This is a genomic window from Lacihabitans sp. CS3-21 (genome assembly GCF_024343675.1).
In the GTDB taxonomy this organism is placed as follows: Bacteria; Bacteroidota; Bacteroidia; order Cytophagales; family Spirosomataceae; genus Leadbetterella.
In genome coordinates this window covers 1-56,905 of record NZ_RJUD01000023.1, presented here as the reverse complement: position 1 = coordinate 56,905, position 56,905 = coordinate 1, and the positions used below count along the sequence as shown (strand labels likewise).

The window sequence follows — 56,905 nt, the reverse complement described above, 5'->3', positions numbered from 1 at the left end:
TTGGCCAATAGTTTGGAGACTGTTTATCCGAGTTCACACAAAAAAGTGGCAAAGGAAATAGAAGAAACTGGCTTGCTCATATCCGAACAGCCTTTTGGTACGATTACTAAGCCATCATTTTTTGTGGCTCGAAACAGAATTATTGCTGCTTTAGCAGATGCAACAATTGTGGTAGAATCTGCGAGAAAAGGTGGTTCAATGGTAACCGCAGAATATGCCAACAATTACAATAAGGAAGTATTTGCCATACCAGGCGGCATTTTTCAAAAGTACTCTGAAGGGCCTAACTATTTGATAGCGAACAACAAAGCACAGATTTTTACAAATACGGAGGATTTTGTGGAATGGATGAAGTGGAATTCGGAAAATGGTAAATCAAGAATTATAGAAAAAGAAGTTTTGGACCTGACCAAATATACCCAAGAGGAAAGTAAAGTACTGAGTTTATTGATGCATAATGGTGAAATGCTGATTGATGACCTGAGTTGGCATTCTCAGATTCATTTGAATAAACTGGCTTCAATATTGCTCAACCTTGAATTTGCTGATTTGGTAAAACAAAGCCCTGGGAAAAAGTTTACCATGAAATAAGTCACTTTTTAGCTTTCAATAGTGTCCTAAATCCCCAAGCAAACAAACCCGTAAGCATGAGCAAAATATTGTACATCGTAAATCCCCATTTTAGGAGGCTAAAGGATGATGCTAATTTTACTATAAATAGGTTTTGAGTAGGAAAAGCAAACAATAAATACGCTATCGAAATATTTTCGAAAACATCTGCAAAACCAATCAGAAAAGGAAATACATTAAACAATTGAAAATAATGATTGCTCGAAAACGAATTTCTGAAAAATAAACTGAGCAATAAACTGTAGGAAATACAATAGATGATAGGATAAAGAATATCAATAAATAGGACATATATTTTATAATACATGATTCCAATACCTCCAATCGAACTCATCAAGTCATAAAACTGGTTTGATGTATAGCCGAACCTCAACTCCAAAAGTACTTGATTTTGCAATGGATTAATGAGGGCTTCCATTTTGGGAATAATGAAAACCGCAAAAATCACTTGTGAAAAAAAAGCCAGCAAAATCATCTTTAAACTGGCTGAGGCATGTAAATAGGATGAAAATCTTCTCAGATTTTTTAACATTCAATCATTAGGGTAACTAACAGCAATTTATAAAATTTGACATTTATTGACAATATTTTTTTAAAAATTCAAACCCAATGAAAAGCCAAAGTTTGGTTGAACACCTTCTTTGATGACAAATGTGGTTAAAGCCCCGTTATCATTAACTCCGTAGTATCCGTAATTCGTGGCGTTTGCAGGAATTGTGTCGACTTTTTGATTGGTAATTTTTTGTGATATAAATCTGATTCCACCGCCTATGTAAGTGTCAATGTAGAGATTTTGAAAAAGTGTAAACTGTAGGCCGATATTCATGTTTGGCATTAAGCCCAAATATGAAATTCTTCCAGAGTTTTGGTAAAAAGTTGAATTGTAATTACTAGGTTTTGAGGGGTCTGGTAATTGATAAAAACTACTTTTGTCATAGTCGTTTTGGTTGTATTCAACTTTTACACCAGGAGATAAATAAATGCCAAACTGCGATTTGTCGTTAATAAAACTGTATTTATCTCCTGAGAAAAATCCAGGAACATAGAATCTTCTTTCTATACTAGCGGTAGCTCCTTGCCATTTTGAACTCTGTTTATAAGCTGAAACTGAACCATAATTGTCATAAATATCGTTTTTTCTATTGATATAACGTATTCCCAATCCAATAACCGTACTTCGAGTCTTAGATTTATTGAAAATCTCCTCACCAAAATTCATTGAACCAGTTATGAGGCTAAAAGGCTGAAATTTGAATATTTTTAGAGATTTATCTACGTTTTGTTGAGCAATGGTGGCTATTGAGCCGAAAGTAAAAATTGCGATGAGTAAATTTTTCATATTGTTGTAGTTTTTATTTAAGAGCAAATTTAGCCTAATAACGTTGGAATAGTTATGGTGTTTCTCACAAACTCACATTGAAGAGAAAATAAATGCCAATTTTTTTAGCCTTTTTTCGCTAATTTTTTGTTTAGTCTTTATTGAATTATCTTTGAAGTAAATATTTCTAGCTATGAGTTTTTCGTTAATTTCTGATTTCAAACCTACTGGCGATCAACCTCAAGCCATTGAGCAATTGGTAAAAGCCATTGAAGCGGGCGAAAGATCTAATGTTCTTTTGGGTGTAACTGGTAGCGGTAAAACTTTCACGATTGCCAACGTCATTCAGCAAATTAACAGGCCGATTTTAATTTTGAGTCATAATAAAACATTGGCGGCTCAGCTATATGGTGAATTTAAGCAATTTTTTCCTGATAATGCCGTCGAGTATTTTATTTCTTACTACGATTATTACCAGCCTGAGGCTTTTATTGCTTCCACCAATACCTATATAGAAAAAGACCTGATGATCAATCAGGAAATTGATAGGCTACGATTGTCAACGGTTTCGTCATTGATGTCAGGTAGGAGAGATATTGTGGTTATTGCCTCTGTATCCTGTATTTATGGTGCTGGAAATCCCAATGAATTTAAGCAAAGTATCATAAAAGTTGCTGTTGGTGATGTAATTAGCCGCAACAAGTTTTTGTATAAATTGGTTGAAATACTTTATTCAAGAACGGAAGTAGAGTTCAATAGAGGCACATTTAGAGTAAAAGGAGATACAGTTGATGTGTATCCAGGCTATGCCGATTTTGCTTTCAGAATTATTTTTTTCGGTGATGACATCGAAGAAATCCAGATGATAGATGCTAATTCAGGGAAGAAAATAAGGTCTGAGCCTAAAATTGTGATTCCGCCCGCCAATTTATTTGTGACAGGAAAAGAAGTCATGCAGGAATCCATAAAACTGATTCAGGATGATATGGTGGCTCAAATCAAGTATTTTGAGAGTGAAGGCAGGGTTTTGGAAGCTCAAAGAATTCAAGAAAGGACCGAATTTGACTTGGAAATGATGCGTGAGTTGGGCTATTGCAGCGGCATAGAAAACTACTCAAGATATTTTGACAAACGAAAAGCAGGCGAACGTCCTTTCTGTCTTTTAGATTATTTCCCAGAGGATTTTCTGTTGGTGGTGGACGAAAGCCATGTAAGTATGCCGCAAATAAGAGCAATGTATGGCGGAGACCGGTCGAGAAAAACCGCATTGGTAGAATACGGATTTAGGTTACCTTCGGCTATGGATAACCGACCGCTGACTTTTCAAGAATTTGAAAGTCTGACGCCACAAACTATTTTTGTAAGTGCCACACCATCAGACTACGAACTCAATCTTGCGGGTGGGGTAGTGGTAGAGCAAATCATTAGGCCTACTGGACTTTTGGATCCAGAAATTGACGTAAGACCAAGTTTGAACCAAATCGATGACCTTTTAGATGAAATAAACGGCAGAATCAAAAAAGATGAGCGTGTGTTGGTGACTACACTGACCAAACGCATGGCCGAGGAATTGAGCAAATATTTGGAAAGAGTCGGAATAAAAGGACGCTACATTCACTCCGAAATCAAGACCATGGAAAGGGTAGAGATTTTGCGTGAATTGCGTTTGGGGGTTATCGATGTCTTGGTGGGTGTAAACCTTTTGAGAGAAGGATTGGATTTGCCAGAAGTGTCCTTGGTGGCCATTATGGATGCCGATAAAGAAGGTTTTTTGAGAGATATTCGTTCATTGATTCAAACCATTGGTAGGGCAGCACGTAACTCCAATGGTAAAGTAATTATGTATGCCGACCGTATGACAGGCTCAATGCAAAAGGCTATAGATGAAACCAATAGGCGTAGAATTATACAAATAGAATACAACGAAGCCAACGGAATTACGCCAACTACCATACTAAAAAGCAAGGAGGCCATCATGGAACAAACCTCTATTGCGGACTTTAAGCCATCTACCAAAGGATATTATGTAGAACCAGAAAGGATCAACTTGGCGGCAGACCCAATAATGGCCTATATGGGTAAGCCTCAGTTGGAAACACTGTTAAAAGAAGCGAAAACAAAAATGGAAAAGGCGGCCTCAGAGTTAGATTTCTTACAAGCTGCCAGATTTAGAGACGAAATGAACCAGCTGAAAGAAAGGCTAGGGGAGTTGGAGAAGGTTGGTTAAAGATTTAAATCCTCGAATAATTAACACTTTGAACGTTTCTCTTACGAGTTATTAATGACTTTCGGTATCTGACTGCCCTGTAAAATAAACTACTTTAAAAATCTACTTTAAAACTAAAAATTGGTAGCAAAGGCAATGCATAATTGTAAAGTATGTTATTGGTGATGGAATTGTATCGTTCTTGGATTATATTTTTTCGGTTTGTTAAGTTTTGTATATCAGCACTCAAAGCCCAAGTTGCTTTTTTTAGATTAATCTTTAATGCCAATCCCATATCTATTCTCCAATAATCGGGCAGCCTAGGTTCAAATGCTTTTGTAACATCATTCACTGTGGTATTTCTTTTTATTGATTCAGCCAAATTTATTGGAATATACCTATTTCCACCCCTCCATATCAGACGGCTATTTATAACTAAGAATTTATTTTTTTGTTTGCTGACCGAAAATTCTTTCCCACCGAGAATATTTCCCGCATAGGTATTATTAAAAACTGTATTTCGCCATTTGCCGTCCCTTGCTAAAAACTTAGAATCGAATAAAGATCCTGTGAACATAAAATAATAGTTATTGTAAAAGTAACGTTCTAACGTTAGCTCTATTCCTTTATTTTCACCTTCACCTTCGTTGGTCATTACGTTACCAATAAGTCCAGCCGATGCATTGAGTATGGAAAACAAACTCCTCTGGCTGGTATCAATAGGTATTTGAAACAACTTTTGGTAATAAGCTTCAATTTTTAGATTCCAATTCGGATTTAATACCCTATGATATCCCACGACATAATGTGCAGCACGTGTTAGTCCTAGGTTTTTATTTGGTTTTTCGAAAATTTCTCCTGTTTTTCGCCTTTTCAGAAGATAGACCGATATCGGCTCAAGGCGGCTGTGCAAACCAAAACCAGCAGAAAAAGCATTTTTCCTATTTGTTTGATATTTTGCAGCAAGTCTAGGTTCAAAAGTTTGATTATTGTTTAGCAAAAACTTATTATAATGAATTCCTCCTGAAAAGCTGATTTTTCTATTAATGTTAAATTTTAATTGGGAATAGGCTTGGAAAAAAAACGTATTATCATTTTCAAACAGAAAATTCACTAATCTATTCCGTGAATTATCTCTGCGATTATCGTCAAATTCGTAACCTAAATTGCTAAAGACAAGTCCCGTTCGGAGACTGGCTTTAGAACTGATTTTGTAATTGTAAAAAGATGAAAAACGGAGGTTGTCATATTGAAACAATTTTTGTTTGTTCACCACCCAATTTTTGTTGGAAAGTAAAATTTCCTCAAATTCCTTGGCTCTTTCCCTTGAAGCCATCAAAACCGAATATAAATATCCTTTTTTGCCCAACGAATAAGTATTACTCAGGCCTATTACACCTGTTTTTCCTTGATTGTTTTGTACCGAGTTTAGGTCTTTATCATCTGAGAGATTTAAACCACCAAAACCCCACAAGGCAAATGTGCCTAATTTTTTTGTAGGAAAATTAAGCGTAAAATTCATGTCTCTGTACGCAGGGCTGAACCCACCAGTTTCTATCTTAAGTAATCCAGATTTTAATAACAATTCTAAGGTTGAATATCTAAAGTTAAATCGATAAGAAGCCCCTTTTTTACTGATTGGGCCTTCGGCTGAAGTTTCAATTCCTATTACACTCAGTTGAGCCATGAACTCATGTTTTTGATTATTTCCTCGTCTAAATTTCAAGTCAAAAACCCCAGACAAAGCATTTCCATATTCTGAGGGAAAAGCTCCAGTTAAAAAATCGGAATTTGCTAAACTGGCACTATTCAACATGCTAATTATCCCGCTTGTCGAACCTTGGCCATCCCCGAAATGATTCGGATTCGGTATTTCCACTCCTTCAATTCTCCAAAGTAAGCCTTTGGGTGAGTTTCCACGTATTACAATTTCATTGTTTTGATCGTTGCCAGAGGAGGTTACACCAGCGAAAGACATAACCATTCTGGAAGCATCAGCATAGCCACCTGCATATCTATTGCTTTCTTGAATGCTAAATTGCCTTCCGCTGACGAGGGTCATTTCATTGATGGTTTGGTCTTTTAGATTTTCTTTGTGTACCACAAGGTCGTTTAAGGCCGTCACACTCTCCGTTAATTCTACAGACAAAACAGTTTCTTTTCCACTTCCAAGTTCAATGTTGGCCAAGGTAGATTTATCGTAACCTACCAAAGAAAAAAGAAGCGAATATCGTCCAATAGGTAATTTAGGGAATGAAAATGAACCGTCTGGATTTGAACTTACAATGAGATTTAGAGGAAAAATATGGACATTTACACCAGGTAAACCTACCTGGGTTTCCCTATCAATTATTTTTCCACGAAGATTTTGGGTAGGAGTCTGGCTAAACCCCGGTACTACAAAAAGAGCAAAAAATATTAAATGATAAACTTTTAATTTCATAATTAACTCAAGACAAATGTATGATTTCAAAAGCAAATTCACTATACTGCTTATTGAGTAACCCAAACATAAATACCTTATTCTGAAAAACTTTAGACATCCTTCTGTTGGGGCTCTTCCTTGATCTATAAAGAACTTCTAATTTTAAAAGGCCACTGTTACTTACAGATTCAAGAAGTTTTCCTTAGACACAAAGCGTTGGTATTTCATATTTCCAAAGGTAACCCAACTTATCGCAATTTGACAAAATAGGAAATTTGAGAAAGTACTATAAAAAAAAGACTGCCTGAGTTAGCTAAACTTAGATATTCATCAAGATCTGGGATGCTTACTTCCCTTCCGGCAAAGCATGCAAAAGTTCCAAACCAACTGACGAACGAGGTTTAAATCCTTCCCAAGTTTTCGTGTTGGAATCTTGGGGTAAATTCAAGTATTTACCAAAATCTTTTTGCTTCAAATGAATACCCAAAAATGCCGTTACAAAATGTTGGTTGATGTTATTGATGCGTTTTTCGTTCCAAGAAGGTTCGGCATATCTATAATACTCATCAATATGTAAACCAGGTTTAAGAGACTCTGCTGGCGGTGGATTTGGTGCTACATTGTGACGAGCATTCATGTAGGTAAGCATATATCTGTCGGTATTTACTACACCATTATATATGGCTTTAATGCCTTTTTCATATCCAGAAATATCGTCCTGACTTCCAGCAATAAAGAAGGTGGGGATTTTCAGACCTTTTAAACTTTCAGCATCCCAAACACCGCGTTCCATTCCCCATGGAGCAAAAGCCACCACTGCTTTTATTCTAGGATCTAGACTTGAATTATATGCTGCATTTGAACCCAATCTTGTCTCTAATGCGGTACTTCCACCAGTCAGAGCACCAAATAATTTTAAAGAATTGTCACTGTAACCAGCCCCGGCGACATTCAGAACGCCGTATCCACCCATAGAATATCCTATCAAAGCGGTATTGTCGGAATCGATTATCCCTTTGAGAAACTCGTTGGATTTACCAACTTCTGCCATTTGATTTAGCACAAAAAGAATATCTTTTGAGCGATTTAGCAATGTACTGGGGAAACCAGCAGCATCTCTAAAAGTTGATTCCATGTGGTCAATAGCCACAACAATATAGCCTTTAGACGCCAAGTTTTCGGTTAAGTAAGTTAATAGTAATCTCGAACCTAAGTAGCCGTGTGATACGATTATGAGTGGGAATTTTCCCTCAGAAGTAATGGCTTTTGCATCTTTTGAAGCTCTTCCATTAAATGAAAATGGAATAATTGGCCTTTTAGGGTCATTTGATGAACCCATCACTTCGTCGTATACGACCATTTCTTTCTCATTTGGGTTTATATTTGCTGGGTACCAAACTTCAAGCTTAAGTTTTCTGTCATAATAAGCCAATTCTGATCCCTTAGATTTTAAGATATCCAGTTGATTTTTATTGGTAAATTCTAGCGTTTTTACACCAACTTTATATGTACCTCGAGCCGACAAAACTGGGGCATCAGGCAAGGCATCGCCATAGATAAATTCGGAATTTTGGGAAAAAGAGGTAAAGGCAATAAGCAGAGCAACTGCCAGATTAAGCAAAGTGTATTGTTTTTTCATTTAAGGTTTTTTACAGAAGGTTTGATTCTTTAACAAATCTACAAAAGTATTGTTTATTTTAGGGTTAAAACAAAAAAATAACCCACTCAGTGTTCACTGAATGGGTTATTTGAGTTCTTATTTAACTTAATTTTTAGGTACCAAAACACCATCCGCCACAAAAGTTAACTCTGTTTTTGGACTGTTAATCTTGGCAATTTCTTCTTTCGATTTTCCAGCATCTTCAGCATAATGTTGTAATTCAGCCACACTGGTAGTTTTTACAGCAGGAATTCCTTCAAATATTACTTTTTTACCCGCAATATCTTTTGGAACAAAAAAACCATAATCTTTAAAAGTCACTCTCATAGTTTGGCCTTCGGCAGTTTTAATTTTCATCCAGCATCCAGCGGCTTGACAAACAGATTCCACTTCTCCTTCAATTTTCACTGTTTTGGCTTCAAAATCTTTTTTTCCATTCAAAGATGCAGCCAAGGCTGATCCATTGGGCTTAATTTTCTTTCCAAAAGCATCATATTTCTGTCCAAATGCGATAGTGCTTAAACTTAAAAAAAGTACGGTGATAAATAAATTTTTCATTTTGTTGATTAATTTAAAACCTCCAGCCAACCTTTGCAGACTTGACCGTCGGGTATGGTTAATAAATAATAATACGTTCCAGAATTTATTTTATTTCCCCAATCGTTCTGATAGTTGAAATCCTCGAATATCTTTTTTCCCCACGCATTGAAAATTTGTAAGGAACTTGAAGGATATCCAACTACAAAAGTATCATTTTTTTTGTCATTGTTTGGTGTTATTACGTTCGGAATTATTCCATCATAGAATTTTAAATCTAAGTTTCTGGAGGTTTCAAAAGCACATCCGGCAGCACTTAAGCCTTTTAGTGTTAATTGGGTATTTGAATTACTTCTTAAGCCGAAAGTTGAAATGTCGTTGGTCTCTAGATTTTCTCCAATTCGCCAAACATAACTTTGGGCTCCTGTACTTTTGTTGTTAAAAACTACCTCTGAAGGTTTATGGCAAGCAAATTTATATTCAAAATCAAAGGCAAGTTTTACACTTTCGTCTACGGTCACTTTTATTGTCTTTATGGGAGTGCAACCATCTGAATAAAAAGCTTTTACAGTGTAATTTCCTGTTTTGTTGGGAATTATATTAACGCTAGCTTTTGTTGAATCTGAAATCCCATCGCCCGACCAAACAAATTTGTCCGCCAAGCCAGACGCATTGAGGCTCAGACTATTGCCCTTACAAATAGTGGTATTGCTGGTTGCCCCAAAATCGGTCTTGGTGTTTTCTACATTTACTTTTATGTCTTTTTTTATGGTGCATTCTTCATTGCTTATCTCAACGGTGAATACCTGGGTATTTTGCACTTTGGTAGTCACTTCAGGGCTTGCTGAATTTTCAAAATACAAACTTGGACTCCATTTATAAGATTTTCCACCACTGGCTTTCATTAATACGCTAGCACCAGGACACACTGTGGTGTCGTTAGAGGTCTTATATTGAAAAGCTTTTACATTTAATGTCCTAAAAGTAGAATCTACGGATTTGCAAGTAACTTTATTATAGGCAACTAGCTTTATTTTGTATTGTCCAGCATCCGTAAAAGTATAATTTATATTTTCTCCTGTAGATACTTTGGCGTTATTGACAAACCATTCAAAAGTTTCTCCACCGATGGTATTATTATCAAAATCTATTTTTGTAGGTGCACATATTTCTGTTGGATTGATTTTAGTACCATCTTTCAGATCAAACCTTGCAGAGAGAGCATCCAAATTAAACTTAAAGGCAGCCATGTTACAGTTGCCATTTCGGTGATTGGATTCAACGGCATTCTTAAGAGGAAATTCTACAAATCCAAAGGCCTTGCAAACGCAGGCCGAATGGTAAATTGTTCCGTTTTTGTCAAAACGGCAGGTTCCACCATCTAGGTGGTCACCGCGTTCTTCATCGGCGTTTGCTGGAGGATTTGAGCCAAAAAAGGTTCCATAAAGCAATGATTTAAAGCCTTTTTCAAAGATTGCGAAGTAATAATTACTTCCTGAAGTCGTTTTTTTAAAGGCATTTTCTGTTATGGGAAGTCCTTTGGTGGTGCTATTTTTATTGTAACCGTTTTCGGAGTTTACTCTACCACCCCAGCCAGCCACATAAATATTGCCACAATCATTGACCATAAAGGCAGTTGGTACTAAATCCACAGTTCCGAATCCACGACCCGTTCCAAAGATAGACGAGAACTTTGAACTACTTAGGTTGTTGGATAAAACTTGTACAAACTGCCCACTTTTAGTATTTTGATATACTCCATTGCTCACAGAATATTCCCCAAGTGTAGAACCCAATACGTAGACATTACCTTCAAGGTCGAGGTCAATGAGGTGCGTTAAGTCGCCTTTTGAAGTGCCAATATAAGTTGAGGAAACAAGTTTTTGATTTTCTATTTTTAGGATGAATCCTTCGGTATCGCCACCCATAGTTTTCCTAAATGCCTGATTAGAAATTGGGAAATCTTTGCTCAAAGTTACTCCACAAACATAGATTGCGTTGGATTTGTCTACTCTGATGCCGTAGGCAGCATCGTAATTGTTGCCACCAATAAAAGTGCTGAACAACAGTTGATTACAATATTTATTGAGTTTGAAAACCACGGCATCATAAGCCGATTTTTTAGTTTGAATGGCCGCTTGGACTGGAAAGTTTGCAGAAGTACTTACGCTTGCAACGTAGATGTTGTCTAAGGCATCTATATACACCTCTCCCCTAAACTCATCACCATAGTTTTGAATTTCTAAGGCTCTAAAATCATGAATACCGTCATTTTCACTTCCTCCAACGAATGTGGAACCTAACAGCCGATCGCCATTTTCAGAAAGTACAGTTACAAAAATATCCGTTCCTGAGAAAAAAGCAATGTTGGATGTGACGGGTGGTCCGTTCAAAAATGTACCACCATTGAAGGTGTGATCGAAAGAATTATTGGTGGTTGGAAATGTTTCAGAGGATGTTGTTCCAAAAATAACCAATTCATCTTTTGAATTAACAATCAAACTATGCGGAACTTCAGATTCATTTCCACCTAAAAAAGTAGAGTATAAAATTTTGCTTCCGTCTTCTGAATATTTTACAATTACAACGTCGGTCCTGTAGCCCACATCGTTTTGGGTGGTCGTTCCACCTGATTTTGGCTGATATGCGTTTATTGATACGGGGAAGTTTACCCCAAAAACCGTTCCTGCGGCATAGGTATTTCCTTTGGAATCAAATGTGGCTGTGTGCGACCAATTGTCTGATAATGAACCGGAATATGTACTAAAAACCAGTTCGGGATCTATGATTAGTTCTTGATTGTGGTTGTAATCGGCTATTTGGAATGAGATATAGTCATCTGAGATTTTGAATGCTGACTTGATAGGCTTTTTTTGCTGGTCGAGGTTTTGATAGGTAAATGGCTGAAATTCTTTAATTAGGCCGAAGTTGGTTTTTAGTACCAGTTCATTTTTTTTTAAAAAGGTTTCATTGGCTCCATCGTATTTGAATTTGATTTGGCTGGCATCCGCCCCTGGTTTTACAATGTATTCATATTTAAGCGATTGGTCAGTGCTGTACATTCTGAAGTCAATACCATCAAATACATTTTCTAAGTAAATTTCTTCAAATGCTGGGACATTTGTTTTCCATGTTGTTTGATTTTGACCTATAAAAAAATTGAAAGTTTGTTTTGCATTCGCTTCTTTTTTTGAGAAACGACAATTATTTTTAAATTCCAAACTAATATTCTGCGACGAAAACGATTTTCTGCCTTGTCTGCTGGAAGAGTAATGGGGTGAATTTTCTTCCTCATAAAGTTGGTAAACCAGCCCTTTCTGAGTTACCCAAAGTTGGCCCGAAGGAATAGATGTACGATAGAGTACTTCTGATGGCCATTGCCCTTGGTTTTTTATAAAAATATAAGAAAATGCCGGCGATTGACCAGCAAGCCAAAATACAAAAAATAATAGGAAGCGTCTCTCGAGAGCCATTTCAAAAGCTTTATTTTTTGAAATTTAGTATATTTAGGTGGTTTTTACAAAAAGTATATTCCTTAGGTTCGTTTGAAGAAACGATTACGATTTTGTTTTCTAGAACTTTCTCTACGTTTTCCAAATACCATTCGAAGCCTTTTTGGTCAAGGTTAGCGGTCGGTTCGTCCAATAATATTATGTCATTTAAACTGTAAAAAGCCAATCCCAGCTTCAGTTTTTGACGCATGCCAGATGAAAAATTCTTTACAGATTTGTCTTTATGTTTTTCCAATTCAAGTATTTCCAAGAATTCAGAGGTATTGATATGATCTTGAAATGGCTTAAACTTAGTATGAAAATTAACAGATTCGGCAAGTGTAAACTCCTCAATCAGCTCAAGATAAGGTGCAGAAAACGAAAGTAATTCATGCCATTTTTCTTCAGGAATTACTTGCTCGTTGTTTTCAAAAGTAACTTTTCCTTCATTTATGGGAATAGCACCAGCCAGAGATTGCATTAAAGTTGATTTCCCTGAACCATTTGGTCCTATAATAGCAACTGGATCGTTTTTGTAAAATTCAAAACTTAAATTTCGAAAAATCCATTCGTTTTTGAACTTCTTGCCAATATTTTCTAGGGAAATTTTCAACAAATCAGTCAATATTTTTTGATGTTCCAGACTTAATGATACCTCTTTCAGAATTTCTAATGAAATTGATAATCTCATCTCTTTCTGCTGTTGCGGCATATTCAAGCTCAACTTTGTCTATGGCGGAGGTATTGTTAAGCCCAGATAAATATAGGATTCTGTAAATGTCTTGAATTTCTTCAATTTTATCGCTTGTGAAACCTCTTCTTCTTAGCCCAATAGAGTTTACACCGGCATAGGATAAAGGCTCTCTGGCTGCTTTTACGAATGGAGGAACATCCTTTCTTACCAATGATCCGCCTGCTACCATTGCATGTGAGCCAATATTTACAAATTGATGCACTGCACTTGTGCCTCCTACAAATACATAATCTCCTAAAATAATATGACCAGCCAATTGAACTCCATTGGCTAAAATTACATAGTTGCCAACCATACAGTCATGGGCAATGTGGACATATGCCATGATCAAGCAATTGCTACCAACAACCGTTTTGTTTTTGTCAGTAGTACCTCTATTGATGGTTACACATTCACGAATAACGGTGTTATCTCCGATTTCTACTGTGGTATATTCGCCTTTAAATTTTAAGTCTTGTGGTTCTGCAGCTATCACTGCTCCAGGATAAATCTTGCAATTTTTCCCGATTCTTGCACCAGAAAATATTGTTACATTAGGACCTATCCACGTTCCTTCTCCTATTTCTACATCATTTTGAATGGTTACAAAAGGCTCAATTACAACGTTTTGAGCAACTTTAGCACCTGGATGTACGTAAGCCAACGGCTGATTCATATATTATTAATTGGATTTCTTAACTAATCTTGCGGTCATGTCAACAGAACAAACCATGTTTTTGCCGACCCAAGCCTCTCCATGCATTTTGGCTACTCCCATTCTAATAGGGGCCAAAAGAGAGCATCTTATGACTAACGAATCGCCCGGTAAAACATTTTTATAAAACCTACAATTTTCGATTCCTACCAAATATGGCCAGTATTTTTCAGGTTCTCCAGTCGAAGTGAGCACCAAAACTCCGCCTGTTTGTGCAATGGCCTCAACCTGCAAAACGCCTGGCATTACCGGATTGTCTGGAAAATGACCCGTAAACTGAGGTTCATTCATGGTTATATTTTTGATGCCTACCACGGTTGTTCCATCCAATGACATAATCTTGTCTACCAACTGAAACGGATAACGGTGTGGTAAAAGTTTCGCTATATCTAATACGTTGAAAACTGGCTCGGCGTTGGCATCGAAATACGGAGCAGCACTACTTTTTGCAGCGATTTGCTTTTTGATAAGTTTTGCCAACTCCACATTGGAGGCATGACCCGGTCTTGCAGCCAATATATGTGCTTTCAACGGGCGTCCAATCAAAGCCAGATCCCCGATTAAATCGAGTAATTTGTGACGAGCTGGTTCGTTATGAAACTTCAACTTTTCGTCGTTCAATATTCCAGCTTTTCCATCACTTTCTAATTTTTTGTCTAATAAAGTGGAAAGCTCCTCAATTTGGCCTTTGCTTAGGTCTGTTTCAGCAATTACCACTGCATTGCTCAAGTCCCCGCCTTTTATAAGTCCTTGTTTGGCCAAAAACTCAAGCTCGTGTACAAAAACAAAAGTCCTGCAAGGAGCAATTTGTTCTTTGAAAAGACTGATTTCATGCAGTTGAGCATGTTGGCTATGGAGAATTTGAGAGTTAAAATCAACCATAACTGTTAGACGGTAATCATCTAAAGGCAATGCCGCCAATTCTATACTTTTATCTTCGTTTTTGAAATGCACAGCTTCTGGAACAGAAAAGTAATTTCTTAAGGCATTCTGTTCCGTTGGAATTGCCGCTTCCACCAATTCTAAAAAAGGTAGGGCTGATCCATCTAATATGGGAAGTTCAGGACCGTCAATTTCTACCAAAACATTGTCAATCTGTAAACCCGCAAGTGCTGACATTAGATGTTCTATGGTGCCAACACGCCCTCCGTCTTTTTCAATAACCGTACTTCTGCTGGTATCCACCACATAGTCTACCAAAGCTGGTATTAAGGGTTTGTTTTCCAAATCCACACGCTGGAAAACAATTCCGTGATTTATGGCAGCTGGCTTAAGCGTAATATTTACTAACTCACCTGTGTGAAGTCCTTTGCCAGTAATACTTACTGATTCGGCTATGGTGTGTTGTTTTAAATTCATATCGATATTTATTTTTTCAAATTATCATTTAATCTCCTCAAATTGACCAAAAGTTTTAGGTGGTCTTTTATGGGTAAGAGAGGTCTTCCAGAATAGGCTCCTTGGGGTTCAGTAATGTTTTTTCCTACTCCACTTTGAGCACCAATCTGTGTACCATCGGCTATTTTTAGGTGTCCAGCAAAACCTACTTGTCCACCTATAACACAAGATTTCCCTATTTTTGTGGAGCCAGCTACGCCTGTTTGGGCTGCAATTACAGTATTTGCTCCGACCTCTACATTATGGCCAATCTGCACCATATTGTCGATTTTTACACCATTGCATATTTTTGTAGAACCCATAGTCGCTCTGTCTATGGTGGCATTGGCTCCTATGCTTACGTTGTTTTCTATGACTACGTTGCCCAGTTGCGGCACGTCTTGATAAACGCCATTGGCATCTGGCACAAATCCAAATCCATCAGCCCCAATTACTGCTCCCGCATGAATTACACAATTATCACCTACCTCACAGTCTTGATATATTTTTACTCCAGGGTGAACAATGCTGTTCTTTCCGATTTTTACATTTTTACCTAAAAATACCTGTGGGAAAATTTGGCTATTTTCACCAATAAAAACACCAGAAGATACAAAACTGAATGGACCGATGTATATATTTTTGCCAATTTCCGCATCTTTGGCTATCGAAGTCATGGTGTCAATTCCTTTAGCTGAATTTTGAGAAAGTTTTTTGTATTCGGCCATGAGCAAGCTGATAGCCAAATATGGATCCTCTACGCGTATAAGATTTGTTTGTATTGGCTCTCTGGGTTCGAAATCTTTAGAGACCAAAACGGCACTGGAGGCTGTTTGGTAAATATAATTTTCATATTTTGGATTGGCCAAGAAAGAAATACAGCCCGGCTTTCCTTCTTCTATTTTGGCAAAGTTATGTATTAGTGTATCTCCGGATCCCTTTACTTCACCTCCTAAAAGATGAGCTATTTGTGTTATCGAAAACTCCATTAATGATAAATGAGATGATGTAAATGGCCTTTAAAACGATGGTAAATATACGTCATTGGCATAACAAATATAATTTTTTTTGACAATATTACTCATAGCCTTGATGGTCGGTAAGTCAGAAGCTTCAGAAACATCCAATATATTCCCATTTTTCATTAGAATCTTTATATTAGCATTTTGCGAAGCATAACCATTGTTGCTTATTTGGCCTTTTTTGTAAAAGTACTTTTGTAGATTTTTCGGTATCTTTTTATCCTCAAAATTTTGAAGAATATTGGCTTCCAATCCTTCAGTTTTTAGACCAACTTCTAGTTTTATTTTGAACAAATTTCTATTGATTATATTTTGACTCAAATTTGCCAAAACAGTGTCATTGTGGTTCTGCCAAGTTTTGATGGCGTACCAAATGTCTACATCGTCGAGGGCTACAAAGTTTTGAAGCAGCGTACTATCGTTTTGGAAATCTTCTCTTCTTATATTTCGATTAAAAAATACTTGTAGGTGTTTTGGAATATCTACGAAAATGTTTTCATTCAAAAGGTGTTTTACCCTTTCAAATATTTTCAAGACCATGGTTTCGGAGCAAACAGACGTCTTGTGAAGATAAACTTGCCAATACATTAATCGCCTTGCCACCAAGAAATTTTCTACACTCAATAGTCCTTTTTCTTCTACTACCAATTGGTTATCAACCACATGTAGCATTTTGATGATTCGTTCGGCTCCAATGTTTCCTTCGGCCACGCCCGTGTAAAAACTGTCACGATTGAGATAATCCATCCTGTCCATATCGAGTTGGCTTGAAATAAGTTGATGGAAAAAACTGCGGTCATAAGTACCTTTAAACATCTCAATGGCCAATGTAAGTTTGCCTTCAAACTGGCGATTGAGATCTTCCATGAGCAATTCTGAGATGGCTTCGTGGTTCACATTTTTAAGAATGGCGTATTCCAAGACATGCGAAAATGGCCCATGACCAATATCGTGCAACAAAATGGCCACCAAAGCAGCTTCTCGTTCCACTTCCATTATCATCAGGCCTTTAGATTGAAGGGTGTTTAGGGCTTCATTCATCAAATGCATTGCTCCTAAAGCATGCTGAAAACGTGAATGAAAAGCTCCAGGATATACCAATTCGGCCATTCCTAACTGTTTTATTCTTCTGAGACGCTGAAAATAAGGGTGTTGTACGATTTCAAATATAAAATCTGACGGTATGGTTATAAATCCATAAATAGGGTCGTTGAATATTTTGCGTTTGTTTGTCAAAGTGTTTTTGGAATGTTTAGCTATAGAGGTGTAACAATGCCTTAGTGCCACAAAGTTCTCAAAAAAAGAGTAAGGGTTCTAATATTTTTGATTTTAGTGGTGTTCAGCCAGACTTTTTTCTTTTAAAGTTTTCGCTGACTTTGTTAGTTTTTTAGAAAATTAAAAAAAAAGTGTTCTAGTTTTATCAAGAGATTCACAATTAAAAATCTAAATTTATAAGGTTGATTTTTTAGAATAATTCAAATTAATTAGATTTTAGTACTTTGCCAAAACCAATACTATCGCAAAAGTAATTTTTGCGGATTTTAAAAATGTTTATCTGTATCAAATCCATAAAGTCCACTTGTTAACAAGTACCAAAAAACAAAAAAAATGACAGCCTCCCAAATGGAAACTGTCATTAAATATAAATCAAAAAGAAATTTATTTTTTCACAGCATCAACCACCGAAATGGCCGTTTGGTTCACAATTTCCCTAACTGAAGCACCTAATTGTAATACTTGCACAGGCTTTTTGAGTCCCATCAAGAGTGGTCCAATTTTCTCTATTCCTGCTACTTCTTTTAGTAGGTTGTAGGCAATGTTGGCCGAAGAAAGATTTGGGAATATCAAGGTATTGGCTGGGCCATCTGCCAAGTCTGAGAATGGATGGTTTTCTTTTAGCAGTTCTGTGTCAAACGCCAAGTGAGCTTGCATTTCGCCATCTACTACCATTCCTGGGTGTTTCTGCTTCAAAATCTCAACTGCCTTACGCATCTTGATAGGAGCGGGGCCTTCTGGCACAGAGCCAAAATTGGAATACGTAACCAAAGCAATTCTTGGCTTAATATTGAATTTCTCTACTTCTTTTGCAGCAAGTTCAGTAATTTCTACCAATTCGTCAGTAGTCGGGTCAAAATTGATGGTAGCATCTGCTAAGAATAATGGCCCTTTTTTCGTCATCAAAATATACATACTAGATATCTTCTTCACACCTTTTTCTGGTCCTATAATCTGAAGAGCAGGACGAATGGTATCTGGATAGTTTCTAGTAAGACCACCTATCATAGTATCTGCCAGGCCAGTTTCCACCATCAGTGAGGCATAATAACTTCTACGGGTAACAAAATTCATGGCGTCAGGTTTGGTCAACCCTTTTCTTTTTCGTTTATCAAAAAACAAGTCTGCAAATTCTGCCAATCTAATTTTCTCTGACTCGTTTTTGCTCTCTTTAGGATCTATGATATCGATGTCTTCTGGAAGAGAAATGTTATTTTCTTCTAAAATACTCATTATCAGCTTTCTATTGCCCAAAAGTATCGGATAGGCTATCTTTTCTTGAATCACCTGCTGAATGGCCTTGAGTACAGTAAGGTTTTCTGCATCAGCATATACTACTCTTTTCGGGTTCTTTTTGGCTTTGGTCATGATGGCCTTCGTGAGGGTATTGTCCAATCCAAGTCTTTTAGAAAGTTGGTTTTCGTAGGCATCCCAATCGGTAATAGCAAATTTGGCCACTCCTGTTTCCATGGCGGCTTTGGCCACAGCGGGAGCCACAGAGGTTAGCAATCGCGGGTCAACTGGTTTTGGAATAATGTAGTTTCTGCCAAAACTTAAGTTAGCTTCACTATACGCCATATTTACGATATCGGGCACAGGTTTTTTTGCCAAAGCGGCCAAAGCTCTTACTGCGGCCAACTTCATTTCCTCATTTATTTCGCTTGCTCTTACGTCTAAGGCTCCTCTAAAAATGTATGGGAAGCCCAAAACGTTATTCACTTGGTTGGGATAGTCCGAACGGCCCGTGGCTACAATAATATCTTCACGAGCATCCATGGCGTCATCATAAGAAATTTCTGGTGTTGGATTGGCCAATGCAAAAACTATACAATCTTTTGCCATGGTTTTCACCATTTCTTTAGATAATATATTGCCTTTTGAAAGTCCAACAAACACATCGGCTCCATTGATTGCTTGTGTGAGTGTGGTTTCGATCGGCATGTTATTGTTGGCGAATTCAATCTTTTTGCCGTCTAGGTTTGTTCTGTCGGGATGTATAAGTCCTTTAGAATCAAACATGAAGATATTTTCTTTTTTGGCACCCAAAGCATTATAAAGCCTTGTGCAAGAAATGGCTGAAGCACCCGCACCATTGATGATAATTTTGGCTTTGGCGATGTCTTTTTCTACCAATTCGAGGGCATTGAGTAAGGAAGCCGACGAAATAATGGCTGTTCCGTGTTGGTCGTCGTGCATTACAGGAATATTCAACTCTTTTTTGAGTCTTTCTTCTATTTCAAAACATTCAGGTGCTGAAATGTCCTCTAAATTTACCCCACCAAAAGTAGGTTCCATTATTTTGACTGTTCGAACGAATTCGTCGACGTCTTTCGTGTTGAGTTCTATATCAAAAACATCAATGTCGGCATAAATTTTAAATAGCAAACCCTTGCCTTCCATAACTGGTTTACCAGCCATTGCACCTATGTCACCTAGGCCTAAAACGGCTGTTCCATTACTGATTACAGCAACAAGATTCCCTTTGGCGGTATATTTGTATGCATCCTCGGGATTGGCTTGAATGGCCAAACATGGCTCTGCCACACCAGGAGAGTAAGCCAAAGATAAATCTCTTTGGTTGGCGTATTCTTTTGTAGGCACTACTTCTATTTTGCCAGGCCTGCCTTTGGCATGATATTCAAGAGCTTCTTCGTTAAGCGTTTTGTCGTTGTTCATATAAAAATAAATTCAGTTTTCGAATGCTAAACTAAGCATCAAATAGCGAAATGTATCTATGTTTTGATTAAAAATATAGGACGAAAAGTGGAATTGAGCAGAATAATATTTGGTTTTGTGATTTAATTACTATGGATAGTTTGTGTTCTGGTAATATTTATCTGGATATGTTTTGAACAGTTAGTTTTTGCCAAATATTATTCTTGTTTATTTTTTTTCTAACAAAATTACTTTTGGGTCAAATACACCTCCAATTAAAAGATTTTGCTTGCCATTCTTTGAATAAAATGGTGCTCCGACACTGGAGCCAGAAATTTGCTGACCGTCATTGAGATAAAGTGTGTTTTGTATTTCAAAATTGTCTTTATTGATTTCTATAATTGCTGATGGAGAAATTTTCTTAGCGTCTTTTTTATGGGCCATAAAAGCAAAAAGCTTTGGATGACAACCTACGATCATGTTTCCATTTTTATTTATTTCTATATTGTCCGGAGCATAAGTTGTTGAAAAATAATCTACTGATTTAAGTAAATTGGTTTGCGTTTGAGGTTCAAAAACATGAATGGCTTTTTCTAATGTAGTAGCCACGTAAATTTTGCTACCATCATCCGATAGTGCAATTCCGTTGGGATAGGTGATTTTTTCGCTAACAATCTTAGAAATTTTCCCATCATAAAAAACAACATTGCCAGTTGGTATTCTCAAAAAATCGGAAAACATTACTTTCCATTTGGAGCGATTGCTGTGGTCGTTGGTTACAAAAAACTGGTTTTCGGCTACCGCCAAAATGTCATTTGGAGACACGAAGTCAGTGCTGGAGTACTTGCTCAAATAGCTTAAACTATCACCCAAAATCTGGAATTTCAGAATATCATTTTTGTTGTCTTTGTGAGAAATAACAAATAAGAATTTCTTGTCTTTTATGCTCAACAAAGAAATTCCATGTGGGCGAAATTCCCGAATTTTAAAACGATCAGTCAGATTAATTAAGGTTTTAGAAGAATCATTCAAATTTAGAGTAAATATGGCACCTGTGCTTTTTGGGTTTCTACGGTCATGAGCACTCAAATAAGCTATATTGGTTTGCTGGTCAATGGTGATATCTTCCACTCCAGGCATGCTTGGAAGCGAATTTAAACGGTAATCACCAATATCCGTAATGCTATTAAAAACACCTGCTTTGATGGTAGTTTGGACAATAAAATAAATGATGCCTCCAAGTATAATAAGGGAGAGAAGAAATTTCTGTGAACGTTTCATGTTTTTAGCTAAAATTATCTTTTAATATGTCTTCGGTATCCTCCACATGATTAAGTGCATAATGAAGTTTTTTCATGTCCAATTCATTTTCGTTTCTCGAAATCCATATCGTAGCCACGCCATTACCAATAAAATTTGTTATAGCTCTTGCTTCTGACATAAATCTGTCTACACCAAGTAACAAAGCTAAGCCTTCTATGGGTATAACTTCCACCGCAGATAATGTGGAGGCTAATACGACAAATCCGCTTCCGGTAACGCCAGCGGCACCTTTTGAAGTGATCATTAAAATGCCTATGATGGTTAAAATCTGTTCAAATGTAAGATGAACACCAAATACCTGGGCGAGAAATATGGTAGCCATGGACAAATATATGGTGGTGCCGTCCAAATTAAACGAGTAACCAGCAGGCACGACCAAACCTACAACTGATTTAGAGCAACCCATTCTTTCGAGTTTTTCCATTAAAGACGGCAATGCCGCCTCAGAAGAGGAAGTGCCTAAAACGATCAGCAATTCTTCACGGATATATTTCAAGAATTTCCATATACTTATTTTGTAATATTTAAGGATAAAATAAAGTACTACGAATACAAATATAGCCATGGTTGCATAAACGGATAGCATAAGTTTGCCCAATGGAAACAAGGTTTTTATGCCATATTTGCCTATGGTGAAGGCCATTCCGCCAAACGCACCCAATGGAGCAAAAAACATTACCCAATGCAATGCTTTGAATACATATTTAGAAATTTTATTCAAAAATGTTGTGACTATAACTTTTTGCTTCAGTTTGCTCAAAACAACCCCAAATACGATAGAGAAAATCAAAACTTGAATGGTAAGATTATCTTTTAGGAATTTTAACCAACTGAATTCCGCTGACTTTTTGGTGTATTCGGATAAATCGGCTCCATCCAAATTTCCAGTAGTTACTCCCGCTCCTGGTTGTATGATGTTGGCTACAATTATACCGACCAATAACGCGAAGGTGGTTACAATCTCAAAATAGATAAGTGCCTTTAAACCAACCTTTCCAACTTTTTTGAGGTCGCCCATACCGCTTATTCCCAATGATATGGTCAGGAAAATGATTGGGTTAATAAAGAGTTTTACAATATCTATAAATCTTGTGCCTAGCCATTTGAACTCTACGGCCCGGTCAGGTGCAAAATGCCCTAAAAATGCCCCTGCGGTAATTGCAGTCAGCACCCAGAAAGTTAGATTGGTTAAGATTTTTTTCATTTTAGGGTCATATTTTGAGAAAAAGCGTAAGGTGTTTTTGCCGGAGATTCCGAAATTGAATCCTATAAAGATTAAACTTTAAATCCATTTCCTTTAGATAATGTTCAATTTAAACTTTATGGATTTTATGTCTAAGTTTATTGTCTGTTATTTAAGCAAACTGCAAGTTTTTCATAAATTCAGCATCTTTTTTGATGTCTTCCAATGGTGAAGAATTATCAAATCTTTCTTGCTCAACAATGTAATATTCTACGCCTTTTTCTTTACAAGTTTTTAAAACTTTGCTAAAATCTATTCTTCCATTTCCCAAAGTAGTGGAGGCTCCTAATGGCCAGAAAGGATCTTCTTTTTTCTCAGTAGCTTCAATTTCTTTAAGTCTTTCTTCCTTGTAAAGGTCTTTAATATGTACCAATTTAAAACGGTTAGCGTAATCTTTTAACCATTTTTCAGGATCTTGGCCAGCTTTTACTACCCAATACAAATCCAGTTCAAAACTAACCAAATCAGCATCTGTTCCTTTTAGCATGATTTCTTCAGGTAAACTCCCATCCGAAGTTGGCAAAAACTCTATGTGGTGGTTGTGGTAGCCCATTTTTATGCCAGAGGCTTTGGTTATTTCACCTTGTCTGTTTAATCCTTCAGTTATCTTTTTCCATTCGTCAGCAGTTTTAATTTCTCCTGGGAAAGGATTTAAAACGTAGCTCATGCCAATCGAAGCACAATCATCCACCAATTTTTTGAATTCTTCTTCCGTTTCTTTCTTGATAGTAAAGTCTGGATTTATGTGACTGCTAACCAATTGCATACCCAAGTCACCCACATAAGTTTTGAATTCGGCAGGTTTCATGCCCCAAAAAACACCTTTATCTCCTGTAAAACTTTCTAGCTGGGTGTATCCACAGTCAGCAATGGCCTTGAGTGTTGCCTTTGCATCTTTGGCCATATCTTCTTTTACTGTCCAAAGTTGCAGTCCATATTTTTCTATAGCAGGAGCATTTGCAGTTGTTTCTGAAGTGGTTGTTTGATCAGATTTAGACTTACAGCCCCCTAAAGTTTGGAGCAAAATTGGAGCAGAAACTGCGGCTATTCCATAGTTTTTAAAGAAATCTCTTCTAGAATGTTTCATTATAAGGGTTTGATTATTGAAATAAAATCTAATTTAAGGCTTTATACTAAGATTCTAAAAACAAATATCTAAAAATGCTGGCAGTGAGCATATCAAGCAGTTTGGTTAGCGACACTGTATCCGTAAAATAAGATTTCAATTTTACAGAATTTTGTGGCATAAAACTTGAAAAACAACTATTACACAACAAAGATTTTTTTATGGGTTAAGGTTTATTGTAAACACCGTCGGCACGAGATTGCTACGGTGTTTTTTCTTTTGATCGGTACGTTGCACTTTGAAAACTTATATTAAGTTCAAATCCTAAAATCAGGATAAGTGCAATGAGATATATCCACACCATGATGGCTATAAGCGTACCAATCGAGCCATAAAGCCTATTATAGGAGCCAAAATTTTCTAAGTAAAAAGAGAATAAATTAGTTGCCAAAATGCTTAAAATAGATGCGAATAATGCACCAAAGTTAAAGAATTTGAGCTTTTTGTGGATTGCTGGAGCGAAATAATAGATACAAGATATTCCAATAAAGAATATGACAAATATAAAAGCATAACCAAAAATATTTATACCCCAAATGTCAACGTTTTGGTTTATAAAGTTCTTGCTGGTGATGTAATTTAGGGTAATTTTTCCAACAATAAGCACCACAATTGCAGCCAACAAAACCACAATAAGTAAGCTAGTCAATAAAAAAGCAATCCATCGAGACTTAAAATAACTACGTTTATCTCTTTGTTTTAATGCCATGTTAAATGCCCTCATAAGCGACGACATGCCATTGGTGGCGGCAAAAATTGCAAAAAGAAAACCAAACGAAAGGATATCTAAACGAGGTTGACTGATGATTTCTTGAATGGTATTTCTCACACTTTCATACAATCCCGCGGGCATTACATTTCTTAGGAAATCCATTATCAAAATCTCTAAATCTTGAATCGGAATATATGGTATAAGCGTGAATAAAAATATTGTGCCTGGAAAAACGGCCAGCATAAAGCTAAAAGATACTGCGGCGGCTCTTTGGTCAATGTCGACGTTTAATATTTTCTTGTAAAGTACATTTAGGAAAACATAAAGTGATACATTGGTATTTAAAATGTAAACATTTTTGAGTTTCAATGCAATTAAGTTTCCTATGTTCTCAATTAGCTTATTCATTTTACTGATAAAAAGGACTTAGTTTGTCTAAAATAACTTGTGGACAGACAGTTATCTTTTGAGTATCGGCTTTAATGAATACTAGGGTAGTTAATCCTGTATGTATAATTTTGTTACTTTCGTTTATGATTTCTGTGTTAAAAACTATCCTTACTTTTGGCATTTCTTTGAGTATACATCTGATAATAAGCAACTCATCATATTTGGCTGGCTCCAAATACTTGGAGTTGTTTTCATAAACTGGCATCCAAATTCCACTTTCCTCTAAGTCCTTGTACCTTACACCCAAATTTCTCAAAGCTTCTACACGACCAATTTCAAATAGCTTGGCATAATTGCCATAGTACATATAACCCATTTGATCAACGTCAGCATATCTTACTCTATAGTTAGACTCAAAACTGTACATAATTGTTTATTTAATACCTCTTGCATCTAGTGCTGCTTGGTAAATATCGGCATTTTTTAAGTGTTCAGTGTAAGTGGCAGCAAAATTATGATAGCCTGAGAAATCTTCTTTGGCACAGAAATAGGTATAATTATGCTTTTCATAACCCAAAACTGCATCAAGAGCCACTCGCTCAGGCAAAGCGATGGGTCCTGGAGGCAATCCTGTATTGATGTAAGTATTGTATGGAGAAGGGGTCATTAAATGTTTAGTCAAAATCCTCTTAAGGCTGAAATCACCTACCGCAAATTTCACTGTTGGATCGGCTTGAAGGGGCATGTCGGTGGCAATTCTGTTTACATAAACACCCGCTACCCTTGGCATTTCGTCAGGTTTGTTGGTTTCACTTTGAACAATCGATGCCATAACTCCAACTTGTATCGGTGTCATATTTATAACCTTTGCTTGTGCCAATCTTTTATCGTTCCAAAATTTCTCGTATTCGGTTTTCATTCTATCCATGAAGTCCTCCACGCTACTATTCCAATAGATAAAGTATGTGTCAGGCAAAAACATACACATGATGGTTTCGCTTGTAAATCCATATTTTGCACAAGCTTCTTCATTTTTCATTTTTTCCAAAAGCACATTAGAATCAAAATCTAGTTTAGTGCCGATTTTTTTTATCAAATCCTCTTTGGTTCTAACATTGTTAAAAGTAAGCTTGACAGGATCTTGATTTCCACTTCTGATTTTCGAAATGATCTCTTTATTGGCAGCATTTGGCTTGATTTCGTATCTTCCTGGCTTTATGCTCTCTTTCAAACCCATTCTCTTGGTCATAAAACCAAAAGAAACTTCGTCATTAATGATTTTGTGTTTGTGCAAGGTATCCATCAAACTCTCATAAGTAGCGTTTTTAGGCACATACAAAACGAATTTTTCCTTTCCTTCTACATTGAGGTTCGGACTGTAGGCTACTTGCCAAAAATAGAATGCCATGGTGGCTGCTAAGGTAGATACTATTACTAATAGGTAGGCTAATACTTTTTTGTTCTTAAACATTGAGAGATTCAATTAATTGGTTCAAAGTGAGTGCTTTTTGCTCACCTGTTTTCATGTTTTTTACTAAATATATTTCTTTCACAATTTCGTCGGTTCCGAGAATAACTACAAAAGGGATTTTCTTTTTATCTGCGTATTCAAACTGCTTTTTTATCTTAGCGTCTTCAGGGAAAATCTCAGAATTTATTCCCTTCTGCCTAAGCACGGCAACCGTTTCTAAACTTTTAGCTAAGGTTTCTTCACCAAAATTTGTGACCATAACTTTGGTGGATGAAAGTTGCAATTGCTCAGGAAATATTCCAAGCTCTTCCATTACATCATATATTCTGTCCACGCCTAACGATATACCGACACCGGAAAGACCCGGCATGCCAAAAGTGCCCGTAAGGTTATCGTATCTACCACCTCCTGAAATACTTCCTATACTGACATTAAGAGCTTTTACTTCGAAAATAGCTCCAGTATAATAACTTAACCCCCTTGCCAATGAAGGGTCAAAGGCTATTTTTGGATTCATCAATTGCATTTTATCCACCAAAATCCAAATCTCCTCTAATTCTTGTACACCCAAAATTCCAATTTCGGACTTTTGAAGCCAGTTTTTGAGGGTGGTAAACATTTCAGTTTGACTGATTGGCAAACTAAAAAGTGTCTGAAGTTTGGAGATATTTTCTTCGTTGAAACCTCTTTGAAGTAGTTCTTCCTCTACTTTTTCTTTTCCTATTTTGTCTAACTTGTCTATGGCTACACAAAGGTCAACCTCTTTGCCTTTTGCACCAATGATTTCCGTTATTCCACTCAGGATTTTTCTGTTATTTATTTTTATGACAAATTCAGAAACGCCTAAGTTTTCGAAGATTTCATGCAACATAGTTACGATTTCGGCTTCACAAATGAGGGATTCTGTACCTACAACATCGGCATCACACTGATAAAATTCTCTATACCTTCCTTTTTGTGGCCTGTCGGCTCTCCATACGGGTTGTATCTGAAAACGCTTAAATGGCATGGCCAATTGGTGACGATTCATTACCACGTATCTTGCAAAAGGCACTGTCAAATCATATTTGAGGCCTTTTTCAGATACTTTTTTGAGCATTTCTTTTGAGCCTTTTTCTAGGTCATCTTGTGTAAGCCCGCCAGCAAAATCTCCTGAATTGAGAATTTTGAATAATAACTGATCGCCTTCATCTCCATATTTACCCATCAAAACTGAAAGATTCTCTATGGCTGGGGTTTCTAAAGGTAGAAACCCGTATTTCTGATATACTTTTTTGATTTGGTCAAAAATGAAGGTTCTTTTAACCATTATTTCCGGGCCGAAGTCTCTTGTTCCTCTAGCTAAGCTCGGTTTCGACATATTGTATTTTTGACGATTAATATTTTTGCAAAAATAAAGATTAAGCACGAAAATACCTTCTCTATTTCGGAATTATCCTGAAAATGGTACGAAAGGTGAAATAAAAGTTTTGATAATTTATTTTTTGAGAAAGTATTAATTTAAATGATAAATTTCTTACCTTTGCACCTCGTTTAAAGCAATAAAGAATCATTAAACATATTTTAGCAATGGGAGTTACTCAGTTAAAAAGAAAAAGTCGTAAAAATAGAGCTATATCTAATAATAAAGTTGCATCTGTAAAAAGACTTACCCTTAGACCTAACATCAAGAAAGTTGATATCGAGGTTCTAAAAGCAGAATCGTCAAAATAAGAAAAGCCCTCATGATTGAGGGCTTTTTTGTATATTTAATTTATCAGTTCCTTTATTTACGAATCTCTTCTTCTTCAATTCCTTCTGTTTTTGTTTCCATATTTTCCTTGATCTAATTTCTGTTCGATACATGATTGCATCACCATAAAATGCTAGACCTAGGTAAAAAACAGCCAAACTTAGTAGAATCATAAAACCCCATGTTGCCTTATCATATCCAACTTGGAGTCTGTTCCAAGAAAAAACAAAGAAACTCAGTCCTAAACCAATTATACTGAAACTAAGTATAGAGGTAAGAATCCACTTGGTTCTCAACGACATCTTTTTTATAATTTTTTGACCAGGGGCCTTTTTCTCTGTAACAATCATTTTTTGTAATGTTTAAGAATCATATTGGTTTTACAAAAATATAGCTTTTTGTTTAAAATTGCTTTATAAACCAATATTTCGAAAATATTAATTGTTAATTTGCCGAAATAAAATCAACAAATAAAAATGAGTAAGAAAAAAGTTGTAATCTCTGGAGTAAACTCAGGAATAGGTTATGCGACGGCATTGGTTTTTGCCAAAGAAGGCTATGTAGTGTATGGTGTCGATTTGTCTTCAGAAGTTAATCCGTCTTTGGCTCTTAAAATTAAAACCTTGGGTTCAGTCTTGAATTATGCTTCTTGTGATGTATCTGATAACGAACAAGTTGCTTCATATTTTGATAGATTAAATATTGAAATAAATGTTCTGGTGAATAATGCGGGCATATTAGGCCCAAGAATCAAAACAGAAGAATATCCCAAAGATGCATTTGATTCTATAATTGATGTAAACGTAAAAGGTGTCTTTTATATGACCAAACATGGATTACCCCATTTAAAAAAGCAAGGAGGTAGTTCGATAGTTAACGTAGCCTCGGTAGCCGGATTAGTAGGCATGTCTAACCATATAGCTTATTCAGCAAGTAAGCACGCAGTTGTCGGAATGACCAAAACCCTTGCTCTTGAATATGCCAAAGTGGGGATTCGGGTAAATGCCGTTTGCCCTGGTTTCACAGATACTTCGATGGTAGAGAATGCTCATCTTGAAATAGACTATATAAATGGTTTGAAATATTCTACGCCCATGAAACGGTTTGGAGAGGCTGAAGAAATAGCAGCAGGCATTTTTTACTTGGCTTCTTCAAATGCCAGCTTTATTACGGGTCAATGTTTAACCATAGACGGAGGTCTGACAGCTCAATAAGTTATGAAAAAAGATATATTTTCACTCGAAGACAAAGTGGCGATCATAACTGGTGCCAGCAAAGGAATAGGAGAGGCCATAGCCAGGGTTTTTGCTCAATATGGGGCCAAAGTGGTCATTAGCAGTAGAAAACAAGCCGACTTAGACATTTTGGCAGAAGAAATTAAGAAAGAACATGGCGTGGAAGTTTTGCCAATTGCTGCACATGCAGCAGATATTAATCAGCTTAATGAACTGCTTTCAAAAACGATAAAGACTTTTGGAAAAGTAGATATTTTGGTAAATAATGCAGCAACAAACCCAGTTTTTGGGCCGTCATTGGATTGCAGTGGCGACGCTTTTGATAAGATTATGCAAGTCAATGTGAAGTCTCCTTTTGAATTTGCGAAGTTGGTACATCCTTTTATGAAACAAAACGGATCTGGAAGTATTGTCAATATTAGCAGTATAGCTGGTAGTTCTCCCGATCCAGGTTTAGGAATGTATAGTGTCAGTAAAGCCGCCTTGAATATGCTAACCAAGGTTCTAGCTAAAGAATGGGGGGGAGATGGGATTCGGGTAAATGCTTTGAGTCCGGGATTAATAAAAACCAAGTTTAGTCAGGCACTTTGGGAGAATCCCAAAATGCTAGAACATTTTACTATGCGATTGCCAATTGCTAGAATGGGTAGTGTGGATGAAATTGCGGCCTTGGTATTATACTTGGCTTCAGACGCTTCGGCTTACACAACGGGGGTTAATTTTCAAGTGGATGGTGGAACAACGATATAATATAAAGATGGATTTCGATAAAATAGTAGATAGAAAAAATACCAATAGTTATAAATGGGATAAATATCCTGAAGGGGTGCTGCCATTATGGGTGGCAGATATGGATTTTGAAGTTGCTGAACCAATAAAAAGGGCTCTGAACAAAATTGTTGAACATGGTGTAATAGGCTATAGCCGCACGCCAGACGAATTAGTAGAAGTGGTTTTGCAAAGAATGAAAGAAAAGCACAATTGGGAAATTCAGAAGGATTGGATTGTTTGGCTTCCAGGTTTAGTGCCTGGGTTGCACACTTCCGCTAGGTGTATTTCTGATGATTATTTTTCTGTAATGACTTCATCACCAGTTTATAGGCCGTTTTTGGAATCTGCTGAGATAGGTAATCGGCGATTACAGGATATTCCATTCATTTGGCAAAATGATAGATGGGAAATGGATTTTGTGGAAATGAGGAAATCGGTTAATCCAAGTACCAAATTGTATATGTTATGTAATCCGCATAATCCAAATGGGAGAGTTTTTTCTAAGCAAGAATTAGAACAATTGGCCAATTTCTGTGTGGAAAATGATTTGGTATTGTGTTCAGATGAGATACATTGTGATTTGATTTTAGATGAGTCCAAACAGCATATTTCTATCGCCTCACTCAACAAAGAAATAGAAGCCAGAAGCATAACTTTGTTGGCTCCTAGTAAGACTTTTAACATTGCTGGATTGGGCTGCTCATTGGCTATAATCCCTGACAAAACTCTTAGAGATAAGTTTGAAAAGACCAAATACGGCATGATGCCTATGCTATCGTCTTTTGCAATGGATGCTGCTTTAGCAGCTTATAAGGATTCAGAACCTTGGAGATTAGAGCTATTAAAATATTTAAGGGCAAACCAGGCCTATTTACTAAAAGAAATAAACGCAATTGAAGGCCTAAAAATGGAGCCCCTTGAAGCTACCTATTTGGCTTGGATAAGTTATGAAGGTACTGGGATTACAGATTTTGTTACGCATCTAGAAAAATATGGTGTTGGAGTTCAAGATGCCTCCATATTTGGTGGGAAAGGATATTTTCGACTCAACTTTGCAACACAAAAGGCGAATTTAGAAAAGGCTATTAAGAGAATTAGAGAATCCCTTAATCTGGCTTAGTATTCTTTTTGTTGACTGATTCTATAATATATGGTGGCTTTCCGCTCATCATCAAAAAAGTATTGCCAATGTATTCTCCAACAAGTGAAACGGAACACATAAGTACGCCACACATAAAGATTACGATTGGAGAACCCCATTCTGGAATAACTGAAAAAGCATATAAAAGCATATAAATCAATGCAAAAATAATGGATAGTATTCCTGCAAAAAAAGTAAGTCTCAAGGGCAATAATGAATAACCAAAAATGATGGTCAAAGTGAGGCTTATAAGCTTTTTTATAGAATAATTGGATTGTCCTTCGTCTCTGCTATTGTGTAATACTTTTTGTCGACCCACATTGTTGGTCACTTGGAATATTAATCCATCAATATATGGATGTGGGCTACGACTTTTTACAATTTCGGCAATAATATCCTTATGGATTAGTTTAAAGCTACTTAAGTACAAATCCTTTGGTTTTTTTAGTAGATAAGTGGTAAGGAAATTTACAGCCCTACTTCCATAATTTCGAAACCAGTGATGTTTTTTAGCGTCGTAATAACTGTAAACTACATCCAATTTTTCTGCTTCTGCTTTCTTAAACAATTTTAAAATCTCTGATGGAGGATTTTGAAAATCATCATCGATAATGATTCCATATTTTCCTTCCACAAAACTTAAACCACAAATTACGGCATTGAATTCTCCGAAATTCTTTCTAAGATTAATAAACTTGAGATTATCTTTCTCTTGACTTAGACTTAAACAAATCTTAGCGGATTCGTCTTTAGATCCATCATTCACTAAAATTATTTCATAGTTATATGAATTGAGTTCTCTTTCAATGTCTATTACCAATCGTTCAATCGTTTTGGCACCGTTGTAAACTGGAATAACTACTGAAAAATCTCTCATTTTAATATGAATTTAATGATTTAATTATATAATCAACCTCTTCTTCTTTTAAGGTAGAATTCAAAGGTAAGCTTAATATGGTTTGATGAATAGTCTCAGTAATCGGTAATTCTAATTTCTCAAACTCTGCAAGAGCTTTTTGTTTATGCGGTGGAATGGGATAGTGTATGTCAAAACCAATTTGCTTATCCGAAAGAAACTTTTTGAAGGAATCTCTTTTGTCTGTTCGAACTACAAATAAATGCCACGCATCTTGGTTTGTTTTGTCGGAAGGAGGCAAAATCAACTTCTTATTTTTTATTTCTGATAAATATCTTCCAGCAATTTCACGTCTTCTTCTAATTTCTAGATCCAAATGTTTTAATTTAATATCTAAAAATGCTGCCTGAAGTTCACTAAGTCTACTGTTAGTGCCCAATGAATCAAATTGATACTTTAGTTCTGATCCGTAATTTCTGTTTCTTTTAACATTGGTAGCTATAGCTTCATTATTGGTTATAACCGCCCCCGCATCAGATAATGCCCCAAGGTTTTTGGTGGGATAAAAACTGTAAGCTATTGCATCCGCTCCAAAGCAATCTTTGCTGTTTTCAAATTCTGCTCCATGGCTTTGAGCAGCATCTACTATTAATTTTAGATTATTCTCTTGGCATATGTCTGTAATTTTTCGGAAATCACACATACGACCATACAGGTTAACTGCCAAAATTGCAGCAGTATTTTTATTAATTGCTTTTTTAGTATTTTCGCAATTAATCAGATAATCATTGAGGTTAGGATCTACCAATATAGGTTGTAAACCTGCTATTTTTATTGCCAAAATACTTGCAAAATATGTATTGGCCGGTACAATTATCTCAGCATCCTTTGGGAAATTGAAGCTATTCAAAATCAAAACTAGAGCATCTAGTCCATTTGCAACTCCCACACAGTATTTAGCTTCACAATATTTAGCAAAATTTGTTTCAAAGGATTTTACACTTTCCCCAAGGATATAATTACCTGAATTTAGAAAGTCTTGAAAAGTAGCCTTTAGCGAGTTCTCATATTTTTCATTGATGCTTTTTATAGATAAAAAAGGAATCTCCATTTATTATTGGAATTGAGAACTAATAATTTGAGAGAACACATTTTCAGGGTTATAGGCTAAATCAATATAGTCACTTGGGTCATAATTTTGATTGGCCAAAACAAGTAGAATACTATCTTCTGAGAAGTCAAACATTTGATGCCAATCTGTAGGTTTTAGAAGCAAACATTTTCCAAGACTATCTAATTCGTAGATATGGTCAGAATCATAGTTGTCTTGCACATAAACTTTGCAGGATCCGTTTAAGCAAATAAGTCCTTGCCAGGTTTCGTGGTGTCTATGTCCCCCACGAATTTTGTTTTCAGGGACTCCATATATAAAATACACCCTTTCTATGTGTCCAGGCATGAGGTGTTCGAAAACAGAAAGAATACCGTCCTGGTTCTCAATTGATTTAAGTTTGATGATGTTCGCCATTTTATAATTTGGTAGAGCTCCCAAAAATATAAAAAAAAGCCAAAAAAATAACAATGGAATTGAAAAATAAACAAAACCTTGTTGGTGTTTTTAAAAATCAATTGTCGAAAAGTTACGCTTTAACCTCTGTTTTATTAAGCGTTTTATTAACTTTTCCATATGCAGGGCAAGGTGTTTTCCTGCAAGAACTAAACATTATCAGTACAAAAAGGGATAAAAGAGCCAATTTTGATTTCATTCAATGATTTTTTTTAGTGGTCTAACGATATTTTTACGGTCTTATTTTAATTTCAATCTTTTTTCTCTTTCTGGAAATTAATATTCTCATCTTGAACGATTAAAGGCTCCGCTTTTTTGCGTTCACTTCTGTAGCCCAGAATTTTCATCATAGATTCTGCCCCTTGCTCTTTGGCAAAAAGTTCGGTGGTCAAGTTTCCATTTTCATCCAAGTCTATCAGAACATGTTTCGGAGCTGGAATTAAACAGTGTTGAATACCACCGTAGCCGCCCAAAGATTCTTGGTAAGCACCTGTATGAAAGAATCCAATGTATTGTTCCTCGGAAGGATTGTTGTCGTCCAGCATGGGCATGTATAGATCTTCTGAGTGCGACTCCGTATTATAATAATCAGCAGAATCACAAGTCAAACCACCTAAGTTTACTTTTGTATATGGTGCATCCCAGTTGTTGATTGGGAGCATAATGTATTTTTGTCCAATTCCCCACGAATCAGGCAATTGCGTAATGAAAGAGCCGTCAATCATGTACCAAAGTTCTCTGTCGTTTTGTTGTTTTTGGTCAATGATTTTGTACAAAATGGCACCACTTTCACCTACTGTATAACTTCCAAACTCAGTGAAGATATTGGGTACAGGAACATTGTTTTTGTGACAAATCCATTGTACGTTTTCTATGATTTCGTCCACCATAGCTTGATAGTCAAAATTATAAACAATGGAAGTCTGGATAGGCATTCCACCACCAATATCAATAGAATCAAGTTCAGGACAAAGTTTCTTTAGCTCACAATATTTAAACATGAATCTAGTCAACTCTGACCAATAGTATGCCGTATCTTTTATGCCAGAATTGATAAAGAAATGGAGCATTTTTAGCTTAAAATGCGGATTAGGTTTAATTTTATCATTGTACAAATCATCCACATCTTTATATCTAACCCCTAATCTAGAAGTATAAAATGAAAAAGTGGGTTCCTCATCAGTGGCAATCCTTATCCCGATATTAACATTTTCAGCGGTAACATGCTCAATGTAATGGTCTATTTCTCCCAAATTGTCTAATACAGGTATACAATTGACAAAGCCCTCATTTAGCATATCTGAAATATACTCCAGGTAATTTGGCCTTTTGTGCCCGTTACATATTATATAGGTTTCTTTGGTGATTTTTCCTTCATCAAAAAGGGTTTTTACCAAAGGCATATCAAATGCAGATGATGTTTCTAGATGAATATTGTTCTTAAGTGCTGTTTCTATTATAAATTTGAAATGAGAAGATTTTGTACAATAACAATAAGTGTAACTTCCTTTGTAATTGTATTTTTTCATTGCATTTTTAAAAAGCAACTTGGAATGTTCTATATGTTCGCTGATTTTAGGTAAGTAGGATAGCCTGAGTGGAGTACCGTATTTTTTAATAACATCCATCAAAGGGACATTATTGAACTGGAGATTATTTCTAGCATCTACGCCAAATTCACGGGTTGGAAACTCGAACGTCTGCTGAATTAAATCTATGTATCTCTTCATTTATTGTACTAACGAAAATTGTTGAATATTTGAACTAGGAAAAAAATATGGTGCAAAATTGACATAATTTTTAGAACTTTGCAAATAAGGTTTACTTATAAAGCCCATATTCAAGTGTTTATCGACATACGCTCGGTTTTTTTATATAAAAGATGATTAATTCTACAAAAAAGGTACATTTTATTGCTGTTGGTGGTGCGGTTATGCACAATTTAGCATTAGCTCTACACCAAAAAGGATACCAAGTTTCAGGTTCGGATGACGAAATATACGAACCCGCTAAATCGAGACTAGAAAAAGTGGGAATTTTGCCCAAAGAATTTGGCTGGTTTCCAGATAAAATAAATGCTGAATTGGATGCCATTATATTGGGGATGCATGCAAGAAAGGATAACCCTGAATTGCTCAGGGCGACAGAATTAGGATTGAAAGTATATTCATTTCCTGAGTATGTATATGAGCAATCTGTTCAAAAACAACGAATTGTGATTGCAGGTAGCCATGGAAAGACGTCAATTACCAGTATTATTCTTCATGTTTTGGCTTTTCACAAAAGGAATTTTGACTATTTGGTGGGAGCTCAAATTGAAGGCTTTGACTTAATGGTGAAATTGACAGAAGATGCTCCTATAATTATTATTGAAGGGGACGAGTATTTGTCATCTGCAATAGAGATGAAATCGAAATTTTTGTTTTACCACCCTCATATTGTGTTGATTAGTGGCGTTGCTTGGGATCACTTTAATGTTTTTCCAACTTTTGATAGTTACGTAAAGGCCTTTGAAGAATTGGCCGATGGAATAGACAAAGCAGGAACGCTATTGTTTGACGAGACCGATGATATAGTAAAAGTTATAGGTGAAAAAGATAGGGCTGACGTTCAGAAAATGCCTTACAAAAAGCATCCTTACGAAGTTAAAAATGGGAAGGTATTCTTGAAAACTCCAAATGGGGATCTTCAGATAGAGTTATTTGGCGAACACAACATGAAAAATCTTCAAGGTGCAAAGTTGATTTTGGAGAAATTGGGCATCACAGAAGAAATGTTTTACGAAGCCATTCAAACTTTCAAAGGGGCGTCTAAGAGGCTTGAAACGCTTGGAAGTAATTCCAATACGCATATTTATAGAGATTTCGCTCATGCACCTTCGAAGGTTGGTGCTACTACCAATGCCACAAAAGAATTATATCCAAAAAGAAAATTGGTGGCTTGTTATGAGTTACATACGTTTTCCAGCTTGAACAAAGAGTTTTTGCCGCATTATGACCAAAAGTTGGCGGATGCAGATTTGGCCATAGTTTTCTTCTCACCGCATACTTTGGAAATGAAGAAAATGCCGTCCTTGGATAAAGAAGAAATCAAGGCATTTTTTGGTAGAGAAGATTTGCTGGTATTTACTGATGCCAAAGAATTAGAGGATTTCTTGAAGTCTCAAAATTGGTTTCAGGCAAATCTATTGTTAATGTCTTCAGGAACTTTTGGAGGCATGGACTTCGCAAAGTTTTCTAATGAAATTTTGGATTTGCCTGTTACGGAGGTTTTTCCAGAATTAAAACCCGAAAAGGAGAAAAAATGGAACGGAATATTAGGAACTATCAAAGATAAATTCAAAAAATAGTTTTTACTTTTTTGAAGACCGTTTCAGGGCTAATCCAATTTAGACAAGCGTAGTCTTTTCTAATGCATGGTTTGTTTCCGTAAACTGAACAGGGCCTGCAAGCTAGTTCTTCTTTACTAATCTCAATGGTGTAACTTTTAGGTTGAAATAAAGCTCCGAAACCTGCATGGCTGTGTGTACTTCCCCAAATGGAAATTACTGGTATATTAGAGAGGGTTGCAAAGTGCATATTTGAGCTATCTCCACAGATCATCAAATCAAGTCTTTTGATAAGTGCAAGCTCTTCTTTTATAGAAAATAAGCCTACAAGGTTTTCGATTTGTGGAAATCTGTTTTTGAGTGAATCTACAATTTCTTTTTCTTGTTTTCCGCCTCCGAACGTCATTATTTGAGTTGTTGGAAATTGTTCAAAAATAAGCTGTATTAAAGCTTCATATTTTTCAATTGGCCACATTTTTCCTTTATGTTGGGCAAATGGAGCAATTCCAATCAGTTTTTGGCTTTTAAATTTCTCTAGCCAATTTTCGATTTTATTTTCCGTTTCAAAAGGAATATGAAAGAATTCAGGAAAGTTTTCAATTCTTGAATTTTGGTCGATTAACCCAGCTTCTTTAAAAACTGTGTAATATCTTTCTGTAACGTGGGGGAGCAGCTTAAATTCTTGATTTTTAATTAACCTTTTCTTCTCATTTCTACCTTTGTCGAACCCAAATACTTTTGCTCTTGTAAAGAAAAAGAAGAATTTTAAAACCTGAGTTCTGATGTTTTGGTGTAAATCAAAAACATATTCTGGTGAAAGCCTCTTTAATTCAAGAAATAATCTGAACAGGCCTAAAAGACCTTTGTGTTTATTATCTAAATCTGCAGTAAAAACTTCAATATTGCTGTATCCTTCAAAAAAAGGTTTGAATTTTTCTCGGGTAACAATGGTAATTTTTAGGTCAGGGTTTTGTTCTATTGCATTCAAAACCACTGGCAGTATCAAGGCCACGTCGCCCATCGCTGAAAACCTAAAAATAATTACTTTCTTCATTTTTTTGAATAAAATACGGGGTTCAAATTGGGATCGTTGTACATTTTCATCTGTTTGTAAAGCTTCATGTACTTTAGGCCAGCACCCAAATCTTCAATTAGCTCATCATAGCATTTTTCAAGATCTTTTTCCTGAATTTCTAATATCATGAGTTTGTATTTTACTGAGTTAATATGTGTTTCATCGGCATCATTTCTTTCTAATTGCTCCTTGAAATGATAAATTTTTAGTTGTAAAATCGACATTCTGTCCAAAAGCCAGGCCGGAGTTTCAGAATTCATTTTGGCATTAGGTTCTGAGTTTACATTTTTGAAATTTTCTGATAATAACTCATCTATTTGTTCCACTGTATCCGTTCGGTGTTGATTTGAAGCATCAATTCTGCGTTTAATGGCAACCAAAAAAGACGGTTCGTTCTTTGGGTCACGTATGATATCTTCGAGGTGCCATTGTACCGTATCAATCCAGTTTTTTAAATATAGTAACTTGCCAAACGGTGAATCTTGGTATTTTTTAGGCATTTCGGCATCCACATCATCAGTCGTATGATAATCTAAAATAGATTCCCTGAATATCGCATTTATTTCTTTTGCTAGCATTTTTGTATTTTTCCTAACGCAAATATACCAGTTTCATTTTTTAGAATCGATTTCTGTAGGCATCAAAAAAAGCCCAAACAAATGTATTTGGGCTTTTAATGTTTTAAGAAATAACTGTTTATTCAAACTTTATCGATTTAAATTTGATGATTTTATCCGTTGGGTTTGATTTTTTGACAGCCACGAAATACAAATCGCAAATTTCAGGTAAATCAATGTTAGTTTTTACCCAGTTCATTTTATCCCAACTGCCAGTGGACGAATAATTCACTTTTGCTACTATTGGGCCAGCAGCTGAGTTTTTCCTGATTTGGATTTCGCCATCTAACGCTTTGGATGCATATTCAAAACTGATGTTTTTGATATTCTTTAGGTCAATATTTTTGAAAACCAAATAGGACTTTGACCCGCCCTCTCTGAGCTGACCCCAGTCAAAAACAAATCCAGGATGCATATCGGCATCCATAGCCCGAAGTACATGGTGTCTCAATGGAAAAGTTATAGCGTTTTTCTGCATATTAGTTCCTTTGTTTCCAGTCTCTGTATATTCTGCCAAAATATTATAATGACCACGAGGTTTATCTTCCAAATGTTTGTCCAAAGGCAGTTTTCCAGCAACTGGGATTGCTTTGAATTCTTTTTTGGGATCAGATAAACCGAAAATATAGTGAACAATTTCTCTAGCATCAGCTATGTTTAGTTGTGGATGGGCACTCATCACATGTGTCTGTCCCCAATTTCCACCGCCGCCATCTATAATTTTCTTTGCCAACATATCCACACTTCCTGCCTTACCATTATACTTTTGAGCAATTTGGGTAAGCGATGGCCCCACTGATTTTAGGTTTTTGGTATGGCAAGCTTTACAGTCGCTACCATCGTAAAGCGTTTTGCCAATAGAGCCTGATTCCACAGTGGTCAAAGCCGTATTTTGTGTTTCTACCATCGGTCGGTAGGGTTGAGGTATGTAATTTAGCTTGGTAATTATCTTTTCTTTGTTCAAAACCTTGTTGTCTCCATTTTTGAATTTTAATTCATATTCAAAAGGTTTGTCTTCAAAATAAAAAGTCGAATTGTTGTTTGAAACTAATTCTATTTCAGGCTTTTCATTTCCAACTATTATTTTAAGTGATTCTACGGAAGTTTTGCCAGACTTATCTTTTGCTATGCCAGTTAATGTATATGTTCCATTCACAGAAAGAGTGGATTCGTATTTTCCTCCTTTTCCAACTTCTTTGCCATTCAATAACCAGGATATTTCAGGTCTTTCATCGAAATCTGGATCTGTGGCCCTTGCAAATGCACTAAAACTAAGCGGTGATTTGCCAGCTATTTCTTTGTATTTAGGGAAAGACCTGTTTTCAGAAGTCAAGAAAGATTGGGCGTTTATTTTCTTAATTTCGTCATTATTAGCAAAATAGGCATCGATTTTCGGTGATCGATTGCCAGAATTGTATTCTATTTTTACCAATCTAGCATCCTCATTGTCAGCTCCATAGACTGAGCCATACTCTAACATATACATTATTCCGTCTACCGAAAATGCTAAGTCTATTGGTCTTCTAAAATCTCCAGCATTGGGCATGAATTTTTCATTTCTCAGGTAGTTTTCATTTTCATCAAAACGCAATGCCAATACCCAGTTTCGCATCCAGTCAAAAACAAACAATGAACCATCATAATGAGCTGGTATAGCTTTTGGAGAAGCTTTTGATTTATTAAAAGTATAAAATTCACCTGCCATCGCACTTCTACCACCTAGTCCGAGTTCTGGAAACTCATCGGAAATTCCGTAAGGGTACCAAATCATAGGAGGAGTTGCTTTTGGTAGGTTTTTAAGTCCTGTGTTGTTGGGTGAGTTGTTTATTGGGTTATTTGGGTCAAAATTTGGACCGGCGGTGGAATCGGCAAAATTCCACTCAGAATAAGCATAGTTATTACCAACGAAATACGGCCAGCCATAAAAACCGGGTTTTTTTGCCTGATTAAACTCATCATAACCTTTCGGTCCTCTTTTGATGTCAACGCCAGCATCTGGGCCAATTTCGCCCCAATAAATGGTGGATGTTTTTGGATTTATGGCTATTCTGTATGGATTTCTACAACCCATTGCAAAGATTTCAGGAAGAGTTTTATCAATGCCTCGGCTAAACATATTTCCTTCAGGAATAGTATAAGTGCCGTCTTTTTCAGGATGAATTTTCAGTATTTTACCCTTATAATCGTTGGTGTTTGCAGCTGATCTTTGGGCATCCATCGGATAATATTTTTCGCCACTTCGCTCGTCAATAGGTGCGTAACCATCAGAAGGAAAGGGCGTTGTACCATCTCCAGTAGAAAGAACAAGGTTTTTATCTTTATCAAATGCCAAGGAACCGCCGTGATGTGAGCCACTATTGATTTGAACAGGTACTTTTAATAATATTTTCTCTGAATTTAGGTCTATCACATTGGTTTTTGAGATGGTAAACCTTGATAAATTAAAGATAATTGGTTCGCCCTCAATGGGTGGCGAGTAATAAAGATAAACCCAACCATTGTTTTCAAAATCAGGGTCAAGTGTGATTCCTATTAGCCCTGTTCCACCTTTCATAGTTAAAGGAAATCTATGAATGAGTTTGCTTTTATTTGTTTTGGTATCAAAAACAGTTAGATTTCCGGCTAATTCTGTAAAAAACACTCTTCCATCCGGTGCTACCGCCAATTCCATAGGGTTATTTAAGTCGTTCACTAAAACAGTTTTTTCAAATCTGTTTTCTTCAGGAAGTTCTTTTGCGTAAGATTTCGAATAATCCAATTTCGCATTTGTACCCATTGCATAATTTATTCCACCCAACAAATGCTGGAGGAAGTTTGCCTCGGAATAACTTTCGTCTGTATGGCCGCCACCTGAGTAAAAAGCACGGCCACCGTCATATTCATGATACCAAGATATGGGGTGATTATTACCGTTTGTTCCACCTTCATAGGTCGACTCGTCGAGGTAAGCGAGGGGTTTTATGTAATGGTATATTTTTTTGTAATTATACCATTCATCTGTTCTGTTCCAAATTTCTGGAAGGTGTTTTGTGGAAATATGCGTTCTGTCTGTGACTTCCACATTGGCATTTCTGATATTAGAATTGCTCGGATGGCTTTCGAAATAAGCTCCGAGTAGTTCATTATACCATGGCCATTCGTATTCCGTATCTGCTGCAGAGTGAATTCCGACAAAACCGCCGCCAGCTTGAATGTACCTCTCCATAGCAGCTTGTTGGGCATTGTTTAAAACATCGCCAGTGGTGTTATTGAAAATTATAGCCTGATAATTTTTCAGATTTTGATCTTGAAAAAAGCTGGAGTTTGTGGTGGTATCAACAGAAAAACTGTTTTCTATTCCTAACTTTTGAATAGCTTTTATACTAAATGGAATACAAGAGTGTTTGAATCCTTTGGTTTTAGAAAAAACAAGTACCTTATTTGAAGAGACTTGGCCAACAGTCGAATGGTAAACACAGCCGATTATGGCAATACAAAGTATCGCTTTACAAATTATTTTTCTTTTCATTTTATGGTTTGAATAAACTTTCCATAAAAATATAAAAGAAATTTAGAAGGATGACCTAAGTTCTGATTTTTAAATTGTTGGAAATGTTATTGTAAATTTTTTCCAACATTATTAGTCTAAAATTTTCGGGCCAACATTGTTTATGGCTGATACATAAGAATTTGTGTGTATCCCCACTTTTTCAAACTCATATTTCATGGCTTTTTCTACTTTCAGAGCAATTTCTTTCCCCTCGGAAAAAGCAAAAATTGAGGGACCAGCACCAGAAATACTACAACCCAAAGCTCCTGCATCAATTGCTGCCATTTTTACTTCAAAAAATTGTGGAATTAGAATAGAACGGATGGGTTCTATGATAAAGTCAACCATCGAGCGACCAATTAAAGCGTAATTTGAACTCATTAAACCTGCTATCATACCTCCCACATTTCCCATTTGAGATATTGCCTTTTTCATTGAGACCTCGTTTTTGAGGATATGACGTGCGTCTTTGGTATTTACCTCAATATCAGGGTGTACGATGGTTACAAAAAGATTTTCTGGCGTTGGTATTTGAAAAAAATCTAGAGGAGCGTAAGACCTAATTACAACAAAACCACCTAGAAGGGCAGGTGCTACATTGTCTGCATGAGCTGAGCCACAAGCGATTCTTTCACCTTCCATGGCAAAAGGCAACAATTCTTTGGTTTCTAGCGGTGAATTCAAAAGTTTATTTACTGCAAAAACCCCAGCCACTGAAGAGGCCGAACTGCTTCCAAGTCCGCTTCCGAGAGGCATTTTTTTATTAAGAATGATATCAAATCCCTGTTTGGAATCTATTTGAGAAAGATACTTTATAATCGGAACTGAGACAGTATTCTTAGCTGGATCTAATGTAAGTTTGCCTTCATCTCCTGTGATTTTCTCAATCACTATTTTATCATCATTTCTTTTTTTTACAATTACTTCGTCGCCAGGATTGTCAACTGCAAGGCCGAAAATGTCAAAACCGCAAGCTACATTGGCCACGGTGGCTGGTGCAAATACGCTGATAGAATCCAATTGATATAGGGTTTACGCTAAAAAACTACTTAAACTGATGATGTCGGCAAATACGCCCATGGCAGTTACTTCTGCACCTGCTCCTGGTCCTTTTATCACTAAAGGGTTATTGAAATACCTTTCTGTTGTAAAGGAAACGATGTTTTCTGAACCAGCCAAATTATAAAAAGGAGGAGATTTTCCAACTGAAGTTAAGCCCAATTTAGCTTTTCCGTTTTCTAAACTTGCTATAAACCTCAAAACTTTTCCTTTTTCGAGAGCTTCGTTTAAAAGGTTTTCATACTGACTGTTTTCATTTTCCAAAACTGCATAAAAATCATCAACTGATTTTGCAGCCATGGCATCTGCACTTAAAAGTGGGATATTTTCAACTTCATTAAATTCTAATTTTATACCACATTCTCTGGCCAAAATCAATATTTTTCTCGCCACATCTGTTCCGCTGAGGTCGTCTCTTGGGTCTGGTTCGGTGAATCCTTTGGCTTTTGCCTCTTTCACTACATCAACAAACTTTAATCCTGCTGCAAAAGTATTGAAAATAAAAGAAAGCGTTCCGCTCAAAACAGCCTCAATTTTATGAATTCTATCTCCACTATTTATCAAACCTTGCAGTGTGTTTATAAGTGGTAATCCAGCTCCCACATTGGTTTCGTAAAGAAACTTCACATTGCGTTTTTTAGCAATGTTTCTAAGAGCCAAATATTCTTCATAAGTACCAGAATTGGCCACTTTGTTGGGTGTAACAATGGATATGTTGCTGTCTAATAGCGGATAATAATATTGAACTATATCCTTGTCAGCCGAGCAGTCTACAAAAATACTATTCGCTAAATTCAGCGTCTGAATATCAGTGATGAATTCGCTCAGATTAATTTTTTCACCAGCTGTTTCCAGGTTTTCCTTCCAATTTTCTAAAGCAATTCCATTAGAATCTAACAGCATTTTTTTAGTATTAGCCAAACCTGTTATTTTGATATTCAGGTTTTTTTCTTTCTTTAAATAGCCAGATTGTTGAGCTATTTGTTTTAAAAGTGTTTTGCCGATTTGTCCACTTGGACCAACCAAATAAAGATTGAGCGTAAATCCATCAATTTCGAAAAATGTTTCATGAATGGCATTCAGAGCCTTTGAAATGTCTTTTTTCTTGATAACCACAGAGATATTCAACTCTGAAGAACCTTGGGCAGTGGCTATAACATTAATACCGTTTTTACCCAAAACAGAGAAAAGCTTTCCAGAAGTACCAGAGCTTGACTTCATGCCTTCGCCCACGACTGCTATAATTGAGAGATTGTTCTGAATGCTTATGTTTTCAATATCGCCATTCAGTATTTCAGCTTTAAAACCATCTTCCAGTATTTCTCTTACGTTTTCAGCCGATTTCGGATCCACTGCAAAACATATTGAATGCTCAGATGATGCTTGCGAAATAAGAATTACAGAGATTTTATTATCTGCTAAAAGACCAAATAATTTGGCCGAAACTCCAGCGACACCTATCATGCCGTTTCCTTGGAGGTTTACGAGTGAAATCTCGTCAATGGAAGAAATACCTGTTATAGAATATCCTTTTTGATTTATTTCTTTAGAAATGGTTGTTCCTGAATGCGAACTTTCAAAAGTATTCAGGACTTTTATAGGTATGTTTTTTATAAAAGCAGGAACTAAACTCGGTGGATAAATTACTTTGGCACCAAAGTGCGAAAGCTCCATGGCCTCTGAATATGATATATCAGGAATTGTAAAAGCGTTTTTTACTTTTCTGGGGTCTGCGGTCATCATGCCGTTCACGTCCGTCCAGATTTCTATAACTTCAGAGCCCAAAGCAGCACCAATTATAGAAGCAGTGTAATCGGAGCCGCCTCTACCTAAGGTAGTTGTTATGTTGTCTTTATTAGATGCTATGAATCCAGTTATGCAATAAACTTGGTTTTTTTCAGCTAGGGAGCTATTAATTAAGGCATTGGTTTTTTCAAAATCAACTTCTGCAAAACCAAAGTTGCTATTGGTTTTTATGATATCTCGGGCATCTATGTATTTGGCATTTATGCCTTTTTCGTTTAACACAAAAGTGATAATTTGGGTTGAAAGTCTTTCTCCAAAGCTAAGCAAAAGGTCCATGGTTCTAATGCTCAATTCTCTGATAAAGGTGATTCCTTTCAAAAGGTCTTCTATTTCATTAAAATTACCTTTGATTTTAGCAATAATAGAGCTTTGAGATTTTACGTCAACCAAAGCTCGGATGGCAGAAAAGTGTCTTTCTTCGATACTTTGAAGAACATCTAAATACTTTAAATCTCCTTTTGATGCTAAGGTGCCAATTTCTATTAATTTATTCGTAACGCCACCCATTGCAGAATAAACTACAGCAATTGGTTGTTTATTTTCAGAGATTATACGGATTACTTGATTTATACTATCTACTGTACCAACAGAGGTGCCACCAAATTTGAGGACTTTCATATCAAAGAATTTTGTCAGAAAAAGGCTTGAAGCCACTTACGTTATATATGTGGCAAATATACCAATTATTATGCCCTTACCGAAATATCCATTTGGAATTCTGACAAAAAACCTAAAAAAAACGAGGTTTTGTTTGTTTTCTAAATCTTTAATTAGTTATTTGTACAATTAAATAGTTAATTTATTATGAATAATATTTTCAGGGCTTTAAATGATGCTTCTCGAAGGGAAATTTTGGAAATTCTTCGATTGGGGGATGCCACGGCAGGCGAAATTTCAGATAGATTTAATATGTCAAAACCCAGTATTTCACATCATTTGGACTTGTTGAGGCAGGCAGACTTAGTGAATTCAAAGAAAAAAGGACAATTTGTAATATATTCTATCAACTTGCCCGCACTGGACGAGACCATCAATTGGTTTCAAATGTTTAAGCCTGAGGCTATTGCCGAAAAACCAAGAATTAGGATTCCATTAAGTCAGTATTGATTATTTATGATTAATTTCTATCCAGGGCCATCCAAGGTTTATGACAGATTAAAAGACTTTTCTAAAGAAGCCTTTGAATCCGGTATTTTGGAGCAAAATCATAGAAGTCAACCTTTTATGGATTTGTTGCAGGAAACCATTAGTTTGTTAAAGAAACATCTAAATATACCCGAGAATTACAAAGTTTACTTTACTTCTTCAGCTACGGAATGTTGGGAGATATGTGCACAGTCATTAATTAGGGGTAAAGTGCAGTTTTTGTATAACGGAGCGTTTGGTAAAAAATGGTTTAAATATACGGTTACTAATCCCCAGATAAATGCAACGACTAATTATGAACTGCCGACCATTCGAGGTACCCGTTTTTTTATAAACCAGAAAGTTGAGGAAGTTGAAATTGATCATGAAAATGATGTGGTTTGTTGGGTTTCAAGCGAAACCTCAAATGGCACACATACCTCGTTTGAATCCATAAAGAAACTGAAAGAAAAATCACCAAAAGCCCTTTTGGTAGTAGATGCTACTTCATCTTTAGGTGGAGAGAATTATGATGTTGCTGATGCAGATGTTTGGTTTTCGTCTAGCCAAAAGTGCTTTGGAATGCCTTCCGGATTAGGGATAATGGTCGTTTCTCCATTGGCTTTGGAACGGGCCATTGAAATTAATGAACGAAATCATTACAATAGCCTGATTTTTATAGAGGAAAATTTTAAAAAATTTCAAACACATTATACGCCAAATATTCTGGGTATTTATCTGTTTAAGCGACTTTTGGAAACATTACCCAATATCAATTATGTTTCTGAAAAATTATACAAACGATCCGATAGGATTATTGATTTTTTTGAAAATAGTGAGTATTTTGATTTGCTTGTAGAAAACCCTGATACTAGGTCCAAAACTGTAGTGGCCATAGTGCCAAGAGATATGGAAATAGCTATCAAGTTTTTTAAAGAAAATGAGGTAATCATCGGTAAAGGTTACGGTGAATGGAAAAATAATACACTCCGAATTGCCAACTTTCCGGCCATTCCAGATGAAGATTTTGAAGAGCTTTTTAGGCTTTTGGAGAATTATGTTTAATTTCGAAAAAAAATAAACCATGAATTTCGATTTCAAAGAAATACTATCCGTCTCACTCATACTTTTTTCGATTATTGATATTTTGGGTTCCATTCCCATTATTTTGAATTTGAGGAAAAAGCTGGGGCATATTCATGCTGAGAGGATTACAATTATCTCTGGAAGTTTAATGTTTGGCTATTTGTTTTTGGGTACCAAAATCCTTCAATTATTTGGTGTTGATGTGAAGTCTTTTGCAATGGCAGGAGCATTGATTTTATTGATTATTGGCTTCGAAATGATACTAGGAAGGGAGATTTTTAAACACAATACCACGAATGAAGGCAAGGGTAGTTCGATAGTGCCGCTTGCCTTTCCTATTATTGCCGGAGCCGGTACAATGACCTCACTTATTTCTTTAAAGGCTGCCTATCAAGATGTTAATATCGTTGTGGGGATTTTGGTAAATCTCGTTTTGATATTCATTGTCTTAAAATCTTCCGCCTGGTTAGAGAGAAAAATGGAACCTGGAACAGTGGAAGTGCTACAAAAAGTTTTTGGGCTAATTCTGTTGGCTATAGCCATCAAATTAATAAAAGCCAATATTGTTTAATTCTACTTTTTTGACCAGCCCAAAACTATTAAAAATTGTGCTAAACCATAAGTGCTCATTACCCAAAAAGAACTAGCGGGCAGTGGAGCGTAGAATTTGTTATAGGCTATTAATGAATCAGATATGATGAAAAGTACAGAACCCATCAGTACCAAATTGTATGATGAATTGTTTGTTTTTCTTCCAGCTGCGAAAATTCCCATCAATGTAATAACGAGACAATAAACACTTACAGGAATCAATAGATTCGGGTCAATTCCGCTTTTTATAAACATAAAATAACTTAATGTTGCACCAACAAAAGGAAATATGCTCATTAGGTTAAATTTGAATTGGCCTTTGAAAAGAAGAATGTAAAAAACATGGGCCATTAAAAAAGCACCCAAGCCAAGCATAAAATAAAGTTCTCCGCCAAACATTAAAAATACATCACCTAAAAGACTAAAAAACAAGGCAATGTATAAGTATTTCTCTTTGATATTTAGCTGATATGCCATCAGCATCAGCATGGGCATCAATAGTGGTTTGGTGATTTTAACCAATGAATTTTGATGCGAGGTACTAAAGTAAATCTCGATCGCCAGTAAGATGAAAAAAGCAATTCTAACTAACATAATCTTCTCAGTTGAAAAAGTATTTATGAATTTCCTGCCAATTGTATACTCTGTGGTAGCCAGTCAATAGTTTGTTGTGCATGGCGTCAAAGAGCAAAGTTTCACCTTGGAAGGTCTTGAGGTTTTTCTCGTGGTCATCTATCATTACGTCACCTTTTACTATGGATTTATCTCCACAAAGCATGAAATTTTTCCATGAAATGAATGGGAAATGTTCAGCCATCCAATCATATTTTTCTCTGAGAGAATTTGGGAATTCTGTGGCTGCTGAAACTACGTAAACTTTGTGTTTTTCTGATAATTCCTTTACCACTTCCTGGGCATCGGGCATCACTTTTAAATTACCAAAAAATCCAGGCTCAAAAAGCTGTGGTCTGTAAGGTTTATGTCCATTTGAGTTTATGAATTCGTAGAAGTCTCTTTCGTTAAAGAAATTTTTGTCGACAGAAGTTTCGTTTAATTCATTAAAGATTTCTAATATCCTTGCACTTGCATCCGCAAGAACATCGTCCATGTCTATTATTATTGTTTTCATTTTCTTATGGGTGATAGCCTTTAACTATTTTTTTAGACCTTATTAAACTTCCTTGATTTACTAGGACAAAATAAATTCCATCGTCAAGTCCAGTTAAATCAAAATCATGAAGGCTTTTGTCATGGGTAGCCTCTTGCAAAATGCGGCCTGAGAGATTTTGAAGTTCAAAATGTGTCTCTTTGTCATCAGGCACACGAACATAAACTTTGTCGTCTTGTTCGTTCAAAAATATCGTAATGTCGTCTTTCATTCAAAAATAATGTAAGGCTGTAAAGCTTTGTAAATGAGGTGTATAGGTAATCCCATTACTGTATAAAATGAACCTTCAATTTTAGGAATTCCAATCATCCCTATAAAATCTTGGACACCATAAGCCCCCGCTTTGTCTAAAGGATGAAAGTTTTTTATGTAAAACCAAATTTCGGCTTCGGTAAGTTCCTCAAAAGTTACACTTGTGATATCAATAAAGCTTTGATAGTCAATCCCGTTTTTTATACAAACACCAGACACAACTTCATGCTTTTTGCCACTTAAACTTGATAGCATTTCAAAAGCTTCATTTTCGTTTTGAGGCTTATTGATGATTCTGTTTTCTAAAACTACCACTGTATCAGCCGTTAAAATTAGATAGTTTTCATCAAAATCTTCAAAACATTCAGCTTTCTTTCTCGCCAATAATTCAGGCACTTTTTCAAAGTGGGTAATCGGGTCAAATTCCTCTGAAGTTGGCCTTACAATCACTTCAAAATCAAAGCCTGCTGAGCTAAGTATTTCCTTCCTCCTTGGCGAATTTGACCCTAATATCAGCTTTTTAGTAAGTTTCATCGAATATATTTTCTTGGCTTGAAAAAATATTTTACATTTGTAATATATGTAAATACATTTATTTAGCCTTTGTCAAAATGCAAAAGTATGAGTTTAGAACAGGAAATAAAACAAACCAAGCCTTTTAAAAGCAATTACGAGAAAACATTGGTCAATATCATGTTTACGAATAATTGGATTCATTTTAAGCAAAATAAATATCTTAAGAAGTTTGATATAAGCATTCAGCAATACAATGTTTTGCGGATTCTGAATGGTCAAAAAGACCAGCCGATTACCATAAATGAGATTATTGACAGAATGCTCGATAAAATGTCCAATGCATCAAGACTTGTAGATAAACTTTTTGCCAAAGGATATGTAAGTCGTGATCAAAAAGTAGGAAATCGCAGAGCATGTGATGTGAAAATAACACCAAAAGGTAAAAGCTTTTTAGAAGAAGTAACCAAATCAATCAATGGTATTGAAAAAGACATGAATAAGCTGAATGACGCTGAATTTGAGGAATTGAATAGCTTATTGGACAAATTGAGAAACTAAATACAATCCACGTTTGTATAGAGCGTTGAAGAATTAAAAATATTAATAAAAATGAGATTGGAAATGAAATTTGATTTGAAGTGGCTATTTTTTGTTTTGGTGTTTTTTGTTTCTTGCGAAAAAGACGATGTTCTTGAGTATGATAATTATTTGGTTTCTTCCTCAGAAGTAAAAAAATATTCGAAAGCAGAATTCTTAACCACACTTTCTTCGGTTTTTGGTGCACAAAGTGCTCAAGTGTCCTTTTTAGTGAGGTCAGGAATTAGTCTTCATAAAATTTCCTATTTGACCAAAACTCCTGAGGGCACTCAAATTACAGCCTCTGGAGCAATTATTATACCTACAGACTTAACAGAGCCTTTGGCTCTAGGAAGCGTTCAGCATGGGACAATTTCTGATAATAGCCAAGCTCCCTCTTACTTTAATCAGCAGTCAGAGAGTGCATTAGGTCAGTTTTTTGCTTCTACAGGTTTGATTATCGCCATGCCTGATTACCTAGGTTATGGTGATTCCCAGAATTATCCGCACCCTTACGAACACAAAACAGGGTTGGCCCAGGCGAATGTAGATTTTCTTTTGGCAGTAAAAGAATTTATCAAAAAAGAAGGTATAAATTGGAACAACAATCTCTTGATGGCTGGCTATTCAGAAGGTGGTTATGCCACATTGGCTACTCAAAAATTGATTGAAGAAAAATATAGTTCTCAATTCACTTTGAAAGCTTCTAGCTGCGGTGCAGGAGCCTATGATAAAACCAAAACTTTGGAGTCGTTTATAAATTCTAAAACAAGTGGAGAATCTACGAATAATCGTTCTTATATTTGGGTTTTGTTGACATATGATAGACTTTATGGGTTCAATAGGCCCGTTACAGATTATTTTGCAGAGCCCTATGCTTCTGATATCAAAATCAACAAGCAAAACGTGACCATTTCTAAAAGTTTTAATGAAATTTTAAACCCGACCTTTGTGGCTGGACTTAAAAACAAAACCGAAACTAAATGGCTCGAAGCCATCAAAGATAATGATATAACGGAATGGAAATCAAAAGTTCCGACTAGGTTATATCATGGAGATGCTGACACTTTTGTGCCGTTTTTTAACTCTGAATCAGCTCAAAAGGGTATGACGGCGAAAGGTTCAAGTCAGGTGACGTTGGAGAAAGTAGGGGGAGGTACACACGGTTCGTCAATACAGTTTTTTCTTTTAGGAACATTAGATTTATTTAATACTTATAAAAATTAACCATGGGAAATTTAAAAACAGGATTTGTTCATACTGTATTTTTTTGGCTAAAAGAAAAAGAAAACGAAGCCCACAGAAAGCAGTTACATGAGGGTTTATTAGAATTATCAAAAATCGCTGAAATTGGCGATGCTTACGTAGGACAGGCTGCACCAACAGACCGCGAGGTTATTGATAACACTTATGATTTTAGTATTACTTTCGTTTTTGATACCGCTGCCAATCAAGATATATACCAAGACCATCCTGACCATCACGCTTTTATCGCAAAATGTTCCTCGCTCTGGGATAGGGTGAAAGTATATGACGCTTGTTAATTTTGATAAGTTTTAATTTAAAGATTTTGAAGAATTTTTTATTTATATTGATTTCCTGTTGTTCAGTTTCTGCCCAAACGATCAATTTTGACGCTAAAGGTCTTATTTATCTTCAGGATTCTGATTTTGGTTCATTCAGCTACACTACAAAAAAAATTGATAAAGCTGGACTAGACAAAATGGGGTCTTTTATGTTTCCACTCCAATATGAGGATTCATATAATAACTCAGAGCAAATTGTTTCAAACTCGGTAATGGACAATTTTAAGTCGATTGCTCTCAAGTCAGATAATCGACTGTGTTATGTTCTTGAATCAAAAGGGCCACTAAAAAAAGATGAGAAGGCAGCCTCTTTTGCAGGCTTACCAGATGGTGGTTATGTTAGTGTAATAGATATTTCCAATCTAAGAAATCTCAAACCCGATTACAGATTCCCCGTTGCATTAAATCCCAAAGCCATTGCTCTTAGTAAAAACAATGAGTATTTGGCCGTAGCTGCTGAAGGTTATAATCAAGAATTGCAGATATTTGAATTGAATGAATTCGGAAAACCTATCAGAGTAATTGCAAAGCCTTCTCAAATGGCAAATGGAGCTGTATCGGATGTTATTTGGCACCCAAAAGAGGATTATTTGGTCTATATAAAACAGGATACCAAAGAAATTGGTCTTGTGAAAATTATCAAAGACGGACCTTCTCAAAAGATTATCAGACTGGAACAATCTGGTAGTACTATAAAATTGGATGGATTACCCAAAACTGGTCTTTTTACCAACAATGGTAAGTATTTTTTGGTGTTAGATACGCATAATCCAATAAGTCCTGAGGCCGCAAATGGTCAAGTATTTGTGATTAAGTTTAATTTAGAGGATCAAGGGAGCCATTCACTCATTTCCAAAGCTTTTGTTGAAGAAAACCCCACAGCAATGACTATTAATCCTGAAGGGAATAGTGTATTGGTAACCAACGCTAAAAAGTCATTCGAGTATCCGATTAATGAAAGAACCACTGGTAAGTCCTCGTTGTCGGTTCTAGATCTGTCTCCAGATGGTACTTTAACGAATAAAAATAATTTACTATTAAACGGCATATTGCCTTCTGGTTTGAGTTTTGACAAAACAGGGAAGAATTTTGCCATTAGTTTTTTTCAGTATTTAGATTTTGGAAAACCTAGTGCTGGTATTGATTTTTACAAATTTTCAGCTGGTCTAAACCCAAAGGTAGAAAAACAGGCTTCAAGGATAAATACTTCAAAAGGCATTCATTTTTTGAAAGTTATTGAAGATTTTTAATAAGTTTACTATTAATATTTAATTAGCCGCTTAAGTGTAAATTATGGAGCCATTAGCTGAACCGTTCTCTTCTGTTGTAGAAATAAAGAAAAATCAATACATCGTTGAGATTCTTCGTGAAATCTATGCTTCAGGTGCAATTACCATAGCCCAATTGGCCAAGAAACTTCATACGAGTGTACCTTCTATTACTGTATACATCAATGAATTGATTAAAGAAGAGTGGATTCTTGAAGTAGGAGCTTCAAAAACTAAATCTGGACGCAGGCCTAGCTTGTTCGATTTAAATCCGAATAAAAATCTTTGTGTAATTGTTGACATCAATATTTATGAAACAAATTTTTATTTATTGAATCTTAGAAACGAAATTCTAAGACAAAGCTCATCCCCTACAGACATCAATGCTGTTGATATTGTGGAGAAATTAAAATTAGAAACAGAAATTTTTATCGGTAAAAGTGAAGTTTGGGCTGTGGGAATATCTTCACCAGGTTTATTGAGTATTGAAAAAGGACTTAATTATACCTATCCCCACCACAACCAAAATAACCTGTCTCTTGATGCTGTTTTAGAAGATTATTTGAATATTCCTACCTTTATTACGCATGATACACAAGCCTCGATGTTGGGAGAGCATCATTTTGGATTGGCTAAAAATAAGGAAAATGTATTGTTGATTAATCTAGATTGGGGTATTGGACTCGGCATTATGTGTAATGGGCAAATAATACGAGGGGCTGATGGATTTGCTGGAGAATTGGGTCATATACAAATCAAACCTGACGGTGCATTGTGTCATTGTGGAAAAAAAGGTTGCCTAGAAACAGTTGCTTCTGCTTTAGCATTGATAAATAAAGCCAAACAAGGATTGGCAGAAGGAAAAACTTCTACGCTTTCCTTGAAAAAAGGTGAAATATCCCTTGAAGATGTCATAGAAGCGGCATTAAGAGGTGATGAGTTTTGTATTGACTTGATTTTTGACATTGGCCGGGAATTGGGTAAAGGCTTATCTATTGCCATTCATATGTTTAATCCGGAGGTTATAATAATCGACGGTATCATGACCAAAGCAGGTGAACTTATCGTTTCTACACTAAATCAGGCTATAAATAAGTACTGTTTAACAGACTTTAAGAAAAATCTCAAAGTGCTCATTTCGCCTATGGGTGAGAAAGCCAAAATTTTTGGAGCTAAATCTTTGGTATTCGCCAAAATGCTAGATTTGAAGAATTATTGATTTTAATGAGTGTTTTTTCTCCTAAATATTTAATAATTGTTACTTTTGTAAAATTATTAATCATAGATGGATTCTCTAAGTACGCGACATTTATTAGGAATAAAAAATATCACAGAAAACGATATTAATTTAATACTTGAAACGGCGAAAGAATTTAAAGAAGTCATCAATAGGCCGATCAAAAAAGTTCCTTCTCTCAGAGACATAACAATAGCCAATCTCTTTTTTGAAAACTCTACCCGTACTAGATTATCCTTCGAATTAGCAGAAAAAAGGCTTTCAGCAGATACCATAAATTTTACTTCAGCAGGTAGTTCTGTGAAAAAAGGGGAGACCTTACTGGATACTGTTAACAACATATTGGCTATGAAAGTGGATATGGTGGTTATGAGGCATAGCAGTCCAGGTGCTCCACATTTTCTTTCAAATAAAATAAAAGCCAATATTGTAAATGCAGGTGATGGTACCCATGAGCATCCTACTCAGGCACTATTGGATGCTTTCTCGATGCAAGAAAAAATCGGTGATTTGAGTGGGAAAAAAATTGCAATTATCGGAGATATTCTTCATTCAAGAGTAGCCCTTTCTAATATATTTTGTTTACAAAAGATGGGTGCAGATGTTAGAGTATGCGGTCCAAAGACTTTAATACCTAAATATTTGACTTCTCTAGGCGTTCAAGTTTTTGAAAATGTTCGTGAAGCCTTGGCTTGGTGCGATGTGGCCAATGTGTTGAGAATTCAATTGGAAAGACAGCAACTGAAATATTTTCCATCTTTAAGAGAATATTCTCTGTATTTTGGGATAAACAAAAATATCCTAGACGAGTTAAATAGAGAAATTGTCCTAATGCATCCAGGACCAATAAATAGGGGAGTAGAACTGAGCTCAGATGCTGCGGATTCAAATCATTCCATTATATTGGATCAGGTGGAGAACGGAGTGGCAGTTAGAATGGCGGTTATGTTTCTTTTGGCTCAAAAAAATTAACAAAATGGATTTTTCAATAAGTGGTGAAGTGTCTTTGAAAATCAATTCTGAATTGAAAATAGACAACAAGTTTATTGAGAATGTTCAGCAGCCTTTTATACTGCTGTCGGCCGAAAATTTATTGCCTGTTTGTGAATTTCTACATGCTAGTCCTTTATTCTATTTTGATTTTTTAAACTGTATTACGGCCATTGACAATGGAGTTGAGTCGGGTAAAATTGACTTGATTTATCATTTGAGTTCAATTCCCTTCGAAAAATCTGTCGTTCTTAAAGTGCAAATAGATAGGGACTTAGACGCCGAAGGTCTTGTTGATTCAGTCTCAGGCGTCTGGAAGACAGCCAATTGGCACGAAAGAGAAGTCTATGATTTCTTTGGAGTTAAATTCAATAATCATCCTGATTTACGTAGAATTCTTCTTCCTGCCGATTGGCACGGATATCCCATGAGAAAAGATTATGAAGAGCAAGAGGCCTACCACGGTATAAAAGTGAAATACTAAAATGGCTCTCATTGGCCTCATTTCTGACACGCATTCCTACTTAGATACTGCCGTATTTGAGCATTTCAAGAACTGTGACGAGATATGGCATATGGGAGATATTGGTGATAGATCGGTATTAGATCAATTGACTTCTTTTAAACCAGTTAAAGCTGTATTTGGCAACATTGAAACCCAAGAACTCAGACACGAAATCCCCGAAGATTTAATTTTTGAAATTGAAGGCCTTAAAGTTTTTATGACGCATATTGGTAGCTTGCCTGGTAAATATTCGGCTAGAATAAAAAAAATCATTAAATTTCATCAACCAAACTTGTTTATTTGTGGCCATTCCCATATTTTGAGAGTAATTAAAGATCCAGCCAACAACGGCATGGTATATTTAAACCCTGGGGCAGCAGGCAAGCATGGTTTTCATCAGATAAGAACATTGATTAGAATGCAAATAGAACAATCTAAAATCACGAATTTAGAAGTGATAGAACTAGGAAAACGATGAAAATATTTTTCGCTTTATTTTTGGTTTTTATTACATTTTCGCATCATTCAATCGGCCAATTGGTTGAATCAGTGGATGTTGAGATTCCTTTGGATAATAATCTAGAGGATGACTTCAGCGTGGTTTCTTTAGATACCAATGGTGTTTTGTTAATGAATTTTCAGGTTTCAGTTTTTGGTAAAAAAGGTAGATTGAATTTTGTCAAATATGATAAAGATTTGAAAAGTCAATGGACAAATACCATAGATCCGGGCGTAACTTTTCAATTAGTTAAGTATTTTAAGGCCGAAGATTATCTATTTTGTCTTTTACAGGAGACCGATAGTCGGAAAATTAAAATTGTAAAAATTGATTTAGAAAGAGGCGATGCCATTACCACCGAATCCACCATGCTCACAGACATGGATGTAGAGTTTTTTGCGGCAATAGAAACCAAAGTAATTATTTTGGGAAGTTATAATGATAGACCTGTGGCTGAACTTCATCGATTGTTTGATCAAAC

General features: G+C 36.0%; 52 protein-coding genes. 19 read left to right on the top strand and 33 right to left on the bottom strand.

Translation table 11 applies throughout. The annotated features are described in order from the left end of the window. Window positions 1–591 (top strand): DNA-processing protein DprA (locus EGI24_RS13250; RefSeq protein WP_255048910.1); only part of this gene is annotated, 591 nt, incomplete at its 5' end. Window position 592: 1 nt separating this feature from the next. On the opposite strand, the gene EGI24_RS13245 is transcribed toward EGI24_RS13250, so the two are convergent. Next, entirely contained in the window at window positions 593–1,162 is a 570-nt protein-coding gene (locus tag EGI24_RS13245) for a hypothetical protein (protein ID WP_255048909.1), read from the bottom strand. Window positions 1,163–1,222: 60 nt separating this feature from the next. Then, a complete protein-coding gene (locus EGI24_RS13240) occupies window positions 1,223–1,969 on the bottom strand; it encodes a hypothetical protein (protein WP_255048908.1) in 747 nt (248 codons plus the stop codon). Between the two features lie 172 nt (window positions 1,970–2,141). Here EGI24_RS13240 and uvrB point away from each other — a divergent pair, with 172 nt between their 5' ends. Further along, entirely contained in the window at window positions 2,142–4,175 is a 2,034-nt protein-coding gene (uvrB, locus tag EGI24_RS13235) for an excinuclease ABC subunit UvrB (RefSeq protein WP_255048907.1), read from the top strand. A gap of 94 nt (window positions 4,176–4,269) precedes the next feature. Here uvrB and EGI24_RS13230 read toward each other — a convergent pair whose 3' ends face one another. From EGI24_RS13230 to EGI24_RS13145, 18 genes are all read right to left on the bottom strand, one after another. Then, complete coding sequence (locus EGI24_RS13230; protein ID WP_255048906.1) at window positions 4,270–6,597, bottom strand: TonB-dependent receptor; 2,328 nt, start codon at window positions 6,595–6,597, stop codon at window positions 4,270–4,272. Window positions 6,598–6,925: 328 nt separating this feature from the next. Further along, entirely contained in the window at window positions 6,926–8,218 is a 1,293-nt protein-coding gene (locus EGI24_RS13225; RefSeq protein WP_255048905.1) for a dienelactone hydrolase, read from the bottom strand. A gap of 126 nt (window positions 8,219–8,344) precedes the next feature. Continuing rightward, window positions 8,345–8,797: a DUF4920 domain-containing protein gene (locus tag EGI24_RS13220; protein ID WP_255048904.1), complete on the bottom strand. Its 453-nt coding sequence runs from the start codon at window positions 8,795–8,797 to the stop codon at window positions 8,345–8,347. A gap of 8 nt (window positions 8,798–8,805) precedes the next feature. Continuing rightward, window positions 8,806–12,249: a gliding motility-associated C-terminal domain-containing protein gene (locus EGI24_RS13215; RefSeq protein WP_255048903.1), complete on the bottom strand. Its 3,444-nt coding sequence runs from the start codon at window positions 12,247–12,249 to the stop codon at window positions 8,806–8,808. A 10-nt stretch (window positions 12,250–12,259) separates the two neighbouring features. Continuing rightward, window positions 12,260–12,880, bottom strand: a complete 621-nt coding sequence (locus tag EGI24_RS13210; RefSeq protein WP_255048902.1) for an ATP-binding cassette domain-containing protein — start codon at window positions 12,878–12,880, stop codon at window positions 12,260–12,262. Between the two features lie 4 nt (window positions 12,881–12,884). Then, window positions 12,885–13,676 (bottom strand): acyl-ACP--UDP-N-acetylglucosamine O-acyltransferase, encoded by a 792-nt coding sequence (gene lpxA / locus EGI24_RS13205; RefSeq protein WP_255048901.1) that lies wholly within the window; start codon window positions 13,674–13,676, stop codon window positions 12,885–12,887. A gap of 6 nt (window positions 13,677–13,682) precedes the next feature. Then, window positions 13,683–15,074 carry a bifunctional UDP-3-O-[3-hydroxymyristoyl] N-acetylglucosamine deacetylase/3-hydroxyacyl-ACP dehydratase gene (locus EGI24_RS13200; RefSeq protein ID WP_255048900.1) on the bottom strand — a complete coding sequence of 464 codons (1,392 nt, stop codon included), beginning with the start codon at window positions 15,072–15,074 and terminating at the stop codon, window positions 13,683–13,685. 8 nt (window positions 15,075–15,082) lie between these two features. Further along, entirely contained in the window at window positions 15,083–16,081 is a 999-nt protein-coding gene (gene lpxD / locus EGI24_RS13195; RefSeq protein ID WP_255048899.1) for a UDP-3-O-(3-hydroxymyristoyl)glucosamine N-acyltransferase, read from the bottom strand. A gap of 30 nt (window positions 16,082–16,111) precedes the next feature. After that, window positions 16,112–17,350, bottom strand: a complete 1,239-nt coding sequence (locus tag EGI24_RS13190) for an HD domain-containing protein (protein WP_255048898.1) — start codon at window positions 17,348–17,350, stop codon at window positions 16,112–16,114. Between the two features lie 423 nt (window positions 17,351–17,773). Next, entirely contained in the window at window positions 17,774–20,065 is a 2,292-nt protein-coding gene (locus tag EGI24_RS13185) for an NADP-dependent malic enzyme (protein ID WP_255048897.1), read from the bottom strand. A gap of 207 nt (window positions 20,066–20,272) precedes the next feature. Then, window positions 20,273–21,325 (bottom strand): SMP-30/gluconolactonase/LRE family protein, encoded by a 1,053-nt coding sequence (locus tag EGI24_RS13180; protein WP_255048896.1) that lies wholly within the window; start codon window positions 21,323–21,325, stop codon window positions 20,273–20,275. A 4-nt stretch (window positions 21,326–21,329) separates the two neighbouring features. Further along, complete coding sequence (dctA, locus tag EGI24_RS13175) at window positions 21,330–22,571, bottom strand: C4-dicarboxylate transporter DctA (RefSeq protein WP_255048895.1); 1,242 nt, start codon at window positions 22,569–22,571, stop codon at window positions 21,330–21,332. Between the two features lie 151 nt (window positions 22,572–22,722). Beyond that, window positions 22,723–23,697 (bottom strand): sugar phosphate isomerase/epimerase, encoded by a 975-nt coding sequence (locus EGI24_RS13170; protein WP_255048893.1) that lies wholly within the window; start codon window positions 23,695–23,697, stop codon window positions 22,723–22,725. A gap of 241 nt (window positions 23,698–23,938) precedes the next feature. Continuing rightward, complete coding sequence (locus EGI24_RS13165) at window positions 23,939–24,856, bottom strand: YihY/virulence factor BrkB family protein (RefSeq protein WP_255048892.1); 918 nt, start codon at window positions 24,854–24,856, stop codon at window positions 23,939–23,941. Between the two features lies 1 nt (window position 24,857). After that, complete coding sequence (locus tag EGI24_RS13160) at window positions 24,858–25,265, bottom strand: thioesterase family protein (protein ID WP_255048890.1); 408 nt, start codon at window positions 25,263–25,265, stop codon at window positions 24,858–24,860. 6 nt (window positions 25,266–25,271) lie between these two features. Next, window positions 25,272–26,309 carry an endolytic transglycosylase MltG gene (mltG, locus tag EGI24_RS13155; RefSeq protein ID WP_255048889.1) on the bottom strand — a complete coding sequence of 346 codons (1,038 nt, stop codon included), beginning with the start codon at window positions 26,307–26,309 and terminating at the stop codon, window positions 25,272–25,274. Further along, the gene (gene hisS, locus EGI24_RS13150; RefSeq protein WP_255048888.1) at window positions 26,302–27,669 is read right to left on the bottom strand and encodes a histidine--tRNA ligase; all 1,368 of its coding nucleotides are present in this window, start codon (window positions 27,667–27,669) and stop codon (window positions 26,302–26,304) included. Before hisS ends, mltG begins: the two co-directional genes overlap by 8 nt. Before the next feature lie 362 nt (window positions 27,670–28,031). Next, window positions 28,032–28,391, bottom strand: a complete 360-nt coding sequence (locus tag EGI24_RS13145; protein ID WP_255048887.1) for a hypothetical protein — start codon at window positions 28,389–28,391, stop codon at window positions 28,032–28,034. Window positions 28,392–28,517: 126 nt separating this feature from the next. On the opposite strand from EGI24_RS13145, the gene EGI24_RS13140 reads away from it, so the two are divergent. From EGI24_RS13140 to EGI24_RS13130, 3 genes are read left to right on the top strand one after another with little or no spacing between them, the layout of a single operon-like run. Beyond that, window positions 28,518–29,255 carry an SDR family NAD(P)-dependent oxidoreductase gene (locus tag EGI24_RS13140; protein WP_255048886.1) on the top strand — a complete coding sequence of 246 codons (738 nt, stop codon included), beginning with the start codon at window positions 28,518–28,520 and terminating at the stop codon, window positions 29,253–29,255. 3 nt (window positions 29,256–29,258) lie between these two features. Next, window positions 29,259–30,026 (top strand): SDR family oxidoreductase, encoded by a 768-nt coding sequence (locus tag EGI24_RS13135; protein ID WP_255048885.1) that lies wholly within the window; start codon window positions 29,259–29,261, stop codon window positions 30,024–30,026. A 7-nt stretch (window positions 30,027–30,033) separates the two neighbouring features. Continuing rightward, window positions 30,034–31,167 carry a MalY/PatB family protein gene (locus EGI24_RS13130; RefSeq protein WP_255048884.1) on the top strand — a complete coding sequence of 378 codons (1,134 nt, stop codon included), beginning with the start codon at window positions 30,034–30,036 and terminating at the stop codon, window positions 31,165–31,167. Here the strand turns inward: EGI24_RS13130 and EGI24_RS13125 are convergent. Genes EGI24_RS13125 through EGI24_RS13115 form a run of 3 tightly spaced genes read right to left on the bottom strand, consistent with a single transcriptional unit; the run spans window position 31,154 to window position 33,572 of the window. Next, window positions 31,154–32,065 carry a glycosyltransferase family 2 protein gene (locus tag EGI24_RS13125; RefSeq protein WP_255048883.1) on the bottom strand — a complete coding sequence of 304 codons (912 nt, stop codon included), beginning with the start codon at window positions 32,063–32,065 and terminating at the stop codon, window positions 31,154–31,156. The genes EGI24_RS13130 and EGI24_RS13125 overlap by 14 nt on opposite strands. A 1-nt stretch (window position 32,066) precedes the next feature. Continuing rightward, window positions 32,067–33,155: a DegT/DnrJ/EryC1/StrS aminotransferase family protein gene (locus EGI24_RS13120; RefSeq protein ID WP_255048882.1), complete on the bottom strand. Its 1,089-nt coding sequence runs from the start codon at window positions 33,153–33,155 to the stop codon at window positions 32,067–32,069. A 3-nt stretch (window positions 33,156–33,158) separates the two neighbouring features. Next, window positions 33,159–33,572 carry an FdtA/QdtA family cupin domain-containing protein gene (locus EGI24_RS13115; protein ID WP_255048881.1) on the bottom strand — a complete coding sequence of 138 codons (414 nt, stop codon included), beginning with the start codon at window positions 33,570–33,572 and terminating at the stop codon, window positions 33,159–33,161. A 53-nt stretch (window positions 33,573–33,625) separates the two neighbouring features. On the opposite strand from EGI24_RS13115, the gene EGI24_RS13110 reads away from it, so the two are divergent. Further along, complete coding sequence (locus EGI24_RS13110) at window positions 33,626–33,817, top strand: hypothetical protein (RefSeq protein ID WP_255048880.1); 192 nt, start codon at window positions 33,626–33,628, stop codon at window positions 33,815–33,817. Between the two features lie 45 nt (window positions 33,818–33,862). On the opposite strand, the gene EGI24_RS13105 is transcribed toward EGI24_RS13110, so the two are convergent. After that, window positions 33,863–35,341, bottom strand: coding sequence for an arginine decarboxylase (locus EGI24_RS13105; protein WP_255048879.1), 1,479 nt, complete (start codon window positions 35,339–35,341; stop codon window positions 33,863–33,865). Between the two features lie 152 nt (window positions 35,342–35,493). Between EGI24_RS13105 and murC the strand changes: the two genes are divergently transcribed. Then, on the top strand, window positions 35,494–36,960 hold the full coding sequence (murC, locus tag EGI24_RS13100) for a UDP-N-acetylmuramate--L-alanine ligase (RefSeq protein WP_255048878.1): 1,467 nt from the start codon (window positions 35,494–35,496) through the stop codon (window positions 36,958–36,960). Here murC and EGI24_RS13095 read toward each other — a convergent pair. The 5 genes from EGI24_RS13095 to thrA form a co-directional block, all read right to left on the bottom strand. Further along, complete coding sequence (locus EGI24_RS13095; RefSeq protein ID WP_255048877.1) at window positions 36,950–37,993, bottom strand: glycosyltransferase family 9 protein; 1,044 nt, start codon at window positions 37,991–37,993, stop codon at window positions 36,950–36,952. The two genes, murC and EGI24_RS13095, sit on opposite strands and share 11 nt — an antisense overlap. Further along, the gene (locus EGI24_RS13090) at window positions 37,990–38,592 is read right to left on the bottom strand and encodes a DUF4254 domain-containing protein (protein WP_255048876.1); all 603 of its coding nucleotides are present in this window, start codon (window positions 38,590–38,592) and stop codon (window positions 37,990–37,992) included. Before EGI24_RS13090 ends, EGI24_RS13095 begins: the two co-directional genes overlap by 4 nt. A 118-nt stretch (window positions 38,593–38,710) precedes the next feature. Further along, entirely contained in the window at window positions 38,711–42,139 is a 3,429-nt protein-coding gene (locus tag EGI24_RS13085; protein WP_255048875.1) for a ThuA domain-containing protein, read from the bottom strand. Window positions 42,140–42,250: 111 nt separating this feature from the next. Next, a complete protein-coding gene (locus EGI24_RS13080) occupies window positions 42,251–43,180 on the bottom strand; it encodes a homoserine kinase (RefSeq protein WP_255048873.1) in 930 nt (309 codons plus the stop codon). Between the two features lie 12 nt (window positions 43,181–43,192). Continuing rightward, window positions 43,193–45,643, bottom strand: coding sequence for a bifunctional aspartate kinase/homoserine dehydrogenase I (thrA, locus tag EGI24_RS13075; protein WP_255048872.1), 2,451 nt, complete (start codon window positions 45,641–45,643; stop codon window positions 43,193–43,195). Between the two features lie 186 nt (window positions 45,644–45,829). Between thrA and EGI24_RS13070 the strand changes: the two genes are divergently transcribed. Genes EGI24_RS13070 through EGI24_RS13060 form a run of 3 tightly spaced genes read left to right on the top strand, consistent with a single transcriptional unit; the run spans window position 45,830 to window position 47,807 of the window. Next, entirely contained in the window at window positions 45,830–46,132 is a 303-nt protein-coding gene (locus tag EGI24_RS13070) for an autorepressor SdpR family transcription factor (RefSeq protein ID WP_255048871.1), read from the top strand. Between the two features lie 6 nt (window positions 46,133–46,138). Continuing rightward, window positions 46,139–47,215, top strand: a complete 1,077-nt coding sequence (locus EGI24_RS13065; RefSeq protein ID WP_255048870.1) for an aminotransferase class V-fold PLP-dependent enzyme — start codon at window positions 46,139–46,141, stop codon at window positions 47,213–47,215. Window positions 47,216–47,234: 19 nt separating this feature from the next. Then, window positions 47,235–47,807 (top strand): MarC family protein, encoded by a 573-nt coding sequence (locus tag EGI24_RS13060; RefSeq protein WP_255048869.1) that lies wholly within the window; start codon window positions 47,235–47,237, stop codon window positions 47,805–47,807. 2 nt (window positions 47,808–47,809) lie between these two features. Here EGI24_RS13060 and EGI24_RS13055 read toward each other — a convergent pair whose 3' ends face one another. The 4 genes from EGI24_RS13055 to EGI24_RS13040 are packed head-to-tail and all read right to left on the bottom strand — an operon-like array spanning window position 47,810 to window position 49,781. After that, window positions 47,810–48,421 (bottom strand): lysoplasmalogenase, encoded by a 612-nt coding sequence (locus EGI24_RS13055; RefSeq protein ID WP_255048868.1) that lies wholly within the window; start codon window positions 48,419–48,421, stop codon window positions 47,810–47,812. 7 nt (window positions 48,422–48,428) lie between these two features. After that, window positions 48,429–48,956, bottom strand: a complete 528-nt coding sequence (locus EGI24_RS13050) for a 5' nucleotidase, NT5C type (RefSeq protein WP_255048867.1) — start codon at window positions 48,954–48,956, stop codon at window positions 48,429–48,431. A gap of 4 nt (window positions 48,957–48,960) precedes the next feature. Further along, window positions 48,961–49,206: a T9SS type A sorting domain-containing protein gene (locus EGI24_RS13045; protein ID WP_255048866.1), complete on the bottom strand. Its 246-nt coding sequence runs from the start codon at window positions 49,204–49,206 to the stop codon at window positions 48,961–48,963. Next, window positions 49,203–49,781, bottom strand: a complete 579-nt coding sequence (locus tag EGI24_RS13040; protein ID WP_255048864.1) for a nucleoside triphosphate pyrophosphatase — start codon at window positions 49,779–49,781, stop codon at window positions 49,203–49,205. The genes EGI24_RS13045 and EGI24_RS13040 overlap by 4 nt, the downstream gene beginning before the upstream one ends. A gap of 87 nt (window positions 49,782–49,868) precedes the next feature. On the opposite strand from EGI24_RS13040, the gene EGI24_RS13035 reads away from it, so the two are divergent. The 9 genes from EGI24_RS13035 to EGI24_RS12995 form a co-directional block, all read left to right on the top strand. Next, window positions 49,869–50,321 carry a MarR family winged helix-turn-helix transcriptional regulator gene (locus EGI24_RS13035; protein WP_255048862.1) on the top strand — a complete coding sequence of 151 codons (453 nt, stop codon included), beginning with the start codon at window positions 49,869–49,871 and terminating at the stop codon, window positions 50,319–50,321. Window positions 50,322–50,384: 63 nt separating this feature from the next. Continuing rightward, entirely contained in the window at window positions 50,385–51,566 is a 1,182-nt protein-coding gene (locus tag EGI24_RS13030; RefSeq protein WP_255048861.1) for a lipase family protein, read from the top strand. A 2-nt stretch (window positions 51,567–51,568) separates the two neighbouring features. Beyond that, entirely contained in the window at window positions 51,569–51,883 is a 315-nt protein-coding gene (locus EGI24_RS13025) for a Dabb family protein (protein WP_255048860.1), read from the top strand. Between the two features lie 26 nt (window positions 51,884–51,909). Continuing rightward, the gene (locus EGI24_RS13020; RefSeq protein WP_255048859.1) at window positions 51,910–53,175 is read left to right on the top strand and encodes a YncE family protein; all 1,266 of its coding nucleotides are present in this window, start codon (window positions 51,910–51,912) and stop codon (window positions 53,173–53,175) included. A 43-nt stretch (window positions 53,176–53,218) separates the two neighbouring features. Beyond that, complete coding sequence (locus tag EGI24_RS13015; protein ID WP_255048858.1) at window positions 53,219–54,412, top strand: ROK family transcriptional regulator; 1,194 nt, start codon at window positions 53,219–53,221, stop codon at window positions 54,410–54,412. Between the two features lie 66 nt (window positions 54,413–54,478). Further along, window positions 54,479–55,402, top strand: a complete 924-nt coding sequence (locus EGI24_RS13010; protein ID WP_255048857.1) for an aspartate carbamoyltransferase catalytic subunit — start codon at window positions 54,479–54,481, stop codon at window positions 55,400–55,402. A gap of 4 nt (window positions 55,403–55,406) precedes the next feature. Beyond that, window positions 55,407–55,904: an NADH-quinone oxidoreductase subunit C gene (locus tag EGI24_RS13005; RefSeq protein WP_255048856.1), complete on the top strand. Its 498-nt coding sequence runs from the start codon at window positions 55,407–55,409 to the stop codon at window positions 55,902–55,904. Window position 55,905: 1 nt separating this feature from the next. Then, window positions 55,906–56,403, top strand: coding sequence for a metallophosphoesterase (locus EGI24_RS13000; RefSeq protein ID WP_255048855.1), 498 nt, complete (start codon window positions 55,906–55,908; stop codon window positions 56,401–56,403). After that, window positions 56,400–56,905, top strand: a 506-nt coding sequence (locus EGI24_RS12995; protein ID WP_255048854.1) for a hypothetical protein, incomplete at its 3' end; no start/stop codon positions are given. The genes EGI24_RS13000 and EGI24_RS12995, both read left to right, overlap by 4 nt.

What these genes read in the sequence shown, in the direction of transcription:
- EGI24_RS13110 (WP_255048880.1), top strand. Translation starts at nt 33,626, where the DNA reads ATGGAATTGAAAAATAAACAAAACCTTGTTGGTGTTTTTAAAAATCAA.
- EGI24_RS13070 (WP_255048871.1), top strand. Translation starts at nt 45,830, where the DNA reads ATGAATAATATTTTCAGGGCTTTAAATGATGCTTCTCGAAGGGAAATT.
- EGI24_RS13025 (WP_255048860.1), top strand. Translation starts at nt 51,569, where the DNA reads ATGGGAAATTTAAAAACAGGATTTGTTCATACTGTATTTTTTTGGCTA.
- EGI24_RS13055 (WP_255048868.1), bottom strand. Translation starts at nt 48,421, where the DNA reads ATGTTAGTTAGAATTGCTTTTTTCATCTTACTGGCGATCGAGATTTAC.
- EGI24_RS13090 (WP_255048876.1), bottom strand. Translation starts at nt 38,592, where the DNA reads ATGCTAGCAAAAGAAATAAATGCGATATTCAGGGAATCTATTTTAGAT.
- lpxD (WP_255048899.1), bottom strand. Translation starts at nt 16,081, where the DNA reads ATGGAGTTTTCGATAACACAAATAGCTCATCTTTTAGGAGGTGAAGTA.
- EGI24_RS13105 (WP_255048879.1), bottom strand. Translation starts at nt 35,341, where the DNA reads ATGAAGAGATACATAGATTTAATTCAGCAGACGTTCGAGTTTCCAACC.
- EGI24_RS13225 (WP_255048905.1), bottom strand. Translation starts at nt 8,218, where the DNA reads ATGAAAAAACAATACACTTTGCTTAATCTGGCAGTTGCTCTGCTTATT.
- EGI24_RS13095 (WP_255048877.1), bottom strand. Translation starts at nt 37,993, where the DNA reads ATGAAGAAAGTAATTATTTTTAGGTTTTCAGCGATGGGCGACGTGGCC.
- EGI24_RS13165 (WP_255048892.1), bottom strand. Translation starts at nt 24,856, where the DNA reads ATGAATAAGCTAATTGAGAACATAGGAAACTTAATTGCATTGAAACTC.
- EGI24_RS13115 (WP_255048881.1), bottom strand. Translation starts at nt 33,572, where the DNA reads ATGGCGAACATCATCAAACTTAAATCAATTGAGAACCAGGACGGTATT.
- EGI24_RS13060 (WP_255048869.1), top strand. Translation starts at nt 47,235, where the DNA reads ATGAATTTCGATTTCAAAGAAATACTATCCGTCTCACTCATACTTTTT.
- EGI24_RS13120 (WP_255048882.1), bottom strand. Translation starts at nt 33,155, where the DNA reads ATGGAGATTCCTTTTTTATCTATAAAAAGCATCAATGAAAAATATGAG.
- dctA (WP_255048895.1), bottom strand. Translation starts at nt 22,571, where the DNA reads ATGAAAAAAATCTTAACCAATCTAACTTTCTGGGTGCTGACTGCAATT.
- EGI24_RS13170 (WP_255048893.1), bottom strand. Translation starts at nt 23,697, where the DNA reads ATGAAACATTCTAGAAGAGATTTCTTTAAAAACTATGGAATAGCCGCA.
- mltG (WP_255048889.1), bottom strand. Translation starts at nt 26,309, where the DNA reads ATGTTTAAGAACAAAAAAGTATTAGCCTACCTATTAGTAATAGTATCT.
- EGI24_RS13130 (WP_255048884.1), top strand. Translation starts at nt 30,034, where the DNA reads ATGGATTTCGATAAAATAGTAGATAGAAAAAATACCAATAGTTATAAA.
- EGI24_RS13125 (WP_255048883.1), bottom strand. Translation starts at nt 32,065, where the DNA reads ATGAGAGATTTTTCAGTAGTTATTCCAGTTTACAACGGTGCCAAAACG.
- EGI24_RS13160 (WP_255048890.1), bottom strand. Translation starts at nt 25,265, where the DNA reads ATGTACAGTTTTGAGTCTAACTATAGAGTAAGATATGCTGACGTTGAT.
- EGI24_RS13180 (WP_255048896.1), bottom strand. Translation starts at nt 21,325, where the DNA reads ATGAAACGTTCACAGAAATTTCTTCTCTCCCTTATTATACTTGGAGGC.
- EGI24_RS13140 (WP_255048886.1), top strand. Translation starts at nt 28,518, where the DNA reads ATGAGTAAGAAAAAAGTTGTAATCTCTGGAGTAAACTCAGGAATAGGT.
- EGI24_RS13050 (WP_255048867.1), bottom strand. Translation starts at nt 48,956, where the DNA reads ATGAAAACAATAATAATAGACATGGACGATGTTCTTGCGGATGCAAGT.
- EGI24_RS13005 (WP_255048856.1), top strand. Translation starts at nt 55,407, where the DNA reads ATGGATTTTTCAATAAGTGGTGAAGTGTCTTTGAAAATCAATTCTGAA.
- lpxA (WP_255048901.1), bottom strand. Translation starts at nt 13,676, where the DNA reads ATGAATCAGCCGTTGGCTTACGTACATCCAGGTGCTAAAGTTGCTCAA.
- EGI24_RS13245 (WP_255048909.1), bottom strand. Translation starts at nt 1,162, where the DNA reads ATGTTAAAAAATCTGAGAAGATTTTCATCCTATTTACATGCCTCAGCC.
- EGI24_RS13010 (WP_255048857.1), top strand. Translation starts at nt 54,479, where the DNA reads ATGGATTCTCTAAGTACGCGACATTTATTAGGAATAAAAAATATCACA.
- EGI24_RS13065 (WP_255048870.1), top strand. Translation starts at nt 46,139, where the DNA reads ATGATTAATTTCTATCCAGGGCCATCCAAGGTTTATGACAGATTAAAA.
- EGI24_RS13035 (WP_255048862.1), top strand. Translation starts at nt 49,869, where the DNA reads ATGAGTTTAGAACAGGAAATAAAACAAACCAAGCCTTTTAAAAGCAAT.
- murC (WP_255048878.1), top strand. Translation starts at nt 35,494, where the DNA reads ATGATTAATTCTACAAAAAAGGTACATTTTATTGCTGTTGGTGGTGCG.
- EGI24_RS13045 (WP_255048866.1), bottom strand. Translation starts at nt 49,206, where the DNA reads ATGAAAGACGACATTACGATATTTTTGAACGAACAAGACGACAAAGTT.
- EGI24_RS13040 (WP_255048864.1), bottom strand. Translation starts at nt 49,781, where the DNA reads ATGAAACTTACTAAAAAGCTGATATTAGGGTCAAATTCGCCAAGGAGG.
- EGI24_RS13220 (WP_255048904.1), bottom strand. Translation starts at nt 8,797, where the DNA reads ATGAAAAATTTATTTATCACCGTACTTTTTTTAAGTTTAAGCACTATC.
- EGI24_RS13230 (WP_255048906.1), bottom strand. Translation starts at nt 6,597, where the DNA reads ATGAAATTAAAAGTTTATCATTTAATATTTTTTGCTCTTTTTGTAGTA.
- EGI24_RS13215 (WP_255048903.1), bottom strand. Translation starts at nt 12,249, where the DNA reads ATGGCTCTCGAGAGACGCTTCCTATTATTTTTTGTATTTTGGCTTGCT.
- uvrB (WP_255048907.1), top strand. Translation starts at nt 2,142, where the DNA reads ATGAGTTTTTCGTTAATTTCTGATTTCAAACCTACTGGCGATCAACCT.
- EGI24_RS13135 (WP_255048885.1), top strand. Translation starts at nt 29,259, where the DNA reads ATGAAAAAAGATATATTTTCACTCGAAGACAAAGTGGCGATCATAACT.
- EGI24_RS13185 (WP_255048897.1), bottom strand. Translation starts at nt 20,065, where the DNA reads ATGAACAACGACAAAACGCTTAACGAAGAAGCTCTTGAATATCATGCC.
- EGI24_RS13085 (WP_255048875.1), bottom strand. Translation starts at nt 42,139, where the DNA reads ATGAAAAGAAAAATAATTTGTAAAGCGATACTTTGTATTGCCATAATC.
- hisS (WP_255048888.1), bottom strand. Translation starts at nt 27,669, where the DNA reads ATGTCGAAACCGAGCTTAGCTAGAGGAACAAGAGACTTCGGCCCGGAA.
- EGI24_RS13145 (WP_255048887.1), bottom strand. Translation starts at nt 28,391, where the DNA reads ATGATTGTTACAGAGAAAAAGGCCCCTGGTCAAAAAATTATAAAAAAG.
- EGI24_RS13240 (WP_255048908.1), bottom strand. Translation starts at nt 1,969, where the DNA reads ATGAAAAATTTACTCATCGCAATTTTTACTTTCGGCTCAATAGCCACC.
- EGI24_RS13000 (WP_255048855.1), top strand. Translation starts at nt 55,906, where the DNA reads ATGGCTCTCATTGGCCTCATTTCTGACACGCATTCCTACTTAGATACT.
- EGI24_RS13015 (WP_255048858.1), top strand. Translation starts at nt 53,219, where the DNA reads ATGGAGCCATTAGCTGAACCGTTCTCTTCTGTTGTAGAAATAAAGAAA.
- EGI24_RS13030 (WP_255048861.1), top strand. Translation starts at nt 50,385, where the DNA reads ATGAAATTTGATTTGAAGTGGCTATTTTTTGTTTTGGTGTTTTTTGTT.
- EGI24_RS13200 (WP_255048900.1), bottom strand. Translation starts at nt 15,074, where the DNA reads ATGAATTTAAAACAACACACCATAGCCGAATCAGTAAGTATTACTGGC.
- thrA (WP_255048872.1), bottom strand. Translation starts at nt 45,643, where the DNA reads ATGAAAGTCCTCAAATTTGGTGGCACCTCTGTTGGTACAGTAGATAGT.